We start from the raw sequence: 57,671 nt of genomic DNA, 5'->3' as shown, positions 1-57,671 counted from the left end.
GAAGAGGCAGGGGACCAAACGAACGACGTGATGCTTGCCCGTTACCGAAGCGAGCTTGAGCAACTGAACGCTGCACGCGAGCGGATGCAGCAGCACAGCTACGGTATCTGCGTCGATTGTGGCGAAGCGATTCCGTTTTTACGCCTGCAAGCCCAGCCGACGGCCATGCGCTGTCTGCCTTGCCAAACAGCGTGTGAGCGCCACTGGGCATAGCAAGGCGACTCTATCCAGCAGGAGCAAAGTATGAAAAGCGATCTGGGTATCAAGCAGGACGTCAACGACGAACTGCTTTGGGAGCCTGCGGTGGATGCCGCAGCGATTGGTGTGGAGGTGGACAACGGCGTGGTGACACTGACCGGCCACGTTCGCAGCTACATGGAAAAGCTTGCTGCCGAGCATGCAGCCGAGCGTGTTGCAGGCGTGCGTGGTGTCGTGCAGAAAATCGAAGTCCGCTTGCCGGGAGCGCACACGGACGCAGACGTTGCCCAAGCAGCCCGCGCCGCGCTTGAATGGCAGGTTACCCTGCCGTCCAACCGCATCGAGGTGCTGGTCGAAAACGGCTGGGTGACGCTCTCGGGTGAGGTGGACTGGCCCTACCAGAGCGAGCAGGCTGCGCACGCGGTGGGATCGTTGCGCGGTGTGGCGGGCCTGATCAATCGGCTGCAGATCAAAGCGCGCGTGGCGCCAGCCAATGTTGCCGAGCAGATCGGTGCGGCGCTCAAGCGGCATGCCGCGCGTGAAGCCGAGCACATCCGCGTCTCTGTCGATGGGGGGACGGTCACGCTCAGCGGTCACGTCGGTTCCGCCTCTGAGCGGCGCGCGGCCAAGGGGGCGGCATGGTCTGCACCTGGCGTGACGCAAGTCATCGACCATCTCCAGATCGCGCCGTAGTGTGGACGGACATCATTCGGGGAAATCAAGCGGGGAAGCATGAACGCCGCCCCAATCCGAAAAGGGGGGGGCGGCGTTTCTTTTTGATGCGGCGGCCCAAGCGCTCAAAGCTCCGTCAGTGCCGCCTTGTCGGTCAGTTCGATGTTCTTGCCGCTGACGACGATCCAGCCTTCGCGCTGGAACCTCGACAGCGCACGGCTGACGGTCTCGAGCTGCATGCCAAGGTAGCTGCCGATTTCTTCCCGGGTCATGCGCAGCGTGAAGCTGGAAGGGGAATATCCCCGGTCCTGCATGCGCGTGGAAAGGTTCAGCAGGAAGGTGGCGACACGCGCTTCCGCACTCAGCCCGGCGAGCAGCAGCATCAGCCCCGACTCGCGCACGATCTCTTCGGCCATCAATTGGTGAAGGCGATGTTGCAGTGGGCGGATGTCCTGGCACAGGTCCTCAATGCAATGGAAGGGCATGGAGCACACGGTGCTGTCCTCCAGCGCGATCGCGTCGCATGTGTGCCGATCGGCGGCAATGCCGTCGAGGCCGAGCGTTTCGCCCGCCAATTGGAATCCGGTGACGTGATTTGCGCCGTTGGGGTGCGATACCACGGTTTTGAACGAACCGGACCGGATGGCATACAGCGCGTGGAACACGTCGCCCGCCCGAAAAAGGGCTTCGCCTTTGGCGATCTTGCGCCAGGTGTGCACCATCCGATCCAGTTGTTCGTGTTGTGACGATGGCACAGCGCCCGCGATGCAGGCCCAGTGCATCATGCAGTTGGTGCATTGACTGCTGGGGATCAGGGGGGTTGTCTGGCGGATCTGCGTTGCGTCGCGGACGAGCCTGAGCTGGGGAAGTTGGCGGGTTTCGACGGGTGAAGGGGACTCAATCGTGCGCGGAATCATGGGGGCGGCTCCGGAAGGCGTCTGTGGTCTTTGAACCACACATCCTCGGTGAGGTGGTGGGTATCCGGTCACTGCGCTCCATCAAGGCCCGGTGTCCGTACGGTCAGTATCGGAGGCGCGGCGTTTGCGCGAAATCAGGCAGCGCTGAGATGGTCGTCGGGATGTGCCATGCCGCTGTCAGGATTCCCTGACAGCGGCGGCAGGGTTTTCCGGGGGGCTTCTCCTTCACACGGCTAGTACCTCCAGCCTTGGGAATGGGCTATGTTGATTGCATCCCGACCTTTTGGTGGTGCTCGGTGGCGGAGCAAGATACTCAATCCTCGAAGGCAACGCACAGGCGGCTGCTGCAGCTGCAATCCACTTCGGCAGAACTGGTGGTGGGGGTGCTGGCCGTTTTGCTGCTGGCGGCGGCGGTTGCCCGGCTGGCGTTTGCGCTTCAGGCCGGGGATGCCCCCTTCATGTTGCTGGCCTCGGCAAGTATTTCTGCGGTCATCGCACTGGTCTTCTATTGGCTGCGGCTGCGGAAGTTGCGAGCCGCCGTCGCCCGGGATCTGACGTACCTCGAAAAGAGCGAAGCGCGGCTGGCCGGCATCATCCGGTCATCAATGGAAGCCATCATTTCGGTGGACGAAACCCAGCGCATCGTGCTGTTCAATCCCATGGCTGAAACTCTGTTCGGTTGTTCAGCGCGCCAAGCCATCGGCCGCCCACTGTCAGACTTTATTCCCGAGCGGTTTCGCGGCGCGCACGAAGCGCATGTACGGCGCTTCGGGGTGACCGGCGTATCGGAGCGCCAGATGGGTAAGCAGCGCCCGCTGTTTGCCCTGCATACCGATGGGCGTGAATTCCCGATCGAAGCGTCGATTTCACAGATCGAAGTGAACGGCGGCAAGCTCTTCACGGTGATGCTGCGCGACACCACGGAGCGTGTGCGTGCGGAAGCGGCGCTGCGGCGCTCCCAGGAAGAACTGCAGCATCTGTCGGACAGCATCCTGGCTACGCGCGAGGAGGAGCGGCACCGCATCGCCCGCGAGCTGCACGACGATCTGGGCCAACGCCTGAGCGCGCTCAAGATGGACATTTCGCTGCTGGCAGCGGATCTGCAGGCCACACGGAGCGACAAGGCGCTGATCGACCAGACCCAGGCAATGCAACACGTGATCGACGAGACGATTGTTGCCGTTCGGCAGATCTCTGCGGATCTTCGGCCGCCATTGCTCGACGAGTTGGGGCTCGTGCCGTCCCTCGAATGGATGGCCAAGAATTTTCGCCAACGCTTTGGCCTGGTCGTGACTGTGCATGCGCAAGAACTGGCGATGAACGAACGCGCTGCCATCTCGGTGTTCCGGATCGTGCAGGAGGCACTCAACAACGTCGTGCGCCACGCCGATGCCACGCGTGTTGAGATCGAGTTCTCGCAGCAGGACGACGTGCTCGAACTGTCCATTCAAGACAATGGCCATGGCTGGAGTGGGGCGCCTCCGGCGGTGGGTGAACGCAAGCCGCTGGGATTGCTTGGCATTCGCGAGCGCGCCCGGCTACTGGGCGGGCAGGCAACGATCACACACGCACCTGGTGGCGGCTTTCGCTTGAGCGTGAGCTTTCCCGCCGCTCACAAGGCCACCGAGGAGGCACCGTCATGATTCGCGTGATGATCGCCGACGATCATGCCGTGATGCGCGATGGCGTGCGTCATATCCTTGAGCGCGCGGGGGATTTTGAAGTCGCCTGCGAAGCCTCCGACGGTACACAGGTCGTGCAACTGGTGCGTGATCATCAACCGCAGGTGATCGTGCTCGATCTTTCCATGCCGGGGCGCAGCGGGCTCGAACTGCTCCGCCAACTGCATGACGATCATCCCAGGGTGCGCGTGCTGGTGCTGACCATGCACGCTGAAGAACAATACGTGGCACGCGCCTTTCGTGCGGGGGCGGCCGGCTACCTGACAAAGGAGAGCGCCGCCACCGAACTGGTTACCGCGTTGCAGAAGGTGGCGAACGGCGGCACCTACGTCAGCCCACCCATGGCGGAGAAGCTCGCGCACAGCCTGGGCGAGCCCAGTGAAGAGGCGGCCCACACGCGCCTGTCTGACCGCGAGATGGAAGTCTATCGCCGGCTGGTGCGCGGCGAGCCCTTGACCGAGATCGCCACCAGCCTGTGCGTGAGCGCCAAGACCATCAGCACCTACAAGATGCGGTTGATGGACAAGCTGCAGCTCTCCAGCGAAGCCGCCCTTGTGCGTTACGCGATACGCCATCGCCTGTTTTCCGACGACGATACGCTGTAGCTCGTTCCCTGCTGGACGCGGCCCGGCCTTGCGACACATCAATGGCCGCTGCCCCCGAATCGCTATCGTTGATGCACATGCATCGGCCGGTCGATATCACCCCGGGGCGCACCCCTGTCTGCCGTGCATGGCCAAGGGGGCCATGTGCAAGCCATTCTCAAACTCGCCTACAAGCTGCTGGTCAATGACAAGGCCAAGCTGAGCGGCTTGCTGGTCGGCATTACCTTTGCCGTGTTTCTGATGATCGAGATGACGTCGCTGTTTGCGGGCGTGCTCAATCGGTCTTCGTCTGCCGTGTACAACATCGGCGCACGGATGTGGGTCATGGACCCGGCTGTCAATACCGTGGCCAACTCGATCGGCATGCCGGATTACGTCCTTGATGCGGTACGCAGCATTCACGGTGTGAAGTTTGCCGTGCCGCTCTATTCAGGCGGCGCGCTCGTGCGCCTGAGCAGCGGCTCCTATCAGCCCGTGACCGTCGTCGGCATCGACGACACCAGCCTGTTCGGCCGCCCTCGCATGCTCAGTGGCCGTATCCAGGATCTGTACGGCGAGAACGCCTTCATCGTCATCCAGGACGCCGAGTTCGGAAAGCTGGAAAACCCGCATATCGGCACGGAATTCGAAGTCAATGACCATCGAGGGGTGATCGTCGGCATTGGCGAGGTGGCGTCCAGCGGATTGTTTGGTGTGCCCACCCTGTACACAACGTACCGCCGCGCTGTGCAATACCTGCCGAGTACGCGCTACACGATGTCGTACATCCTGATCGAGCCCAAGACCGAGGCCGACATTGCGGCGATCGAACGTGCGGTCGACCGGCTCGGTTATCGCGCCCTGACCAGGGAAGAGTTCATCGGCCGTATCTCTCACTTCTATACCTACCAGACCGGGCTTGGTACCAACATCCTGCTGATGACCGTGATCAGCTTCGTGGTGGGGTTGTCGATCTCTGGGCAGACGTTCTACACATTCATCCTGGAGAACCTGGAGCGCTTTGGCGCGCTCAAGGCCATCGGGGCCAAGGGGCGCGAACTGGTCACGATGATCGTCTTCCAGGCTACGTTCGTGGCGCTGGTGGGCTACGGGCTGGGGATCGGCCTATGCGCCGCGTCGATCGCACTGGTGCGTCTTCGCATTCCGGACTACGCAGCCATGATCACCTTCGCCAATCTGATGCTGGCGCTGGCCATGGTGATCGTGATTGCCGGCATATCGGGCTACATCGGGGTGCGCAAAGTGCTTCGCATCGAGCCCTTCGATATCTTCCGGGGTTGATTGTGGCCAACGTCGCCATTGCCGCTCAGGCCCTCGATAAATGGTTCGGCGAGGGCGAAGCGCGTACGCGCGCGCTCATGCAGGTCAGTTTCGAGGCCGGGTTCAACGAGATGCTGTTCATCGTCGGACCGTCGGGCAGCGGCAAGACCACGCTGCTGAGCGTGATATCGGGCATCCTGCGCCCGGATGGCGGCCGCGCGATGGTGGACGGGGTCGACATCTGGAGCCTGGGCGCCGACGCGCTGGCCGATTTCCGCCTGGGCAGGATCGGCTTCGTGTTTCAGGATTACCACCTGTTCCCGCGCCTCACCACGGTCGAGAACGTCGCCATCCCGCTGATCCTGCGGCATGTGGCCTGGGACACCGCGCTCGATCAGGCCATGCACTACCTCGATGTCGTCGGGCTGAAGAACCGCGCCCAGTTGCCGCCGGTCAAGCTCAGCGGCGGCGAGCAGCAGCGCGTGGCCATTGCGCGCGCCATCGTCACGCAGCCCGACATCCTGATCCTGGATGAGCCCACCGCATCGCTGGATGGCGACACCGGCCGTTCCATCATGCAGTTCGTGAAGACGGAGATCCTGAACGCGCACCGCTGTATCGTGATCGTGACGCACGACGCGCGCATCCTCGACCTGGCCAGCCGCATCCTCGACATGGAGGACGGCAAGCTGAGCCGCATTGAACACGGAGCGATGCGATGAAGATCCGATGGTTGTTTGTGCTCTCTGTGATCGGCGCGCTGGCGGGGATTGGCGCGGCGATCTACTACGCACGGCAGCGCCCGCCGTTGCCACCCGTCTTCCAGCCCGCAGCCAATCCGTACGCGACGGGCATCTACGCCAACGGCATCGTCGAAAGCGATCAGCCCAGCGGTGCCAACCTGAACCTGTATGCCGAGGTGTCGGGCACCGTCGCGCGCATCGCCGTGCAAGAAGGGCAGGCGGTCAAGCGCGGCGATGTGCTGATCCAGATCGAAGATTCCGTGCAGCGCGCCCTGACGGCACAGCAGCAGTCGCAAGCGGATGCCGTCGATGCGCAGTTGAACGCGCTGCTGGCCCAACCGCGCAGGGAAGCGCTGGAGGTCACGCGTGCACAGGTGGGTGCCGCAGATGCCGGCTTGCGCACCGTGCAGGATCAGTTGGACAAGCTTGAAGCGGCCGCCCGGCTCAATCCCAAGGCAGTCAGTCGTGATGCAATCGACAACGCTGCCAACGCGGTACGGGTGGCACACGGCAATCTCGTTGTTGCCCAGCGTCAGTACGACCTGACGCGCGCCGGCGCCTGGAGCTATGACATCCGCACGCTGCAAAAACAGCGCGATGCCTTGCAGAAGGGCGCGGCGGCGGCGGCAGCGCTGCTCGAAAAGTATGCCGTGCGGGCGCCGATAGACGGTGTTGTCATGTCCGTCAATACAGCAATTGGCGGCTATGTATCGCCACAGGGCACCTATGACGCCTACACGCGGGCCAACGTGCCACTCGTCACGATGAGCGCCGGGCAGAACAAGCTGGCCGTGCGCGTGTATGTGGATGAGATTCTGGTGCACCGCCTTCCGCCCGGCACGGTGCAGGCACGCATGTTCGTGCGCGGCACCGACGTTAGCGTGCCGCTGGAATTCGTGCGCGTGCAGCCGTACGTGTCGCCCAAGATTCAGTTGTCCGACCAGCGCGCCGAACGCGTGGATGTGCGCGTGCTGCCGTTGCTTTTCCGTTTCAAGCAGCCTGACAAGCTGGCCGTCTATCCGGGCCAACTGGTCGACGTCTACCTGCAGGGGGCGTCGTGAAAGCGGCGGCGTGGGCGATAGGCGTCGCGCTTGTGGTTCCGGGCTGCGCCGTCGGGCCGGATTTTCATGCACCGCCGGCGCCTGGCGTCGATCGCTATCTTCGTGACGGTGAAGTTGCGCAGGCCACCTCGGCAGACGGCGTTGCGCAGCGCTTCACGGCGGCAACCGTGCCGGCAGACTGGTGGCACGCTCTCGGTAGTCCCGCGCTTGATCTGGCCATGGAAGCCGCCATTACGGCCAACCCCGGCCTGCAGCAGGCGCAAGCCAACCTGCGTGCCGCGCAAGACCTGTTGCGAGCCGGCGCGGGCGTGTTCTACCCGCAGGTGGCTGGATCGGCCGATGTGTCACGTCAGGCAGCGGTGCCCGCCCGGCTCGGGCAGACCGGGGTGCCAAGCCTTTTTACGCTGTGGACACTCGGCGCATCCATCAGCTATGCGGTCGATCTCTTTGGCGGCAATCGGCGTGCCGTGGAAGCCCTGGCTGCGCAAGCGGAGGGACAAAGGTATGCGGTGGCCGCCGCCTACCTCGCCTCGACCGGCAATCTGGTGAACGCGGTGATCGCGCATGCTGCCTATCGGGCGCAGATCGACACCACGCGCAGCCTGATTGCCGTGGTGCGAGAGCAGATGGAGATTGCACACGCGCAGGTCGAAGCCGGCGTCGTGGCGCATGCCAGCGAGTTGAGCCTTGCTGCGCAATTGGCGTCGTTGGAAGCATCGCTGCCGCCGCTGGAGCAGAAGCGTGACCAGGCTGCGCATCTGCAGGCCGTCTTGACTGGCCGATTTCCTTCCGAGGCAGATGCCGTAGACGTGGCGCTCAACGGGCTGCAATTGCCGGCGGATCTGCCCAGCCTGGTGCCGTCTGAACTGGTGCGCCAGCGGCCCGACGTTCTGGCCGCACAGGCGCGCCTGCACCAGGCCAGCGCCGAGGTGGGTGTTGCAACGGCGGCGATGCTGCCCAGTCTGACCCTCAGCGCAGACTATGCCCGGATGAGCGGCCGAAGCGCTGACCTCTTTGGTGCGAAAGCCGGCACCTGGAGCGTGGGGGTGAACCTCGTGGCCCCACTGTTTGAAGGCGGCACCCTGTATTTCCGCCGTTCTGCGTCGCGGCAGGCGTTGCAGGCTGCCGATGCCGGCTATCGGCAGGTGGTGCTGGCTTCGTTTGAGCAGGTGGCCGATGTGCTGCGGGCGCTGGAACACGATGCCGTGCAGCTTGACGCACAGTTGCGCGCGCAGGCAGCGGCAAGCGCCGCACTGGATGAGATCAACGCCGACTACCGTGCCGGCGTTGCCGGCTATCTGCAGGTGCTGAGTGCCGATCAGCAATACCAGCAAGCCGTGCTGGGCACGCAGCAGGTGCGTGCACAGCGGCTGCAAGATACCGTGGCGCTGTTCCTTGCGCTGGGCGGAGGCTGGCGTGGCGCCAGCATTGAAACCCAGTGGCGGGACATGTACAGCAAGCACCCGACTGACGACGACCGTTGAGTTGCATCAAGCCCCGACGCGCGTCCTGCGCTCTAATGGTTTGCACGTCCATGTGCTTTACCCGCAATTTCCCATGCACACCGCGCCCGCGCCGTCTTTGTCTGCCGCTGTCAGGATCAGCATGCCCGCACACGCTGCCGGGGGTTGGGTGTCGGATGCGAGGGTCGCAGCTCGCCAGGCGCATGCCTGCGCACAAGGAGACTAGCAATGCGCGGGAAGCCACGCTGGCAAGCGCTGCCCAATGTGTTGTCTGCTCATGCACCAGCCGACGATCTCTCGATGTGGTCGGCGCTTGCCTCGCAAGACGTGCTGGAGCGCCTCGGTACCCAGATGCACGGCCTGACGCAGGAGGGCGCTGCGCAGCGCCTGCGCGAATATGGGCTCAACCGCGTGGCCAACGGCCATCACGAGGGTGTGCTGGTCGAGTTGGCGCGCCGGTCGGTCAATCCGTTGAATCTGCTGCTCATCTCGCTGGCGACCGTCTCGGCGGTGCTGGGCGATGTACGGGCAGCCGTGCTGATTGCGGTCATGGTGGTGCTGAGCGTCGTGCTGGGCTTTCTGCAGGAGCATCGTTCGAACCGGGCGGCGGAGGCGTTGCGTCGCATGGTGCATACAACGGCGACGGTCAAACGCGTCGCATCCGACGGCGCCGAAGCGAGCCAGGAAATCCCGATCGAGCAATTGGTGCCGGGCGATATCGTCCAGCTTTGTGCCGGTGACATGGTGCCGGCGGACCTGCGGCTGCTCGGCGCGAAGGATGTGTTTGTCAACCAGTCGGCCCTGACTGGCGAGGCCATGCCACAGGAAAAGCATGCGGAGCCTTCCGAAAGCCAGCCGGCGGCGGATTTCGAACGGCCCAACCTGTGCTTCATGGGCAGCGCCGTGGTGAGCGGCTACGCGACGGGCGTGGTCCTGACTACCGGCCACCGGACCGCCTTTGGTCATGTGGCCAACCTGATTGCCGCGCAACGCGTGCAGACCAGCTTTGACCGGGGCATTACCCGGTTTACCTGGTTGATGCTGACGCTGATCCTGGTGATGGCACCCATGGTGTTTCTCATCAATGGACTGACCAAGGGCAACTGGTTCGAGGCGCTGTTGTTTGCGGTGGCCGTGGCCGTCGGCCTGACGCCCGAGATGCTGCCGATGATCGTCACGGTCAATCTGGCCAAGGGCGCCATCGCCATGTCGCGCAAGAAGGTCATCGTCAAGCGGCTCAACGCCATCCAGAATTTCGGTGCGATGGATGTGCTGTGCACCGACAAGACCGGCACGCTCACGCAAGACCGCATCATCCTCAAGCATCACCTGGATTTGCGTGGCGAGGAATCCGACCAGGTGCTGGAATATGCGTTTCTGAACAGCTTCTACCAGTCGGGCCTGAAGAACCTGCTGGACGTGGCCGTGCTCAAGCACGTGGAGCTGGAGCTGCGCCTGGATGTGCATGCGCGTTTTCAGAAAATCGATGAACTGCCGTTTGACTTCGAGCGCCGGCGCATGTCGGTGGTGCTGGCGCAGGACGACGGCACACACGTGCTGATCTGCAAGGGGGCGGTCGAAGAAGTGCTGGCCGTCAGCGCGCGTTATGTGAGCGGTGACGAGGCTGGCCCGCTGGAGGCAAGCCATCTCGAAGCTACGCGGCAACTGGCGGAGAACCTGAACGCTGACGGTTTCCGTGTCGTCGCTGTTGCGTACAAGGAGATGCCGCCCGGGCAAAGCCGGTACGCCGTGGCGGACGAGGCGGGGTTGACATTGCTGGGCTATATCGCCTTTCTTGACCCACCACGTGATACGGCCGCGCCAGCCTTGGCCGCCTTGAAGGCCAGCGGCGTGGCAGTCAAGATCCTGACGGGGGACAACGCCATTGTTGCGCGCAAGATCTGTCGCGAGGTCGGGCTGGCCGTGGATCCGGTGGTGCTTGGCACCGAGCTGGCCGCCATGTCACCCGACCAGATGGCCGACATCGCCGAACGCGCATCGATCTTCGCCAAGGTTTCGCCCGCGCAGAAGGCGGCCATTGTCGATGCACTGCACCGCAGGGGTCATGTCGTGGGCTTCATGGGCGACGGCATCAACGATGGGCCGGCGCTCAAGGCCGCCGATGTCGGCATCTCCGTGGATAGCGCGGTCGATATTGCCAAGGAGTCCGCCGACATCATCCTGCTGGAGAAAAGCCTGGCCGTGCTGGGGGAGGGCGTGACGGAAGGGCGCAAGGTGTTTGGCAACATCGTCAAGTACATCAAGATGGGCGCCAGTTCCAACTTCGGAAACATGTTCAGCGTGCTGGGCGCCAGCCTGTTTCTGCCCTTTCTGCCGATGGCGCCGGTGCAGGTGCTGCTCAACAACCTGCTCTACGACTTCTCGCAAACCGCCATCCCGACCGACAACGTGGACGACGACTACCTCGTCAAGCCACGACGGTGGGAGATCGGCAGCATTCTGAAGTTCATGCTGTACTTGGGGCCCGTCAGTTCGCTGTTTGACTTCGCGACCTATGCGCTGCTGCTGGGTGTGTTTCACGCGTGGGCTGATCCGGCGCTCTTCCAGTCCGGGTGGTTTGTTGAATCGTTGCTCACACAGACACTCATCATCCATATCATCCGCACGGGCAAGGTGCCCTTCGTGCAAAGCCGGGCAAGTACCTCGCTGGTGTTGACCAGCATCACCATTGCCTGCGTGGGTGTCGCCATGCCGTTGACATCGGTCGGGGCATTGTTCGGCTTCGTGCCGCTGCCTGCAGCCTACTGGCCCTGCCTGGCTGCGATCGTCCTGGCCTATGGGTTGTCCGCCTACGTGATGAAAGCCTGGTATGTGCGCAGATACGGTCTGGACTGAACCCCGGCACGGCTGGGTGGCGACAGGGGACGCACCCGTGTCAGCCAGCTCGGCGTTCGGTTTGCGAAGCAGCCCCAAGCGCGGCACGCACCTCAGCGTCCTCGACCTGAGGAAAGTCGGCGTAATACATGCCGACCGCGCGGAAACCCTGCGGCGCATAGAGGCAGACGATCTCATCGGCCAGGGGGCGAATGTCTTCCAGGCTGTCCGGCGCCGCCACAGGAACCGCGCAGACGAGGCGTTGCGGATGGCGCTCCCGTATGGCGTGAAGTGCTGCCTTCATTGATGCCCCGGTTGCCAGTCCATCGTCGACCACGATCACAACACGCCCCTCGGCGTCGTACGGGCCGCGGTTCGGGGTATACAGCGCCCGGCGCCGTCGGATGACCTCCATCTGCTCGGCGCTCTCCTGTTCGAGGTAGGTCGTATCCGCGCCAATGCGCCCTGCATAGGGCGCGATGTAGGACCAGCCGCCTTCTTCCACAGAGCCGACTGCCAGTTCGGGATTGAACGGCGCGCCGAGCTTGCGCACCAGCACCACATCAAGCTGACCGCCGAGCGCGGATGCGATGAGTGCGCCCATCGGAACCGCGCCCCTTGGAATGGCCAGCACCAGCGGGTGCGTGCCCCTGTACTTTTCCAGCGCCTGCACCAGCATGCGCGCAGCATCCAATCGATCTTTGAATCGCACGGGGTCACCTCGCGTGTTGGTGGGATTGGGCGGCTGCACTCAGGTGGCGGACAAACCATGCCCGTGCGAGCTCGGCCACCTGTTCGAGCGCGCCGGCCTCTTCAAAAAGGTGCGTTGCGCGTGGCACCGTCTCCAGCGCTTTCTCACAATGCATCTGGCTCAGAGCCTGCCGGTTGAGATCGAGAACGTCCAAATCGGCGGCGCCGACGATCAGTAGGGTCGGGCAGGCCAGTCTGGCCAGCGCACGTTGGCCGGCAAGATCCGGGCGACCGCCGCGGCTGACCACCGCTTCGATCGTGCAGGCGTCGTCCAGCTCGGACGCTGCCAGGATCGCGGCTGCGGCGCCCGTGCTGGCGCCGAAATAACCGAGTCGCAAACTGCGTTCGCGGGCGACGCTGCCTACAGCGTGTGTGGCTCTCTGCAGACGACGCGCCAGGAGAGCGATGTCGAAACGGCATGATGCATGTGACGCCTCTTCGGCACTCAACAGATCGAACAGCAGCGTGCCCAGGCCGGCGGCATGGAGCTGATCGGCAACATACCGGTTGCGCGGGCTGAACCGCGAACTCCCGCTGCCATGCGCAAAGATCACCAGGCCGGTTGCATTGCCGGGGCAGTCCAGGGCGCCTTCCAGCACTGCGTCGTCCGCTACGATGTCCATGCTGAGAGAAAGCGGTTCGGAATTCATGGAGAGAACTCCTGAAATGGGATGGCAGCCGGTGGCCGGGTTACACGCTCAGCGGCGGCTGGACGCTACCGGTCGTCTCGCGTTCACGCTCGTTATGGACAAGGCGGGCGATCAGCCCCAGCTCGGTGGCCATGGCGCCGAGCACGTCGTCCAGGGACAGCACCCCAACGAGCGCACCGTCGGACGTCACGCCAACACGTCGCACGCCGGACGAAAGCATTTCCTGCAACGCATCGCTCAGGCTTGCGTCGAGCGGTACGTTGAGGATGCCCCGGCTCATCACATCGGCCACACAGGTCTGTGAGGGGCTAACGCCAACGGCGACCGCATCGAGCACCATGTCGCGATCCGTGACGACGCCAATTGCGCGGGGGCCAGACGGGGTGTTCTCCGTCACGACCAGCGCACCGACATGTTTCTGGCGCATCTGCTGTGCCGCCTCCTGAAGCGTGCAGGAGAGCGGGATATGGACTGCATTGGGCGAATAAACGTCCTGAACTCGCATGATGGGCTCCTTGGCGTATCGATCAGGCGGTCTTTTCAGCGCTTGCCGGCGTGTGGCGCGCCGGTCGGTTCTTCTTTGCCTCGGAGTCCGACGGAGCCATGAGGCTGAAACTGTCAAAGAATGCCTTCAGCGAATCGGACGATGCGGCGAACAACTGTGACGAAGAGGTTTGCGCTTCCGGCTGCTGCATTTGCTGAGTCCACTCCGTCAACCGACGCAGATAGGCGGCCTGCAGCTTGTTCGTGAACTCGACCCAAGTCTTCAAGGCCGTCGCACTGTGGCTCGATTGCATCTTCATGAAGATGCTTTGCGCGGAGGCCAGCGATGTCCAGTCATGCGTGCCGCCCAGTTCATGTTCCAATTCACGCACATCTTCCAGCGCTGCCTCGGCCATTTTCAGCCGGAGATGAGACAGGTCGATTTGCGTCTCGAGCATGAAGCTGGCGGTGCGGCTCATATCGCGCATGACGGCGCACGCCACGTTGCAGGCCATATCGGCAGGTTGTTGCATTGCGTTCTCCGGTGGGGTCTTGGCGGGTGGTGAACAGGGCCGCCGAACGAGGATTCCAACTGCAGCGTAGGCACTCTGTGTTTGAGCGCGTTGATATGGCGCAAATTGGCGGCCGCCCGTGAAACGCCATCGCTTCGTCGCTTCGTTTCAAGGCCTTTGATTGCCTGGGCCGGCCCCGGGCAAAATCACTGCCCTCTGGATTTGATGTATGGCACCACTTTGGACATTTCGCCAGGAATAACATGTGCCCGCTCGTCTGCGTTGAGCGGCTCTTGTGTGGCGATCTGGGCGTCCAGCACGTGCAGGTCTGCCTCGGATGCGTCGCGCCCGCCGCGCATGCGATTGCGGATGCGCGTACGCAGCGTGTCGACGTCGGCAACACAGTCCACGATGGCCACGGCTGTCCCCAGCCGCCTGCCCAGCGAGAAGAAACGTCGGCGCTGGTGCTCGGCCAGGAATGTGGCATCCGCAATCATTGGAAAGCCAGCGCCTGCACCGAGCTTGCAGATCGCGGCGAGACGCCGATACGTACGTTCGACTGCACGTGGCAGATAGCGATCGACTGCGCGGACATGCCAGCGGCGTTGGCGCTCGACATCAGAGCGCACACGGATCATGCCTTCCGCTTGGGCAAGCTGCGCAGCACGGGTGGACTTTCCGCTGCCTGAAAGGCCATGCATGAGGAGAATGCAGGCGTTGTTTCGGCAGAGCAGATGCCGAGACAGGGCGAGCATGCGGCTCGCCTCGCCGCGGAGGCTGGCAGCCTCATCGGGGGCTCCGCCCAACTGATGGGCGCGTTCGAGCAATACGCGAGCCCGCACGAGCGCGCGCATCGCTGCATAGAAGGGCAGGACTGCCAACCCGCCATAGTCGCCACATCGTTCGAGATAACGGTTGATGAGTCGATACGCCAGCCCGTCCAGACCTGCGGCGAGCAGGTCCATGAACAGAAAAGCGGTGTCGTACATGGTGTCGATCCACCGCAGTGACGGTGAGAATTCCAGACAGTCGAACGGGGTCGGCTGGCCATCGATCAACACGATGTTGCCCAGGTGCAGATCGCCATGGCATTCGCGGATGTGGCGGCTGCGCCGGCGTGAAGCGAATGTCTCTTCGAGGCGAACTGTGTGCTGACGAAGCAGCGATACCGTGGTCGCCGCATCCAGCGGTGCATGCCCCAAGGCAATGACTCCGGCAGCGCAGTCCTCGAACGTGCGCCGAATGCCTGAGGGCGTTCCATCGTCTGAACTCGCGCTGGCGACCGGCGCGGTTGCGTGGAAGTCGGCGATCAGGTCGGCCAGCGCGTCGATTTCTTTCGGGCGAAGTCGCCCGTCACGAGCCAACGCAATCAGTACGTCCTGCTGGGCAAACCGGCGCATGCAAACTGCGTACTCACCGGGCGTGCCCTGCCCATTGACGCGGATGGCCCCCGTGGCCGGATCGTTCGAAATCGGCACGACGCCAAGGTATAGCGCAGGGGCGAGGCGGCGGTTGAGGCGGCATTCCTCCTCGCAATCGATTTGCCGCGCAAGGAGCGTCGAAAAATCGACGAAGTCCAACTTGACCGGCTTGCGTACCTTGTACGCAAACTCGCCAGCCAGGAAGACCCACGACAGATGCGTTTCGATCATCTGCAGATCGGCCGCCGGGTGTGGATACGCTGCCGCATCGAGCATGCGACTGACCAAGGCTTCTGCTGACTGCGTGCACGGATTGGTGGCGGCTTGTTCGGCCATACGCGGGTTTCATCTCCTGACACTGAAGATCAATATCGCGCGCTTGACGCCATGCGCCCTGACGTAGATCAACGTCCGCACAGGGCGGTTGCCTAGCATGGAGTCATCGTCTTCCTTGGTGATTCCCATGAAAGCACTTGTCTACGAGGGGCCCGGCAAGATCACCCTGGCCGACAAGCCGAAACCGGCGTTGCAGGCACCCGGCGACGCCGTGGTGCGCGTCACGTTGACCACCATCTGCGGCACCGATCTGCACATCATCAAGGGCGACGTCCCGACCTGCGAGCCGGGGCGCACGCTGGGCCACGAAGGCGTGGGCGTGGTGGAATCGGTCGGCGCGGCCGTGACATCGCTACAGCGGGGTGATCACGTGCTGATCTCGTGCATTTCGTCTTGCGGAAAATGTGCGAATTGCCGGCGTGGCATGTACTCGCATTGCGAAACGGGCGGCTGGATCCTGGGACATCGCATCGACGGCGTGCAGGCCGAGTACGTCCGCATTCCGCATGCGGAGACCAGCCTCTACAAACTGCCGCCGGGCGTCGATGAAGAGGCGCTGGTCATGCTGTCGGACATCTTTCCGACCGGGTTCGAATGCGGTGTGCTCAATGGCCGCGTTCAGCCGGGCAATAGCGTGGCGATTGTCGGCGCAGGCCCCATCGGGCTGGCCTCGCTGCTGACGGCGCAGTTCTACTCGCCGGCGCAGATCATCATGATCGACACGAACGCGGCACGGCTGGAAGTGGCCGGCCGGCTGGGCGCAACGGCGTGTATCGACGTCTCCCGTGAAGACGCCGCTGCCGCCGTGAAGCGGCTCACGGATGGCGTGGGCGTCGATTGTGCGATCGAGGCGGTGGGCGTGCCCGCGACGTTCGAGCTCTGCCAGCAACTGGTTGCGCCGGGCGGGGTGATCGCGAACATCGGCGTGCATGGCGTCAAGGCAGACCTGCATCTGGAAACCTTGTGGAGCCAGAACATCGCCATCACCACGAGGTTGGTGGATACCGTCAGCACGCCGATGCTTCTGAAGACGGTACGCGCCGGGAAGCTGCTACCCGGGCAGCTCATTACGCACCGGTTCAGGCTCGATGACATCCTCACCGCCTACGACACGTTCCGCAACGCAGCAAGAACGCAGGCGCTCAAGGTGATCATCTCCGCATAGGCGGCGACACATGTCCGATGGATTTTCTGTTTTGTGAGGTGGATGCCATGAGCGAGGCGATGCTCCTGTCTTACGACCCTGTGCAACATCTACTGCCACAGCCGACTTCCCACGCTGCGCCGGCAACCATTGCGCTGGCGTCGCCGCTATTGAATGGCGGCAATACGTTGACTGCAGCGCTGACGAGGCGCAAGAGCGTGCGGGAGTTCGCGCCCACGCCGCTGTCACTACAGCAGCTCAGCGAATTGCTGTGGGCGGCGAATGGCATCAACCGGCCGGAAACAGGCGGGCGCACCGCGCCTTCAGCGCACGGCCTGAACGAGATCGACATCTACGTCGCCCTGCCGGAAGGCGTCTACCAATACGAGCCGGTGGCGCACCGGTTGCGGCTCAAGCACGCCGTCGACGCGCGCAACCTCACCGGATATCAGGATTTTGTCGGCAAGGCGCCGCTCGACCTGGTGTACGTGGTGAACCATGCACGTGCAGACCAGATGCCGGAAGCCGTGCGCGAGACCTTTGCCGGTGTCGCGGCGGGAGCAATCTCGCAGAACGTGTCGCTTTACTGTGCCTCGGCCAAGCTGGGTTGTGTGGTACGTGGCTGGCTCAATCATCGCCTTCTGGCAGAAGCCTTGTCGCTCAATGAAGACGAAGTGCCGGTGCTGGCGCAGACGGTCGGCCACCCGGCCGCCGAGCGATGAGGTATGAGATGAGCCACGCATGTCGTCTTTTGCCACGCGGCTTTTTCGCGGCGTTGGCTTTGGCTGCCAGCGCACACGCTAGTGCAGTCGGTCCCGATGCTGCGGCTCCAGAGGTGCGCTTCCAGCACGAGATCGCCTATGTGTCAGGAGGCGTTGGGAGCGACGAGCGCGATGCCATGCGTGCGATGGCACGCCGCTTCAACGTACGGCTGAACGTGGTGTCGGCCAGTACCGGCGAGGCGTTGTCGGATGTGGATGTGTCTGTTGCGGATGATCGCGGCAAGCTCCGTTTGCGCGTGCGCACGGAGGGGCCGCTGTTGTATATGCGCTTGCCTCGCGGGCACTATCAGATCACGGTCGCGTATCGCGGTGCGATGCAGACCGTGAACGTGAGTGCAGGCGCGCAGCCGGTTGATGCGGTCGTGCGGTTGCGCACCGAACCTGGGCCAGACGAGTGGCTCCTGTGCCAGCGCGGATGCCCGCGCGCAGGCGCACGCCCGACTGCGCGATGAGGCCATCATGACAACACATCGCATTGCGCTCATTACCGGTGGCATGGGCGGTCTGGGCGAAGCCATTGCCATCCGTCTGCATGCGCAAGGGCATCGGGTTGTGGTCACCCATTCGTTGGGCAATACACATGTGACTGCATGGATCGCGGAACAGCATGCCCAGGGGCGTCTGTTCCAGACGTTCGCGGTGGATGTTGCCGACTACGACGCTTGCCAGCGATGCGCGTCCGACGTGCTTGCGACCGTCGGCCCGGTCGATATTCTGGTCAACAACGCCGGCATCACGCAAGACATGACCTTCAAGCGCATGACGCTGGACGCCTGGCGGAACGTGCTGGCCACCGATCTCGACTCCGTCTTCAACATGACCAAGCCGCTGTACGAAGGCATGATCGAGCGCGGTTGGGGCCGCATCATCAACATCTCGTCGGTCAACGGATCGCGGGGCGCGTTCGGGCAGACGAACTACGCGGCGGCCAAGGCCGGCATACACGGGTTCACCAAGGCGCTGGCCCTCGAGTGCGCCGCAAAGGGCGTGACCGTCAACACAATCTCGCCCGGCTATCTCGCCACGCGAATGACGCGCGATATTCCCAGCGACATCATGCAAGAGCGGATTCTTCCGCAGATTCCCGTAGGCCGCCTCGGCCGGCCAGAAGAAGTGGCTGCCTTGGTCGCCTTCCTGTGCGGCGAGGACGCTGCCTACGTTACCGGCGCCAATCTGGCCGTGAATGGTGGCTTGCACATGCAATAGCGCGTGTGCATGCCCACGACGCCTCAAGACTGTGACGAGCGTTTGCTACCGGCTTCCAAGAGCATTCGTTCCACGTGCGAGAAAGCCTCGTGAAGTGCGACGTATGGGTCCTCGTTGGAGGTGTTGCTCGAAACATGCGTCTGATGCGGTGTGAACACGTGGACGTTGACGTCGAAAGGCTTGCCCTGGTGCTGGTGCTTGGCACCCACGGCAAGGCTGACGCGGCACCGCATCAGATCGGCACGAATGCGCTTCAAGCGGTCTGCATGCTTGATAACCGCTTCTTCGACGGCCTTGGAATGCGGAATTCCCTGGAAAGAAATATCGACTGGGACGCTCATGGTTTGGCTCCGATTGGTCTGGTTACTGATGTGGAAAATCATGTGTTCATTCTTGACCGCACGATTTCCGGCACCTTGACTCGGATCAACCCGATGGGCACGGCGTACGACATGTTGCGCTGCAGATACAGACTGTCCGAGGTGGTGTGCGCATGTGGTCGTCACATGGTCCGCTTCAACAACGGAAGCAGCGTGTGGAGCGCGTGCGCATTGAGCACGTCTGCCTGCCCCAGCCACGCCCGGCGGGCCTGTGTGACACCAAGCGGCAGGTTCAGCAGATCGGCCGGGCTGTGCGCGTCCGACGCAATGCTCACGAGCACGCCCTCCGCCTTTGCCAGGCGGCATCCAATGTCGGCTAGGTCGAGGCGCGCGGGCTGCGCGTTGGCCTCCACGTAGCAGCCGCGCTGGGCAATGGCGGTCAGCACCCGCGTGAGATCCACGTTGCAGGCGTTGCGCTCGCCGATCAGGCGGCCCAGCGGATGGGCGAGGATGCTGAAGTGCGGATGATCGAGCGCGCGCAGAATGCGCGATGTCTGTTGATCAGCCGACAGGTTGAAGTGGCTGTGGATGGCGCCCACCACAAGGTCCAGGCGGCCCAGCACCGAATCGGGCAGGTCCAGTGACCCGTCCTCCAGAATGTCGACTTCAACCCCCTTGAGCAGCACGGGCCAACCCTTGTGTTCGGCATTGAAACGGTCGATGTCGTCGGCTTGTGCGGCCAGGCGCTCTGCGGTGAGCCCGTGCGTCACGGCAATGCGCGGCGAATGGTCGGTCACCGCCAGGTATTGATAGCCCAGCAGGCGCGCCTGTGCTGCCATGGCTTCAAGGCTGGCGGTGCCATCGCTGGCGGATGTGTGGACATGAAGATCCCCCTTGATGTCGCCCTGCTCAACAAGGGATGGCAGTCGGCCCGACTGCGCGGCTGCGATCTCCCCGTGGTCTTCGCGCAGTTCGGGGCAGATCCAGGGCAACCCGACGGCGCGGTAGACCGATGCCTCCGTCTGGCCGGCAATGCGCTCCTTTCCTCGGAAGACGCCGTACTCGTTGATCTTCAGACCCTGGGCCTGCGCAAGCTTGCGCAGTGCGATGTTATGAGGCTTCGAGCCGGTGAAATACACCAGCGCCGCGCCGAAAGCATCGGGCCGCACCACCCGCAAGTCCACCTGCATGCCATTTTTCAGGACGACGCTGGCGCGGGTGGGGCCTGCTGAAATTCGGGTGGCAACCTCGTTGTAGTGCACGAGATGCTCCACGATCTGGGCGCGTTTTCTTCCCGTGATGAGCAGATCAAGGTCCCCCACGGTGTCTCGCCCTCTGCGGTAGCTGCCGGCAACGACGAGTTGGTCGACCAGCCCGCTTGCCAGCAGGTAATGCGTCAATGCATCGGCACACGGCTTGGCGATTGCCAGACCGTAACGGCGATCGCGCGTCAGGCGTGCGTTGAGGGCTTCGAGCAAACGCTGTTCGCTTCGGGCGCCAAAGCCATGCAGTTCGCGAATGCGGTGAGCGGCCGCGGCCCGGGCCAACTCATCCAGGGATGTGATGCCCAGTTCGTGCTGCAACGCGCGTGCCCGCCTTGGACCAAGGCCAGGCAACTGGAGCAGTTGCAGCACGTACGCTGGAACCTCGGTACGCACGCGCGTGAGCATGGCGCAGCTTCCCGTTTCGACGATCTCGCGCATCTTTGCCGCGAGGTCGACTCCCACGCCCGGCAAGGCGGTCAAATCGGCGCCGCGTGCCAGCATGGCGTCAACGCCTTCGGTCAGGCCTTCGACCATGCGTGCGGCATTGCGGTAAGCACGCACCCGAAACGGGTTGGCCTCTTCAATCTCCAGCAGATTAGCGATTTCGTTGAAGATCGCGGCGATGGCCTGGTTCGCGGGGTATTGATAGGAAGCGGCCAAAGGCATGGGTCATCCTCTTGCGTGCACGTAGCTCCATCGTTTCATCTGGCCATGCCGGGGCCTTGCGGCACATCAAACGGAACGCGTTGCATTGCAGGATCACGACACACATTCGAACCGCCTTGCGCGAGATCAACCCTGCCAACGCGCGCAGCCGTATCGTGGGCAGAGATCAGGGGTGCCTTCATGATCAAGCTGCTCATCCTCATCAACGTGGCGGCGTTCGTTGCAGAAGTCTTTGCGGGGGACGCGTTGCTACGAACCTTTGCGCTCTGGCCACTCGGCGTATCTGGCGGCGGCGTTGGGGGAGGATTCCTGCCGTGGCAGCCGCTGACATACGCCTTCCTGCACGCAAATGGCGCGCATCTGGCGTTCAACATGTTCGGCCTCTACCTGTTCGGGCGCGACGTCGAACGTACCGTGGGTGCGCCTCGGACTTGGCAGCTCTATCTGTCCAGTATCTTGAGTGCAGCCTTCGCGCAACTCGCTTTTACGGCCTTGAGCATTCTTCCGGCGGGGCCGGTCATTGGCGCGTCCGGGGGCGTATTCGGACTGCTTCTCGCGTATGCCGTCCTGTTTCCCAATCGCATCATCGTTCCGTTGATCCCGCCCATCCCGATGCCGGCGTGGGTGTTCGCGACGCTCTATGCGATTGTGGAGCTGACCCTCGGCGTGAGCGGCACCGAAGTCAATGTTGCGCACTTTGCGCATCTGGGCGGCATGGCGGGCAGCGGGGTGCTGCTTTGGCACTGGCTGCACGGCACCCCACGCGAGTCATAGGCGGTGCGGGGTAAGCGATGCGCACCCTCCATCCTTATTCGGAGCCACGGCTGTGAACACCTGGGTCTTCTCGTTGTGCTGGGCGATTCTGGTGTTTGCGTGCCCTGGAGCCAACGCAGACATGCCTGCCCTGGAACCGCACGTGGTGGTGCTCGTCTATCACCGCTTTGCACCGACGGTGGATAGCACCATGACGGTTCGGATGCAGACATTCGAGGCGCATTTACAGGCGATCGAGGCGGCGGGTTATCGCATCGTTCCGCTCGCAGACATCGTGCGCTGGCACGACGGCGAGCAAGGTGCACTGCCCGCAAAGGCGGTTGCCATTACGGTGGATGACGGCCATCGGTCTGTGTACGAGACGTTGTGGCCCGCGCTGCGCGGTCGGGGCATTCCCGTGACGCTATTTGTGTACCCGTCTGCCATCTCGAATGCTCCATACGCGATGACCTGGCCCCAGTTGCGAGCGTTGGCCCGCACCGGACAGTTTGGCGTGCAATCCCATACGTACTGGCATCCGGACTTCCGCGTGGAGCGGATGCACCGGAGCGCCGATGATTTCATCAAGTTCGCCCGCGATCAGTTGCGCCGCGCGAAGGAGCGCATCGAAACAGAGACCGGAGCCCCGGTGCACGCACTGGCATGGCCCTTCGGCATCCACGATCCCGAGCTGGAGCGCCTCGCACGGGAGGAGGGCTATACCGCGGCCTTCACGCTGGACGCGCAACCGCTGCGGGCGAGTCAACCTGCCATGGCGTTGCCCCGATACCTGATCACCGATGGCTGTGGTGCGCGATGCATGGCGAACATTCTCAATGCAGCCGGGGGTGGTAATCATGAGTAGCCGCGCACACCTCTGGCTTGTAGCGGCCTTGCTCTCTTGGGTGCAGTTTGCCGGCGCTGCCGAGGTCAGGGTGATAGACGCACAGACCCGCGTTCCTGTAGAGGGCGCAATCACATTCGTTCAGGGCGAAAGCGGAAAGACCGATGCTGCCGGTCTGATTAGCATTCCGGCATCGGCAGTGGAAGCACGGGCGACGGTCAGCGTCCGCGCCCCCGGCTATGCACGTGCCGAGCTGATGCTGGGCGGCCCGCTACCCGCAGTCGAGATACCGCTCAAGCAGATCAAGCCCCGGGCGGTCTACCTGTCGGTACAGGGCGTATCCAACCGTTCCTTGCGCGATGCCGCCGTCGCACTCCAGGGGCAGACGGCCATCAATGCGCTGGTGATCGACATGAAGGGCGACCGGGGCGACACACCTTACCCGAGTGCGGCTCGTGTGGCGGTGGGCGCAGTCCCCGAACAAAAAGACCGGGTGGCCCGCATCAACCAGTTCGCCGCCGTGATTCGGCAACTCCACTTGCGTGGGCTGTATCTGATTGCGCGCATCGTCGTGTTCAAGGACGACCGCTTGGCTCGAGCGCACCCCGAATGGGCGGTGCGTGATCGTGATGGAGAGGTCTGGCGCGATCGCGAAGACCAACAATGGATCGACCCCAGTGTCGAAGCCGCGTGGGCCAGTACGCTTGACGTGGCGGAAGAGGCAGCAAGACTGGGGTTCGATGAAATCCAGTTCGACTATCTGCGCTTTCCGGACGCCAATGGCTTGCAGTTTCATCAGGCCAATACGCAAGCACATCGGGTTGCGGCCATCACGGGGTTCCTTGCGCGGGCGAGAGAACGGCTGCGGGCGTACAACATTTACCTGGCGGCGGATATTTTCGGCTACGTCTGCTGGAACACCGACGACACGGCGATTGGCCAGCAGATCAACACGCTGGGCGCCGTGGTCGATTACATCTCGCCCATGCTGTACCCCTCCGGCTTCACATGGGGCCTGCCGGGCACCAGAAAGCCGACTGAGCAGCCCGGCGAGATCGTCTCGCGTTCGCTGGCTGAAGCGAAGCGCCGCACAGGTTTGCCGGGAGAGCGGTTCCGGCCTTGGCTGCAAGCGTTCCGGGACTATGCCTTTGATCATCGCGAGTTCAACGCCGAGATGATTCGCGCCCAGGTCGACGCTGCCGATGCGGAAGGCACCAACGGGTGGATGCTATGGAACGCGCGCAATCGTTACGATCCAGCCAACTTGCCGCGATAGTCGCGGTAGTGACAGCGGCGCTGTTGGCCTGCATGCAGAGTGGGCAGGCCGCGCCCATTGCCAACGACCCTGGGCCGCTGGGTGCGCCAGTGCCCATGCACGAGCTGGAAGCCGTAGTTGCTGCGCAGATTGCCGATGCCAATGTGGCCGGAGCTGTCGTCGCGATCGGTGAAGCCAATGCGGTGCGCGAACGTGTTGCGCTGGGTCAGCGATCCACCGGTCCCGCCGAGCCGATGACCGAAGACACGATCTTCGATCTCGCATCGCTCACCAAGGCAGTGGCCACGGCCACGGCGGTACTGCAACTGGCAGAGCGCGGACGTTTGGAACTGGACGCACCGGCCAGCCGTTACTGGCCGGCCTTCGGCGACGCAGGGAAGGCAGGCATCACCCTACGGCAATTGCTCAATCACACGTCTGGACTTCCTTCGGGCCTGGCTGCCCGATCGGAACTCCGCAGCCACGCCACGGTGCTTCACGCCATCGAAATCATGCCCCCGATAGGGGAGCCGGGGCGCAATGTCATCTACAGCGATCTCAACTATGTCGCCTTGGGCGAGCTTGTCCAGCGTGTCAGCGGGATGGGACTGGACGCATGGTGCGCGCAGCATATCTTTCGACCGCTTGGCATGCGCGACACCGCGTTCCGTCCGAGCCACAGGGCGATTGCCCGTATCGCGCCGACCATCGTGCGCAACGGACGATGGCTTCGCGGCAACGTGCATGATCCGACCGCCGCCGCACTGGGGGGTGTCTCCGGCAATGCGGGCTTGTTCTCCACGGCGGATGACCTCGCGCTGTTCGCCAGGATGCTTCTCAACGGGGGCAGCCTGGGGGGCCACCAAATCTTGCAACCGGACAGCGTTGCCCTGCTGTTGACGCCCGACGGTTCGACTGCCGTGGAGGCGACGCGCACGTTGGGTTGGGAAGTGCAGGCGCCGTTGATCCCCAACCGCTATCGCGCACCGCGCGCGGGGCTCGTTCAGCATCTGGGCTACACCGGAACCGGCTTATGGATCGACTTGGTCACGCGCCGGTTTGTCATTGTGCTCACGAGCCGCCTGTATCCGGACGAGCGGGGTAACGCCATGCCGTTGCGTGAAGCCGTCCTGAATCTGGTATCGAGCACTGCGCCGCTGCTCTCTGGTCAGCAGATCGCCACGCGTGCCCCGACCATGGCCGACGCCGTGATCGGCGCGGAACGGCGCTTGCCCATGGCGGTGGGGCCCGTTCGAACAGGCATCGATGTGCTGGAGGCAAGCGGCTTCGCACCGCTGGTCGGGAAGCGGGTCGGCCTGGTTACCAACCACAGTGGCTTCGATGCGCAGGGGCGGCGCACCATCGATGTACTCAGTCAGGCACCCGGTGTGCGGTTGAACGCGATCTTCGCACCGGAGCACGGTATCGGCACCGATCTCGACGCGCGCTTCGGTGACACGATCGACCCACGCTCCAACTTGGTCGTCCATAGCCTCTATGGCAACAGCAAAGCCATACCGCGCAGCGCGCTGGCCGATCTGGACGCTCTGGTGTTTGACCTCCAGGACGCCGGCGTGCGGTTCTTTACCTACCTTGCCACTCTGGGGGCGACGCTGGAAGCTGCTGCGAAGGCCCATATCCCAGTGCTGGTGCTGGACCGTCCCAACCCGCTCGGCGGTGATCTGGTTGGTGGGCCGGTATCCGATACGGCGGACCGCTCATTGACGAACTACGTGCCGCTGCCGCTTCTGCACGGCATGACGATCGGCGAGCTTGCCAGGTTGCTGAATGGCGAACTGCACATCGGCGCGGCGCTGCATGTGGTGGCCATGGAGCAGTACGACCGCGCAATGCGCTTTGCCGACACCGGGCTGGGTTGGGTTCCGCCATCGCCGAACCTGCGCGATCTTTCTGCCCTGGAGCGATATCCGGATGTGGGGTTGGTCGAGGGCGCACGTGTGAGCGTAGGCAGAGGCACGACGGCGCCGTTTGGCATGGTAGGAGCGCCATGGATGGACGGCGCGGCGCTCGCGCGAGAACTCAATGCGCTGGACACGGGCGCCATCTATACACCCGTCCATTTCGTTCCTGCGGAAGGGCCGTACCATGGCCGCTCGTGCTCGGGTGTGGCGATCCAGCGGGTGTCAGCTCTGACCCGCCCGGGCCGCATCGGTTTAGCGCTCGCCCGCGTACTGTCGCAACGCTATCCGGAGCAGTTCAAGCTGGAGGCGATCCGTACGTCTGTCGGGTCGGAGACGGTCTGGGCGATGCTGCGTGACGGCATTGCGCTGGATGCAATCGAGCGCGCCTACACCGCACAGGCCGATGTCTTTCTTTCCCAGCGCGCGGCATATCTGCTGTATTGACGATGCCAGCTACGCGCCCAGATGGAGCCTGACAAGGCAACACCCGATGCGGCTACTTCGTCTGATTGCCGCCATCCGAATGTGGGTCGCGTTTGCCCTTTGCGCCTTCCGTGTATGGATCGAACTTGCCGCGTCTCGATCCTTCTGTGTACGGGTCACGCTTGGCTTGCTTGGCGCCATCGGTATAGGCATCACGTTTGCCCTTTGCGCCTTCTGTGTACGGATCGAACTTGCCGCGTCTTGAGCCCTCTGTGTATGGATCGGGCTTGGCTTGCTTTGCGCCCTCCGTGTAGGGATCCACCTTGCTGGCTTTTTCTCCGTCGCCGTTCTGTGCCGTATCGGGCTGACTCTGCGCGTACACCGACGCAGAGGCTGCTGCGACGACGAGCAGAGTCATCATGAGTTTCCTGTGCATTTTGAGCTCCTGCAAACAAGTCAAGTCCAACCGTTGGATCAAGACCTTTTCCATTCGGCACGTCCATGTCCGATGGCTATTTCAAGAATAGGTAGCTATCAGAGACCCTCGTTGAGAAAAATCAAGCTGCTCTCTCTCGTCTGTGCCTGTATGGCACAGGGCACATGGAAATTGTCTTTGGGCGGGCGTATTTCCATTCACAGCCACAAGCCGTCAGGCGCCTGGCGCACTCCTGGACTTCGCCTGCGGTTGCGACGAAGGTCGGGCTTGCGTAGCCGATGCAGCGATCGCGTTGAAGGTGTTGACCAAGGTCTGCCAGGAGTCAAGAGACGCGATCAACAGTTGTGCAGGAGATGCAGCCGTTCCGGGACGATGTTGGAACTGGTCGTTCCACTCTGTCGCCTGGCGCAGATATGACCGCTGCGCTTCATTGAGAAGGTCGGCCCACTGGCGAACAGTGCTCGCACTTTGGTTGGCCTGCAGCTTCATGTACGCGCTCTGCGCCGAGGCCAGTGCGGTCCAGTCTTTGACTGCATCCAACTGGCCCTCCAACTGGGACAGGTTATCCAATGCGGTTTCTGCCATCTTGACGCGAAGGCGCGCGAGCTGAAGCTCGCTATCCACGAAGAACTCCGCAGCGCGGCTGGCATCGCGCATGGTGGCGCAGGCGAGGGTGCAGACGGCATCAGTAGGCTGTTGCATCACGATCTCCGGTTGATATGACTGGAGATTAGGCACTTCGGTATTGCCGGATTTGACCTGACGCAAGTCTCCAGATCGGCTTGTCGGGCGCTCCTGAGGGGTCGGTTTTCTTGGGGCGGTTAGCTGCCTGAGCCAAAGACGTTACGGCGGGGGCGATGCGTTCGGGCGTGATGTCGATCAACGCTCTCAGGGCGGTGTTGCCTAGCATGGAGTCATCCGCGCAAAGGGAGCACGTCGATGCGGGCAGGGCCTCTGAACCGTCCAGGCGGACCATCACCTCTGAGTACCGCTGTACTTGCAGATCGCTATCTTGCGCCCGGCGAAACGACGTGCAATGACGTATTCAAGCGGGTTGCCCATGCGCTTGCCGCTGCAGAGCAGCCAGACCAGCGCGCACATTTCACGCGCTTGTTCTACGCCAATCTGCTGCAAGGCGCCATTGGAGCGGGGCGCATCATGGCGAACGCGGGAAGTGCGAATCACGGGACGATGGTCAACTGCTTCGTGCATCCTATCGGCGCTAGCGAGCAATCCGTCGCAGACGCTTCCGATGTCGAACGCGCTTTGCATGCAGCACAGCGCACCTTGCAGATGGGTGGCGGGGTCGGCTACGACTTCTCGGTCATCGCCCCTGCTGATGCCGAGCAGGCAACGTCGTACAGCGGAACTGGAAGCGTCTGTGCCGTCCTCGACTCATTTGATCGGGTATGCACAACACAAGCGCTCGTCAACACGCGAGGTGGGGCGCAGATGGCCGTTCTGCGCTGTGACCACCCCGACCTGGCCGCTTTCATCACTGCCAAGCGCGGGCGCAAGCGCTGGGCAACGTTCAACCTATCGGTTGCCGTTACCGACGCGTTCATGCAAGCGGTTGCCGATGACGGTCTCTGGTGCCTGCAGCATCGAGCCGTGCCCAATGCACAACGGCTGGCGACAGGCGCCCACGCGCTGTCTAACGGCAAGTGGTGCTACGCAGTCGTTCCCGCACGGCAGCTTTGGAACATGATCGCGGAAGCCGCGCATCACAGTGCAGAGCCGGGTCTGCTGTTCATCGATACGATCAACGCTGCCAATGACCTTGCCGAGATCGAGACGATTGCCGCAACCAATCCTTGTGGAGAACAACCATTGCCGCCCTGGGGCAGCTGTGTACTGGGGCCGATTGATGTATCCAGGTGGGTGCAGTGGCCGTTTGGAATGGGCGGTCAACCACTGTTCGATTTCGTCGGCCTGAGCCAGGCGGTGCGTGTTCAAGTCAGAATGCTCGACAACGCGATCGAGATCACACGCTGGCCGTTGCCTGAGCATATGCACGAGGCCCAGGCCAAACGCAGGATCGGCGTAGGCGTGACCGGCCTTGCCGATGCTCTCACAATGATGTGCCTGCCTTACGACGCTCCGGCAGCACGATGCTTCGCCGCTCAGATCGGGCGATGCTTGCGTGATAACGCCTACGCAGCTTCGGCCGCATTGGCATGCGAGCGCGGGCCGTATCCGCTGTTCAGTCCGGAACGCAGTCTTGCTTCCGGACATTTCAGCGCCGCATTGCCCAAGGCCGTGTGCGAAGCTGTCGCAAAGCACGGACTGCGCAATAGCCACCTCCTCTCCCTGGCACCAACGGGTAGCGTAAGCCTGGCGTTTGGAGATAACTGCTCCAGTGGTATCGAACCTGCGTTCGATTGGGTGTATCAGCGTCGCGTGCGTATCCAACATCGCGCGCCGCAGCTTTACCGTATTGAGAACCGCGCCTACAGGCTTTTCCGGGCGCTGTACGGACAGCGTGCAGCGTTGCCCGGCTACTTTGTCACCGCAAGGCAGATTGATGGGCTCGACCACTTGCGCATGGTGGCGACGCTGCAACCGTTTGTTGATGCATCCATTTCAAAGACGGTCCTTCTTCCCTGCAGCGCGTCGTGCGCACAGGTTGCGGCACTGCTCTTTCACGCATGGCAGTTGCGACTCAAAGGCATCACGATCTTCAGGCCGGACACCGGTCCGGACGACGTGCTCTCCGAGCTGCCCCCGTTGAACGGTCGCCCCACGTGCTTCTGTTGAGCAACCCAGCCAGCGCCTAATCCAGATCCAGCTCTGGATGGTCCGACAGAACGTCGGCCCGTGAGCGGCACGCACGCAGCGGATCGTCCGGCCCGATCCATGCCGCGCGCACATTGGCGCAGACATCACGAAAGCGGGCGGTGGGGATGCCCATGCGATTGGCCGCCGTGGCCCAGTGTGTGAAGACTTTCGAATGCACAGCCAGATACTTCTGGCGAGTGTCTGGATCTCGCGGAAACATGCCATCCGCAGTGGAGAAGTCGGGGCACCTGAGGTAGAGGTTGAACCAGAAGAGCGCAGCGTACGCCCGGAGAATCTCCTCCACCGACTCTGGGCACGTCGTATCGAAGGCAATCTGCGGGCAGGGGCAATCGGTCGCACAGAAAAATGTCGTACGCATGTTTGCGCGCTCCCGGTTATCCGACGTGTTGACTGTGTTGGGCGGCGGGATACGTTCTCAGTGGATTGGTGAGGGCTTCCACCGTAACCGTCATGTCCAGGCCGCCGACGCCAGGCAAGCGGAGCAGGGCCCTCTTCAGAGACTTCAGCGGGCTGGCATTGCCGACGTGGCCCGCCATGCGGATGCGACCGTGCTCCGCGCTGACATGGATTTCGCTCGCCAGCGTCGGGGCAAACCAATCGGTTGCCGTCTTTGCCAGCACGGCAAGCGCCGGATCGGGGAGCAGACTGGAATTGGCTACCGGAAGAAATGCCGTCGCCAACGCGTCTTCGTTCATGGGCTCAAGGGGTGCCGCTTTCGCGAACTGAGGAGGGACGAATGCTTGAGCGATCATGGCGAACTCGGTGTGTCGAAGCGTCTTGCTACCACTGTAGTAGACGGCTCGGAAGCGCATTTGATCGTGAGCAAAGCTGGAGCCATCGCCAGAAGCCTTCGAAAGGCTCCGGATTGTCTTTGCTATGCGTATCCGGCGTTGAACATGGCCGAGTTTGAAGTTTCATCCGACCGGTCAACGTAGCCTTCCCGCACATCGGCGATCATGCAATCCGTGGTCAACAACAGGGCGGCAATCGACACGGCGTTCTGCAATGCGGTGCGCACCACCTTGACAGGGTCGACTACGCCCAACTCCAGCATGTCGCCATAACGATCGGACGCAGCGTCGTAGCCGTGCGATCCCTCACCGGAGAGCACCTGGTGAACGACTGCCTGTGCATCGGCTCCTGCGTTGGCTGCGATCTGGAGCATCGGCGCGGCCAGGGCGGTGTGCACGATATGGGCACCCGCTTGTTGCTCGGCATTGGGCGCGGTCCATGCATCGATGGCGGAACGCGCTCGGAGTAGAGCAACGCCACCGCCCGCCACGATGCCTTCCTCAACGGCGGCACGCGTGGCGTGAAGGGCATCCTGGAAGCGGTTCTTGCGCTCGTGCAACGCAGCCTCGGTTGCCGCGCCCACCTTGATGACGGCAACGCCACCGCTCAGGCGTGCAAGCCGTCGCTGAAGCTGCTCGCGGTCGTAGTCCGTCTTTGCCTCGTTGAGCTGTGCCCGCAATTGGGCAACGCGCTGCTCCACTGCGGCCTTTGCCGTATCGCCCGCGATGAGTGTGGTCGCATCCTTGGTGGTTTCCGTACGGTGTACGTGGCCGAGCTGATCAAGCGTCGCATGCTCCAATGAAACGCCGGTCTGCGATGAGATGACGGTCGCACCAGTCAGCGCAGCAAGGTCGGCCAGTTGCTCCGTGCGCGACTCGCCAAAGCCGGGCGAACGGATCGCGCAGCTCTTGAGCGTGCCGCGCAGATTGTTGACGACGAGCGTGGCCAACGCTTCGCCTTCCACTTCGTTGGCAATGACCAGTAGTGGCTTGCCGGTACCGGACACGGCTTCAAGAACCGGCAGCAGTTGGGCGACCGCGCCGATCGTGGCGTCGCACAACAGCACCCAGGGTTCTTCCAGCACGACGGCCCGGCTTTCGGTGGTGGCAAAGAACGGCGATAGAAACCCGCGGTCCACGCGTGCGCCTTTCGCGATCTCGACCTGGTCTTCAAGCCTCGAGCCGTCTTCCACGCTGATAGCGCCGTCCTTGCCGACCTGTTCAACCGCGCGCGCCACCAGCGAGCCCACGGTTTGGTCGCCGCTGGCGGAAATCGTGGCGATCTGCCGCATTTCGTCTACGGTCGTGCAGGGGCGTGCCATGTCGTGGAGCTGTTGCGCAACCACGGCACCTGCGGCCTCAATGCCGCGCCTGAGCTGCATCGGGTCGTGCCCGGCTTCCACGTATTTCACGCCCTCGGCCACGATGGCGTGCGCCAACGTGGTGGCGGTGGTCGTGCCGTCACCTGCGACCTCGCTGGTGCGCGCCGCTGCCTCGCACAGCAGCCGAGCGCCCATATCGGCGAATGGCTCGCGCAGTGCAATGGAGCGTGCAACCACAACGCCGGAGTTGGCGACCATGGGCGTCATGCCCGGCCGTTCGATGATCACGTTGCGTCCCCCAGGGCCGAGCGTCACCTTGACGGCCCTGGCCAACAGGTCGATTCCGTTGAGCATCATCCTGCGGGCGGTTTGATGGAAGACGAGGGTCCTGGCTATCATGGTCAACTCACATTGGGTCGGGTGTGCCGCGGCGTACGGCTTCGCTTACAGAAACAGAAGGTGCCGCCGCCGGCATTGCACGCCACGCACGGGCTGTTGTCTTTCAGGTTAGCCATGACGGAGGGCGCGGGGTTGGGCTGGATCAAAGGTTGCGCCATATCAACGCGCTCCGGTGCGCATCGACCATTGTGGGGTGAGGGAAGCGAACGGATTCTCAAGGAGGAGCCGACCATGCTGCGGTTACAGAGCCTCTTGCGGGCTGCGCTGGTTGCAACGTCTCTCGTATCGACACACGCGGCATTGGCGCAGGCACCCGCCCCCGAGCCACTACACCATCCGAGCCCCGATTTCTGCGCGCAGATGCGCAATGCCCGGACACCGGCAGAACGCCGTGCGTTGATGCAGCGCATGCAGGATATTCACGGCTTGAACGAGTCGGATCGGATGAGCGGCCGGGCACGAGGAGGGATGCCCGGCGGCACGATGAACAGGCGATCGTGGCGGGCCATGTACGAGGAGGGGTGTCTGAATGAAGATGCCTCTGCCGTGCGTCCCGTTCCACATGTGCAAGGAGGCGTGGCTTATGTGTCAGGAGGGGTGGGGCAGGATTCGGTGGATGCAATGCGTGGCGTTGCAGCGAACTACAACCTGCGCTTGACGTTCATCGACCAAGGCGGGGCGTACGTTTCAGATGTCGATATCCGTATTCGCTCCGCGGACGGGGCGGTGTCCCTGGCGGTCGTATCGGAAGGCCCGCTGTTCTACGCTCACCTGCCGCGTGGCCAGTACCAGGTCAGTGCGTCTTATAACGGCGTGGTACGTCAGGGCACGCTTGTGGTGCCGGCACATGGAGCGATCGTGCGCACGATGACTTGGCCCCGCTAAAGGACTCGGTAGCGACGTCGGCAAACGATGTGTTTTTCAGGATGGCGAAGCATGCGTGGCGCCGGCATTCTTCGCCCTGCCACTTCATTGATACGTGGTCGTTTCAACCGGGGTCAATACGGCATAGCGCGCAGCAAGCTCCCTGCCGAGCAAGATACCCGCGCTGAAGGCAAGCTCGCGGGAAACGTAGCCTTCAGCGCTGGCGGCGGAAATCCAGGACGAGCATTTTCCACCGGGCGACACGAACCGGCACTCGCATTCCCAGCGCTTGTCCCTTCGCCGCTTTGTACGAACATCCACCCAACCCCGCCCGGCTTGAACGGTCAAGCTCACATGCCCCCCTTGGCTCCGATGGTTGCTTTCGACTGCCCACGGACCATCTCGCGTCGCAACGCGAACTCGACTTCTCTGAACGCTTCGCAAAGTGCCGCTCGGGCGTCCTCGCCAGTGGCGTGGCCCGAGAGGTGGCGATCGTGGCGCGTCATCACATCAATGTGAACCCTGACGGATTGGATGGGTGTCTGCTGTCGAGGCAGTTGAATCAACTTGACGCGGCAACGTACGATCTCCGCTTGAAACCTGGCCAGGCTGCTCGCCTGTTTGATGACAGCATCCTCGGTCGCTTTGGAGTACGGAAAGTCCCGAAATGAAATGTCCAATGGCAAGGTCACGCTCGAACTCCTTGACCCAATGTCGGGCGCTGCCACGACTTCAAGGGCAGAACAAAACTTCAAGGTCGCATCCTGTCAACCGGACGACGCGGCCGGAGCGCAGTCGCTCGGGCCGCGAGTAAGACCAGGATCGGCGCAGCAGCGAATCGTGCAGCGATTTGCTGCCATCCGTCCTCCGCTGTTTTTGCGATGAGCTGTCCGTTACATCAGCCCCCGTTTACGGGGATGGTCTTGGAAGCCGCCTGCGCCGCATCCGTCTTGGGCAGCGTCACCGTCAATACGCCGTTCTTGAAGCTGGCCTGGATCTTGTCTGTATCGACGCCGTCTGGCATGCGGAATGACCGCTCGAACGCCCCGAAGTGGCGTTCATGCAAGTAGTAGTCCTTTTGTTTTTCTTCCTTCTCTTCCTGCTTCTCGCCTTTGATGGTCAAGCCGCCGTTGACCAGCTTGACCTCGACGTCCTTCTCTTCCATGCCAGGCAGGTCGGCTTTGATCTCGTAAGCCTTGTCGGTTTCGACAACGTCCACTGCGGGCGCGGACGTCAATGCCCATTCGCGCCGCCAGAACGGCGCGATATCCAGCGCGGCGCGATGAAACGGAAAGAGATGAAATCCGCGGTCGAAATCATCGAAGACACGTGCAACCTCTTGCCGCAGGTTGTCGAATGCGCGCCAGGGTTGCATGCCACCGGCTTGTTTGGTCGATGCTTCCGAGCCGGTCTTCACGGGAAGCTTGGTATCGGATTCAGCCATGATGCTTTCTCCTATGCAGGTACGGGGAGAAACCATTCTGGACGCAGATGCGAACAACATCTTGATGGGCATCAACCGTTCTATGCCGTCGATGTTTCGGCTCATGGTTTGTGTGCGCATTGCGTTTCACCGGCGATCACGCAAACGATCTCGCCGTTGCCCGAACGGTATTGATAAGAGCATTGGTCCCCTCGGGTCATCAAAAACAGCGCGCATTCACGTTCCTGACCTTGATCAGAAAGCCATGCGCGAAGCGTTGGATGGAGTCGCCGTGCCACCTACGATGGAACAGAGGAAGCACAGATCCAGAGGACACGCGATGATCAAGGTGCTGATAGCGGACGACCATGCCGTCTTTCGTGAGGGATTGGGTCGGATCCTGAGCGATGCGAGCGATATCGAGGTTGTCGGCGAGGCTATCGATGGTGCATCCACCATTGATCTGGTGCGCAATACACCGGCCGACGTCATCGTGTTGGACTTGTCGATGCCCGGCCGCAGTGGCATTGACCTGATCGCCCAGGTTCACAGAGACGTTCCGCAACTCAAGATCCTGGTTCTGACCATGCATGCTGAGGACCAGTACGCACTGCGCGCGTTGCGAGCCGGGGCGGTCGGCTATCTGACGAAAGAGGGAGCGGTCAAGGAGCTTGAAAAGGCCATCCGCAAAGCCGCATCGGGCGGTACGTACATGACGCAGGCCGTGGCTGAGCTACTGATACACAATCTCGGGGATCCTGCAGACAGGCTGCTTCATCAGCGGCTCAGCGACCGGGAGTTCGATATCTTCCTGCGCTTGTCTAGAGGCGATTCACTGGCGACCATCGCGCACGATCTCTGCATCAGCAAGAAAACCGTCAGCACCTATAAGGCACGCATTCTTGAGAGGATGAACTTGCCAAATGACGTCGCCCTGGTTCGGTATGCGCTCAGCCACGGGTTGGCATGAGGCTGGCCGGAGCGACCGTCGCGGCGATGTCGGATTACATTGCTTTTGGCCCGGCACCGGAAGCTGGCAGCGGCAATTGCGGAGATGTGGCCATCGTTTGCGGAATGGTGAGTTCGATCAACGTTCCGGATTCTGGCGACGATTCGATGCTTAAGCTCCCGCGTACGAGATAGGCGCGCTCACGTAAGCCCACAAGCCCGAAAGACAGATCCTTTCTCGGATGGGCGGGGTCAAAACCGATGCCATCGTCCTGCACGGAAAGCTGGACGGTGGGCGCCTCATAGAGCAGGCGTACATGTACAGCCGACGCGCCGGCATGGCGCGCTACATTGGCCAAGCACTCCTGCAGGACGCGATAGACGGTGGATGCAAAAGGCTCGGAAAGTTCAAAATGCCCGGGTACGATCTTCAGTTCGCACTGAATGCGGTGGCGCCGTTGAAATGACTCGACAAGCCATCTGCACGCAGGTACGAGGCCGAGATCATCGAGCATGGAGGGGCGCAGATCGGACGCGAGACGACGTGTCGCACGGATCATGTCATCTACGGCGTGTTCCATTGCGCCCAAGCGTTCGGCAACCGGCGCGTTCGTTGCATCAAGCTTGTGCTCCAACATCTGCATGTCGACCTTGAGCGCCGCCAACGATTGAGCAAGCTCATCGTGAAGCTCGCGTGAAAGGCGCCGCCGCTCTTCCTCACGCGCCCTCGAGCTGATCGCTGCCAGCTCACGCAATTCCTCTCTCGAGCGTTCGAGCGCATGTTCGGCGCGCTTACGCTCGGTGATTTCCAGTCGAAGCTCGCTGTTCGTGGCGCTCAGTTGGGCGGTGCGGTCTTTGACGCGCTGCTCGAGATGCTCGTTCGCCGCATTCAGCTGTTGCGTTTTCTTCAAGGCGCCTGCGCGCGCTGCGCTCTCGTTATCCAGTGCTTTCACCAGCATGGCGTAAAGCCTGGCGTGTTCGATGATCAGCGCGACCAGAACAAAGCTGGAAGCGACAAGACCATAGGCGCGGCCGGCGTAAAAACCGAGATCGAACCGCCTGTGGTTGAACACGGCAGAAAGTGCCACCTCAAATGCCGAAATGACGGCGACCACCGTACACCATAGATTCAGCAACGAGTGGCCGCGATGTCGCCACAGAATTGCTGCGGCCAGCACATTCAGCATCCACACAATGCTGACCGTCGTTGACATGGCGCCGGTATATCCGTTCCCGCGCATGATGGCCGGCAAGAGAGACGGCTGGGTCGCCATCGCAGTCAGCCCATAAGCCAAAAGCAGCACGATGCCAGCAGCCCATAGAACGGGGGAGACGGCGCGCGACCACCTGATACGCCGTGTTCGCTCGTTCTCTTGCAGAAGGGCATAGCCGATCAGGGACAGTGGAAACCCTCCGTGCCAGAACATGTAAAGCCACGCTGTCGTTTGCGGGCCCGCACCCAACAGCCCCGATGCAGAGAACAGCCCAGGGAAACTGAGCATGTGCACCGCCGCGACCGTGGCGGTAAAGAAGTAGCCGGATGACAGGACCAGCAATCCGGGAGAGCGCAGCAGGGTGAACTGCCCGACCAGCATCGCAGCGGTGACAAGGTCGTTGATGACGACCGCGGATTCATAGACGGGAATGAACCCCCAGACCTGCGCGAGTTGCCATTGAGCAAACGGCAATACCGCCACAAAGACCACGACGGACGCCAGCATCACTGCCGTGACCAGGCGCTGCTGATTGGGTCGGGGCAAGACGGTCGACAGGAAGATGCGGGGATCGCTCCCTGGGTCGCTCAAGATGCTCTCCAATAACTGGAACCTGCGCTCGCGCACGCTGCCCCGGAATGTTGGGCTGGACCTCAGGCGTGCTGGCTTCAAACCTTGTCAGGTTTTCCTGACATGCGGAGCGCTATCGGGCTGATGCGCTTTTCGTCCCAGGCCGCTTACTCGCGTTGGCTCGCCTCTGTAGTGTTCAACCTTAGCTTGCAAGCGCACGTATCAATATGAGGCAGCGCAGACATTCCGTTGATGAGCGCCACGCAAGTACGGAAGTCAGGCGCGCGATCGCTGTCTGATCGGCCGGCTGATCCACAAGTGAATCGCTGGCCGTGAGCCCGTTCCGGCTGCATGCACAGGAGTCCATTTTCATGTCGAGCGAAATCAAGGCAATGCACGTAGCAAGCTTCCTGCGGCTGTCTGCCCGCTACATTGACGGGGCACGGACAGGCGAAAACAGCAGCGGCGAAGTGGCACTCGTGCCAGTCGTACCGCGAAATAGTGCGCGGGCAGCAGCGAGGCCATCAGCCCCCGCGGTAAGAGTGATCAGGTTACGCCAGCCCCAGGGTTATGGGGCCAGATGAGCTTGCGCCAGCTACGCCGCAAGGTGCGGTAGCCGCTACGTATCGCTACCGGCAGGATGCGCCGCACGCTCGGCAGCGCAGCCTTGTGCGCTTTCGGCAAGTACCTTATGAGATCAATTGCCTCGGATCGAGTCCGTTTCGCCCCTTGTTGACGTGAGTCAAGCCGTAACCGGCCCTTGTGCCGAATATCGAGGGTAAAGCCGGTGCTTCTTCGGCTTGGCATGCGCTGTGTGCAACGTCGCACGCGGCCAATCGATCGAGGGTCCTGATGAGCCTGCTCGAGCTTCGCCACTTGACCAAACGTTTCGGCCCGAATGTTGTCGTCGACGATGTCAGCTTCTCGGTGGATGCGGGTGAGTTCTTTACGCTGGTGGGGCCGTCAGGATGCGGGAAGTCCACCCTGTTGCGGCAGATCGGTGGCTTTCTGGAGCCCGACCTGGGTGAGATCCTGTTCGAGGGGCGCAACCTCGCGGGCATCCCGCCGGAGGCGCGACCGATTCACACTGTCTTCCAGAGCTACGCGCTGTTTCCACATATGACGGTCGCCGGCAACATCTCCTTTGCGTTGCGGATGCGAAGACTGCCGCGAAGAAAGATTGCGCAGCGTGTGGAAGCCTTGATCGAGGACGTACGCTTGCAAGGCCATGAGAACCACTTCCCGCATGAACTCTCAGGCGGCCAGCGGCAGCGCGTAGCCATTGCTCGGGCCTTGGCTGCTGATCCGCGCCTGCTGTTGTTGGATGAGCCGCTCTCGGCGTTGGATGCTGCGCTGCAAGCCCAGATGCAACACGAGTTGATTGCGTTGCAGCAGCAAGTCAAGGTGGCGTTCGTGTATGTGACGCACGATCAGGTTCACGCATTGGCGCTGTCCCAGAGAATTGCCGTTATGCAAGCGGGCCGCGTTGTTCAGATCGATAAGCCCGAGATTATCTACCGTCAACCCATGACGCGCTTTGTGGCAGGCTTCATCGGCGCATGCAACCTGCTGGATGGAACGGTCGAGCGCGCGGCGGACGGTTGTCTGCAAGTCCGGGTCGATGGCCTCGGTGCATTGCGCGTCAATTCTGCTGAACCCTTGGTGCTAGGCAGCCGAGGCACTGTCGCGATCCGTCCCGAGCAGATTCGGCTTCAGCGGGGACAAATCAAGGCTGCGGATGATCAATCATCCAGCTGGCCGGGCGTCATCCGCGACCGGCTCTACCAAGGCGACGTGACGCTGTACACGGTTGAACTTGCCAGCGGCCCACGCTTGCAAACCATGGTGGCGAACGCCGCCACCGCCGAGGCGGGGCAGTTTCAGCAGGGCGATCCAGTAGGGCTGACGTGGCCAGAAACGGCCGGTGTATTCCTATGTCACTGAACGTTTGTCTATGGATTCCAGCACGCGGTCAGATGGGTGGATGCGTTGGGTAGCATGGGCGGTCCCGACGATGTACCTGCTCGCATTGGTTGCCATACCAACAGCCATCATGTTGCTGGCGGCGTTCAGACTACCGGGGGAGAGTGGTGGGCTCGTTCCTCTTTTTTCCACAGAGAACGGGAGTCTTGCTTTCAGCGATACGGTACACACCGGCCGTTGGCGAGACCTGTTCACGTTGGACAATGTCTCGATCCTGTTCAGCAACCGTCTGTATGCCTTGTTGTTCCTGAAGTCGGCGGGATACGCAGTACTGACGACGCTGATTTGCCTGACCGCCGCGTACCCTTTGGCATGGGTTATTGCCAGCAGCGGGCAACGCTGGCGCAACATTTTGCTGCTTCTGGTGATCTTGCCGTTCTGGTCCAATTTTCTGGTGCGCGTTTATGCCTGGATGATCATTCTGAGCCCGCGCGGCTATGTCATGCGCGGGCTCAATGGTGTTCTGGTCTTGCTGGGTACGCAACCGATTGACGTGCTCTTTACGCCTGCCGCAGTGGTCATCGTGCTGGTCTATGTGCACTTGCCATTTATGGTTCTGCCGCTCTATGCCAACCTGGAGAAGCACGATCCACTCCTGATCGATGCCGCTCGTGATCTGGGTGCGAACGTTTGGCAGCGGTTCTGGCAGGTGACGTGGCCATTGTCGCTGCCCGGCGTGTGGGCTGGAGCGGCACTCGTATTCATTCCGTGCTTCGGCATCTTTGCTGTGCCCGAACTGGTGGGGGGGACGCGCGCCATCTTGATCGGCAATCTGATCAAGCAGCAGTTTCTGGATAACCGGGACTGGCCGCTGGGTTCCGCGCTATCTCTTGCGCTGGTCGGTGCCGTACTGGGCATCATGGGGCTCGCATCGGTGGCAGCGCGGCCACGACATGGTGCATGGGTTCGCGGTCATCGTGCAGCGAGCAAACGTGTACGCGCAGCGGAATTGGAGGCGGCCCCATCGATGATGAACAGGGAGGCATCATGAAGCGGGAGCGTATCGGTTGGCCCGCATTGTTCGGGGGTGGCGTGTGCTTGTTCCTATATGCGCCACTGCTGCTGGTTGTGGCGTACTCGTTCAATGATTCGCGCCTGAACGCCGAGTGGACCGGCTTCACATTGCGCTGGTATGGCGTGCTGGCCAGAGACCTAGCCATGCAGCGAGCAGCATGGAATTCGTTGATGATCGCGGTGGAAGCTGCTGTCTGCGCCAGCGTATTGGGCACGCTGGCAGCCTTCGCGATGTACCGATACCGGCCCCGCGCGTTGACCGCCCTGGTGATCGCACCTGTTGCGATCCCGGAAGTCTTGATGGGTGTTTCGCTGCTGCTGTTCTTTGTATCGATCAACCTGGAACTCGGCCTGCTTACCGTGGTGCTGTCGCACATCACCTTCTGCGTCGGCTTTGTCGCCGTGGTGGTGCGTTCCCGCCTGGAAGGGTTGGACGACAGTTTGATCGATGCTGCCCGCGATCTGGGAGCGACCCCACTCCAGGCAATCTGGTATGTGGTGCTGCCACTGATCCTGCCCAGAGTGGCAGCCGGCGCGCTACTCGCGTTCACGTTATCCATGGATGATTTCGTGGTGACGTTCTTCACTTCAGGGCCTCGCCAACCGACGCTACCGATCCAGATCTACTCGATGATCCGCATTGCGGTCACGCCGGAGGTCAACGCTGTTTCATCCATCCTGATGCTGATTACGCTGGCAGCCTCGCTGGCTGCTTTTCGGATGTCGCGAGACGTCTGGCGGGTACATGTATGAAGCCCGGGTCGATCAGCAGAATCGTCAAGGCGACTTGCTTGCTGGTCGTTGGTGTCTCGTTCGCGTTGTTGCCCCGTTGCACTGCGGCCGAAACGAGAGCGCTGGCCGAACTGAACGTATTCAACTGGAACAACTCGCTCTCGCAGGACACGATTGAACAGTTTCAGGCGAAATGCCATTGCAAGGTCAACCTCTCGTATTACGGCTCGATGGAAGAGGCGCTTGCCAAGCTGGCGGGCGGCGCTCGCGGCTTCGACGTTATCGGGCCGAGCAACTATGGCATCCCCGCGCTTGTGCGGCTGGGTGCACTGCAGCCCCTGAACAAGGCCGCCATTCCCAACGCCGCCAATATTGAACCTGCCTATCTGGATACACCACAGGATCCGCACAACGTCTTCTCTCTGCCCTATGACTTCACCATCACGCTGATCGGGTACAACGAGGCGCGAATACGCGAGTTGGGACTGGACCCGACGTCTTGGTCTCTTGTATTCGATCCGAAGGTGCTGTCCAAGATTCGAGGCAAGGTCACCGTGCTGGACGATCCCCGCGAGGTGATTGCAGCGGCGCTGCGCTACAAGGGCTATTCGGCTAACTCAACGAGCGCAGCGCAGTTGAGCGAGGCGATTGAAGCCATTCGGCAAGCCATGCCGTACTGGGCAGCATTCAATAGTCAAAGCTATATCCGTGAGTTGACGGTCGGAAACATCTGGGTGGCGCTTGGATATTCCAACGATATCTTCCAGGCCAAAACGGATGCACTGAACGCAAAACGGCCGTTCTCCATCAAGGAAGCGCTACAGAAGGAAGGTAACGGCATGACTGGGGACAGCTTTGTCATATCCAGAACTGCCCCGCATCCTGAATTAGCGCACCGATTCATCAATTTCATGCTGCAGCCCAAGATTGCAGCACAGCTGACGAACACGCTAGGCTCAGGTAATCCCAACCGCGCGGCACATGCCTATATCCGCGCAGAACTGCTGAGCGATCCTGCCATCAATCCTGGCCCCGAAGAACGTAAACGGCTCGAGCAACTGACCGATCTGGACAGCCAGACACGGCGCGCCTGGAATCGTGCATGGACCGAGCTCAAGATGGGGCAGTAAGGCTTGAAACGAATGTGGGGGGTCGGCCACAACTGAAGTTCACGACTATTTGATTAGAGCCGTTTATTGCTTCTCTAAGCGGATACAGGTGCTTTAGAGCGAAATAATGGCAACCATAAGGTTACTGGCAACGTGTTGGAAATCGCCCTAACTTAATGAATCGGGCCGTCACTCATTGCGCGTACATGGATAAATCGGCCGCTCTTATTGACGATGAAATTCGGCAACCATCGGCATCGCGCTATGGCAGCTTCGCGGAATGGGTACTTGCTCCAGCAGTTATTGCCGCATTGCTGATTGCCATCATTCGGCTTGAGGCGACGGGGCAGGCGGCTCGCTCACCCTGGAGCATTCTTTTAGCGTCATTCTGCGTGGGGCTACTTGTCGTGGCCTATGCCAACTACACGCGTCAGTGTCGATGTCTTGCGATGTTCGTCCGTAGCAAGAGCCTCTAGAGCCAACGAGGCCAGCGCCGTCTTGAGGCGATTATTCGTGCCTCGATGGAGGCGGTCGTCACAGTTGACGCAGCACAGCGCATCGTTCTCTTCAACCCGATGGCCCAGGTGCTATTCGGATATGCAGCCGATGACCTGGTTGGGCAGCCGGTGGACAGATTGATCCCTTTGCGATTCCGTGCCGCTCACAGAATATGGGTCGAGCAATTCGGCAGGACTCGGTCAAACGAAAGACGAATGGGCAGCCAACGGCAAATATTCGCTTTGCATGCCGATGGCCATGAGTTTCCCATCGAGGCGTCCATTTCGCACTCGGAGGGGGTTGGAACAAAGTGGTACACGATCATGTTGCGTGATGTCAGTGAGCGCGTGAAAGCCAATGAGGCCCAAATGCGCTTACAGGAAGAACTTCACGGCCTTGCAGATTCAACGCTGCTTGCTCGCGAGGAAGATCAGAGAGCGATTGCGGGCGAGCTGCAGCAAGGATTCGGTCCGCGCCTCCGGGCGTTGCACGAGGCGACTGCCGGAATTGCCGAGCAAATGCAGCCTGCTGTTTTGACCGGTTGTTGGCGCCGTCTCGATGCGATTCGGATCAGCCTTGAGGCGACCGACAGATCAATACGTCGCATCTGCTCGGACCTGCGTCCCCAACTGCTTGACGACCTGGGCTTGGTGCCGGCGATCCAGTGGATCGCTACGGATTTCGAGTGGCGGTATCACATAGCAGTCATGGTTAGCGCGGATACTTGCGAGTTGGATGGGCATTCGTCGATTGGCGTGCTTCGTATCGTGCAGGAGGCGCTGACCAATGTGGCGCGCCATGCGCAAGCGCCCCAAGTGCACATGATGTCCACGCGGTGGGCGGCAACTGTGAGGTATCCGTAGCGGACAACGGAATAGGCTACCCGTCGATCCGGGATGCGGCTAAGCAGCAAGGTCTCGGGCTGATAGGTATTCGAGAGCGCGCGTGGTTGTTGGGCGGCGCAGCACACATGGAATCGAAGCCGAGCGGTGGTGTCAGCGTGAAGGTGACCGTTCCGCTGAGTGCACCCACTCGCATATCTCACACAGCCTATGCAACGACATCGATGGATACGTCCTCTGGGTGGTGAGTGAAGTGAGGGGGTCTTGCGTTATTGAGATAGGTCAAGGCGCGCTACGTAGCGTCCAATAGGCTGGCAGCTCAGTTCGCATTGGTTCCGCTTCGCTGTTGAACTTCGGTTTTACATACGTTTAGATCATGGACACTCGACGAGTCGAGATTCAGTTCCGTCACCTGCCCCCCTCAGATGCAATCAAAGAAGCCGTGAGGCGATTTTTCAACAAGCTCAATGGTCTGCCATGCAGCATCGAAAGGTGCAGCGTGAGGCTGGCTTCCGAGAGAGCCGAGCCGCTTTGTGGCGGCCCATATTTCGTTCACGTCGAGGTGGAGATGCAAGGGCAGGAGCTTGCAATAGACCAGGCATCTGATGTGGACGTGTATGTCGCGCTTCTCAATGCCCTTCGAGACATGCATGAGATGGTCAGAGCGGCGGGATTGAAACGCCGATGTGCTGCATGACCATCGGATGTGTAACAGATCCGGTCTATCGATCATGCGAAGCTTCTCGTGCCCTCACGAGATACGTTGGAACTCCTCCGCAAGCTGAGCCCGTCCTCAACCCAGGCGCGCTGGAGCGCCACCTAGAGCAGCTTTCGGATTCCGGCTGCTGCGCTTGCCGGGCATGAACCGCGTGTGGACGGAGTCGGAGAAGGGCGCTAGTCGTGCGACTGAGCGCGCGTGCCACCCGTGCGTAGTCGCGCGAGTCTTGCCTGCAGATCGGTCAATGGCTCCGCGACCACACTGAACTCGCCCGCATAGATGGAACCGTCGTTGCCATCCAAGGTCAAGGAATCGCCCTCCTGCAGGGTGGTTTCGCCCAATGAGATTGCGCGGGCGGACTCGTGCACGCGCAGCGCTTCGCAGCCGATCAGGCACACCTTGCCGAGTTGGCGCGCGACCACCGCCGCGTGGGATGTCCGCGCTCCACGCTGTGTGAGCAGGCCGGAGGCTACCTGTATTGCCGTCAGATCGCTCGTCTGCGCATCGCTGCGCACCAGGATGACGGATGCTCCGGCCGCCTGCCGTGCCCGCGCGGCGGTCTCATCCAGGGCGATTTCGCCGGCTGCGACTCCGCTACATGCGCTCGCGGCATGTGCCAACGGCTCTGGTGAGTTGCCGTCGCCAAAGGCAACGCGGTGACGTACCAGCACGGCCGGATCGATACCCGCCGTGCGTTCCTGGGCGGTTGCCGCCTCGATGATGCCTTCGTCGAGAAGGTCGAGCGCGATGCGTACGGCGGCTTCTGGGGTACGTTTCCCGCTGCGCGTCTGCAACAGATAGAGGCGTGCGTCCTGCACAGTAAATTCAAAATCCTGCATGTCGCCGAAGGCTCGCTCGATGCGTGACCCAAACTCACACAGTGTTTCCCATAGGCGGGGCATGGTCCGCGCCAGTTCTGTGTGCCCTTGCACGCGTCGCCGGCCCGACACGACGTCTTCGCCCTGTGCGTTGAAGAGAAAGTCCACCCAGATGGCCGGTTCGCCGGTGGCAGGGTTGCGCGTGAATCCAACGCCAGCACCAGAGTTCCCACCGCCATTTCCGAACACCATGCCCTGGACGGTGGCGGCAGTACCGATGTTCTCGTCAATCTGATATTGGTGCCGGTAGGCGCGCGCCTTCTGCGTGTCCCAACTGGCCAGTACCGCCTGGATGGCGCCTGCGAGCTGGGCCTCCGGGTCTTGCGGGAACGGTCGGCCGGCGGCCTGTGCATAGGCCCGCAACGAGCGCCGGGTCAGTTCGCGCAATTGTGCGAAGTCGAGCTGTTCGACTTCATCCGCTGCTCCGGCCACCATGCTGTATTCAGCCTCGAAGACTTGCGGTGCGATTCCTTCGACAACTTCGCCATAGCTTGCCACCAGGCGCCGATAGGTGTCCCACACCAGCCGGGGGTTGCCAGTCTGCCGGAGCAGGCCAGACAGCGTGGCATCGCATAGCCCGATATTGAGCAGGGTTTCGAGCATCCCGGGCATGGAAACAGCGGCTCCCGAGCGCACCGCAAGCAACAGCGGAGCACGCGTATCGCCAAAGCGCCTGTCAGAGGCGAGTTCGATTTGCTGCAACCCCGGGGCCCATACCTTGCGTTCGGTTGCAAGCTGCCGCATGGCGTCGCTCCGGCTGTAGCCCGTGCCGAGCACAAACGCGGGTGGAACCGGTAACCCCAACTGCGACATCCCTAACAGGCCGAACGCCTTGCACCCAATGTTCTCCAGCGATGCGTCAGCATGTACGAGCCCAGGCGGCTTGCGGCCGCAGCCGATCAGGTAGACATCAGCGGGCCACTCGGCGTATGTCAGGCTCGAAGGCATATTCATACCTGCTCGGCTTGGCTGAACACAGCGTCACGCAGCATATAGCTGGCGGCAAGCAGCCGGTCGGATGTCAGTTCCAGAGCCTGCGCGAGATCGTTGGCCAACATCAACGAGGCGGCATCCTTCATGCTGGCGAGTATCAAATGCCGGGCCTGTCTCAGAAGCTCATCGCATTGGCGCTCCGCGCGCAGCACATTCCACGTGGCCGCAACAAAGGCATCACTGTCGGACATGTCGCTGCAGCCAGCGAGGTCGCGCGCAATCGCCAGCGCCTTGATGTGCTCCTGCGTGGCGACCTGGACCGTGCGTGCCAGGCGGCAAAGCGTGTCGCGGATGACGTCGTTCCAGCCGATCTGATGGCCGTCGGCAATCAGGCTCATCAGAAAGGCGGCTTCTTCCAGTGCATCGGCAATGTCGTCGGAAGATTCGATCACGCGGGCAAAGCGCCCCCAACGCGGCTGCCGCTGCGCCTTCTCCCGAGCGAGTGTCACGAGCTCGTCGGCTTCCCGCTCCCACGACTTGGCGCGAGCCGCTAGCCTCTGCGTTGCACTGGCACCGGCCCCCGAATTTGGTTGCATGCATGACGTATTCATGACGTCGTGTTCGAGTGCGTCGCTGACGGACTGGGCCAATGCGTGGCAATACGCGGCATGCTCTTCGAGCAGTTCGAATTCGCTGCCGTACAGACGCACGGAACGCATCAGCAACAGGCGTGTCTGGTCTGCCAACTGCGCGACAGGTTGGTCATTAAGCATGGCCTGACTTGCCAGGCGCAACACATCGATCAGGAAACGGCATGCGTCGGCGGCACCAAGCACGGTGTCAAGACGGTCCCCGATGCGGAAGACGCCCGCGCCGACGGCTTGCATGGCGCCGTGGATGAGCGCTTCGCCACCACATTTGAGCCAGGCCATGTGGCCGGCGTCGATACGTGCAGCCTCTTGCAGGATGCCCACGGCGGCGTCCTTTCCGACAAACGACAGCAGGCGCTTGCGCGCGCGGTTCCAGTCGATCAGAAACACGATGCGGGAGCCGATACCTTCCAGCGCGTCGTCGAGCGACGCTTCGTCACCACATTCGAGGCGGGCAGTGCCGAAGATGAAAGGCTGTCCCTCGTTCAGCGCGGGATCGAGTTTCGATTGGAGCCCCTCCCAATGCACGTCCAATGGTTCGAGCATCGATCGAAAGAACTCGAACCGTTGGCGATGCAGGTCTGCGTAGTTCACCGTGATGGTCATTGCTTGCACCTGAACCACCAGCACGTGTACATCGGTCGCGCCAATGTCGTTTTGCAGTAAGAGCTTGTCCCCGTCCCGCGTCACAGCAGTCCCCAGACCTGTATGGTCGAACTTGAGCGGCGCGGTCCGATTCAGCCCGCGCATGAACGCCGCGATGCGGGCGCGATCTTCGGGAAGCACCTGCCATACGTGGGCACCGTCGATCTCCTCGGTTGCGAGGGAGCGCTCTAGTTCTGCCAGCTGCCTGTGCAGATCCATGATCAGCTGGTGCAAGCTGTCTTCGCCGCCGGCAGTCACACCGCTGGTCAACGCGCGTAGTTGTGCGTTGGTCAACTCGCCTGCATCGATCTTGCCCAGCCAGGCAAGCCAGTTCTGCACGCGCTCGCGAAATGCGTTGTCATGTGCTTCCAGCACCGGACGGGCCATCACGCCAAGTTCTTCCGCCGCCCGCTTGGCGAAACGCTGCAGATTTGGCAGGCGTAACGCGCTGTCCACCTGGATTGCTGTTGCGGGCATGTCACGCAGCCAGGCGGCATCGCTCTGGGCCACACCGATCTCTGGTGCCAGATCTAGCATCTGCAGATCGGGGTGCGCTGCGTGTGCAGCAGCGGCTTGCACAACGCTCAGGAAGAGTTTGAGACGATCATTGGCGGCGAGGGCGGCCTTGATCCATGCTGGCAGCAGCAAGCTGCGCTTACCAATTGCAACGACGGCTTCGGCTTTTTGCATCGGTATGCTCAAGCGGCAGACGTGGCCAGCCGGATCGCCGTTCCACGGAATGCTGGGACAAACGTGGAAAGTCTAGGTAGTCGATGGCGTTAGGGGTTGACTCGGATCAAGCCCCCACACAGCACATCTTCGCGGCATAGCGCCACCGGATCACTTTTGGCGGAGGAGGGCTGAGCGTGTACGGCGCTCTGGGTGCCTCATTGCCGTCGCGGCCAGACCTCGCGCGAACATGTGGCAGCAAGCGCGAACCCAACATTTCGGTGTCACCGTACCCGGCCGATATCAACCGGCGACTTGACCGGCATCAAGCTGCGCGCGCCCGGCTGGCGAACAATGATTCTGTCCTTCCGTTGCGGCCACGAACATGAAGCCAGTCTTACGAGACGTCCTGCGCAGGCGCCTGCATCGGCATGAGCGGGGTGGGGATGCAGAACAGGCTGACGGCAGCGACGTCGTGTCTACCCTAGCGGCGACGTTGCCCACGAACCGAGGCGCCATCGAGACCGTGACGATGCCCAGGCAACGGCATCCAGCTCCAATCGGCTTTTATCACCTTGAGCACACGGCGATCAGCGAGTGCGCTTGCGCGGGGTTGGCGTGTTTTGCCGCCCGCGCCGATAGACCGGACCGCTGGCAGACCGCGGCCACGCAGACCCCGGTGCTCTACTGCCTTGGCAAATGCTATGACGCACCCAGTGACGGCGCGCACGATGTTCGACCGCACGTGGGCGAGCATGCGTGCCAAACCGTGTTGTTAGGCAACGTGCTGCGCGGTGGCGTGCGCGATCTGCCGACCTATCGCCGCGGCGGGGCAGCGCTTGAGAAAGCTCGGCAGATGGCGCCACAAGCGTTGCTGAACATGATGGAGGCGTCCCGATTGCGAGGGCGAGGCGGCGCCGCATTCCCCGCAGGCATCAAATGGCAAGCCGTTGCCGGCGCATGCGCCGAAACCAAGTATGTGGTCGTGAATGCCGACGAAGGTGACCCGGGCGCGTTCTCTGACCGGTTCCTGCTGGAGGACGATCCGTTTCGCCTCATTGAGGCCACTGCGATTGCCGCACACGCAGTAGGCGCGCGACGCGGTTACATCTACATCCGCAAGGAGTACCCGGATGCGGTGCGGGTCATGTCGCATGCACTGGAACAGGCGCGTGTGGCTGGCTGGCTCGGGCCGACACTCGAACTCGAGCTGGTGGTGGGGCAGGGCGCCTACATCTGTGGAGAAGAGACGTCCCTGCTGAACGCGCTGGAAGGCCGCCGTCCGGAAGTGCGGCCAAGGCCTCCGCAGATCAGCGAGCGCGGACTGTTTGGCGCCCCCACGCTGGTACACAACGTCGAGACCTTGTGCGCGATCCCCTGGATCGTGACCCATGGCGCCGCTGCGTATGCCGCCCTCGGCTTCTCCAACAGCCGAGGCACCAAGTTGTTGTCTTTGAATTCTCTGTTTTGTCGCCCTGGGCTTTATGAAGTCGAGTTCGGCATCAGTCTGGCGGATGTCGTCGAGCAGCTCGGGCAAGGGTTGCGTCGTGGCAAGCTGAATGGCTTGATGGTCGGTGGCCCGTTGGCCGGCATCGTTCCACCGACATTGCTCGACACCCGGCTCGGCTACGAAGAGATGCAGGCCATCGATTGCGCCGTGGGGCATGGCGGCGTCATCGCGTTTGCCGACGACACGTCCATCCCACGCATCGTTGCCCAGGTCTTGCGTTTCGGCGCTCGCGAGTCCTGCGGCAAGTGCACGCCCTGTCATCTTGGTACGCCCATTCTTGCGGCGATGGCGGATGCGGCGGCCAACCGTCTGCCAGTTGATGCGGACCGTTTTCGCCGGTTGATTGATGCATTGGCGGCGACCAGCCTTTGCGGGCATGGCCGGGGGCTGGCCGAGTTTGTCCAGTCTGTGCGCCGCCACTATCCGTCGGAGCTGCAAGCATGGTGCGACTGACAATCGACGGCAGCCCATTGGAGGTGGCGGAAGGCGCCTTGCTGATCGACGCGCTGTCGGCGGCGGGCAAGGCAGTTCCGCACGTGTGCCACGACAAACGCCTGGTGCCTTCTGGCGCGTGCCGCCTGTGTCTCGTGGAGGTCGAAGGCCAACGGCGGCAGGTTGCGAGTTGCACAGCCGAAGTAGCTGAAGGCATGGTCGTGCAGACGCGCAGCCACGCGCTCGACACACTGTGCCGCACGAATCTGGAGCTCATCGCCGCGCGCTATCCGCGAACGGCGTATGCCGCAGATCCGAAGCACCCGTTCCACCGTCTGCTGGCCGAATACGGTGTGCCGCCCGGGGGCAAGCACGAGGACGGATTTTTTAAAGATGACAGCCATCCCTACCTTGGCGTCGGCATGGAACGCTGTGTCCATTGCGACCGCTGTGTACGCATCTGCGAGGAAGTGCAAGGGCAATTCATCTGGGAGACGATCGGGCGCGACGATACGACGCGCATTGCAATCGGCAAGGGGCCTACGTTGCTCACGGCGGGGTGCGTCAGTTGCGGCGCCTGTGTAGACAGTTGTGCCAGCGGAGCCTTGTTCGACAAACGGTCCGGCGTCAAGCCTACGGCTTGGACCCGTACGACGTGCGCATACTGCGCAGTCGGCTGCCAAATGGAAGTCGGAACGGCCGGTGGCCGCATAGTCCTGGTGCGCCCTGCAGATAGCCCCGTCAATCGCGGGCATCTCTGCCTCAAGGGGCGGTATGCGTTTGAGTACAACCACGCCCCAGACCGTGTCACCCAACCGATGCTGCGGCGTAATGGAAGGTGGCAAGCGGTGGGGTGGAATGAGGCGCTTGGCTTCACGGCGTCACGGCTACAAGACATCATCGCCACAAACGGGGCGGATGCCATTGGCGTACTCGGATCGTCACGGGCGACCAATGAGGAGAATTACCTGGCGCAGAAGTTCGCCCGCGTGGTGCTGTGCACGCACAACGTCGACTGTTGCGCCCGCGTTTGCCATACCCCCAGTGCGAAAGCGCTGAAGACGATGCTTGGCATTGGCGCAGCCACCAACACCTTCGACGATATCGAGCATGCGAGCGCGTTCCTGATCTGCGGCGCGAACCCGACCGAGAATCATCCGGTCGTCGGAGCGCGCATCAAGCAGGCCGTGTTGAGGGGAGCGCAGCTTGTGGTCATCGACCCGCGCCGTACCGAACTGGCGGCGTTGGCCGACGTGCATCTGCCAGTGCGCGCTGGCAGCAACGTGCTGCTGTTCAACGCGTTGGCCGCCGCGATCATCGAGGAAGGGTGGGTTGATCGCACGTTTCTGTCCGAGAGGGTCATCGGCTTCGATACCTTCGCTGCGCATGTCGCGCACTACGCTCCCGAGAGCGTTGCCGAACGATGTGGCGTGTCGGCTCCGGCCATTCGTGCCGCCGCCGGAATCTACGCCAAAGGGCAGCCCGCCATGTGTTTTCATGGCCTGGGCGTAACCGAACACCTGCAAGGCAGCGAAGCGGTGATGGCACTCATCAACCTGGCGCTGCTGACGGGCAATCTCGGTCGGCCGGGCAGCGGCATCAATCCATTGCGTGGGCAGAACAATGTACAGGGCGCAGCACAGATGGGATGCGACCCGGCTACCCTCACCGGCGCCCAATCGATTGGCCAGGCGGGCGCGCGCTTTGAACAGGTGTGGGGTGCCAAACTGCCCGCCACGCGCGGGCTGGATGTCGTAGAAATGATGGATGCAGCCCAGGCGGGTCGGCTCAAAGCGCTGTGGGTGATGGGCTACGACATTTATCTCTCGCTGGCCAATGCATCCGCAACGGCTGCCGCGCTTGGCGCCTTGGATCTGGTGATTGTGCAGGACCTGTTTATCAACCAGACGGCTGCGGCGTTCGGTACGGTGTTTCTGCCCGCGGCATCGGCCTTCGAGAAAGAGGGCACCTTCATGAACTCGGATCGACGCGTACAGCGTGTTCATGCTGTCACGACGGCTCCTGGGCAGGCACGCTCCGACTGGTGGATTATCCAGGCGCTGGCTGCTCGCATGGGCAAGCCGGAGGGCTTCGAGTTTGACGGCCCCGAGCAGATCTGGGACGAAGTGCGCGCGCTCTGGCCAGAGGGCGCCGGCTTGGCGTATTCGCGCCTGGACGGCGAAAACCTGCATTGGCCGTGCCCTGACGAAACGCACACCGGAACACCCGTGCTCCACCGGGAACGTTTTTCCGGCGGCAAGACGGCCGCTCTGATACCGGTCGCCTATGTGCCGACGCCCGAGCGGCCAGACGATGACTATCCCTTTCTTCTGACCACAGGTCGCGTGCTGGAGCACTTCAACGCCGGCACGATGAGCTACCGCACCCCGAACGCAGCGCTACGGCCGTCGGACACGCTGGACATGGCACCAGCGGATGCAGCACGCCACGGCTTTATCGAAGGTGATGTGGTCGAGGTAACAAGCCGGTATGGTTCCGCGATCCTGCCGTTGCATATCAGCCATGCGATGCAGATTGGGCAACTGTTCTGCAGCTTTCACCGCGCCGATCTCCTGGTCAACCGATTGACCTCTCCCGTGCGAGACCGGCTGGTGCATACGCCCGAATATAAGGTGACTGCGGTACGGGTGAAAAAGCGCAGCGACTGATCAGGACCAGTTTGAGTGACGTCCGTATCACGGCGCTTTCGCGGCAGTGCTCTCCGCGGCAGCCACACTGCGTTTGACCGCGATGAAGCTGTCAGGACTCACCGATATGGAATCGATACCGCATTCGACCAGGAAGGCAGCAAACTCAGGGTGGTCGCTCGGCGCCTGACCGCACAGACCGACATGTGCACCCGCCTCGTGAGCACTCGCAATGACACTGCGGATCATCCATTTGACCGCGTCATCCTGTTCGTCGAAAAGCGCTGCGAGATCGGCCGAGTCACGGTCGACGCCCAGCGTCAGTTGCGTCAGATCGTTGCTGCCAATGGAGAAGCCATCGAAACGTTGCGCGAAGGCCTTTGCCAGAATCACGTTCGATGGGATCTCGCACATCACGTAAACCTGGAGACCGGCTTCGCCACGATGGATGCCGTTGTCAGCCATCACCTCAAGCACGCGGTCCGCTTCTTTTGTTGAGCGGCAGAAAGGGATCATCACCACGACGTTCGTGAAGCCCATCTCATTGCGCAGGCGTCGAATGGCGCGGCATTCAAGCGCGAAGCCTTCCCGGTAGCGTGGGGAGTAGTACCGCGATGCGCCACGGAATCCGAGCATGGGATTGTCTTCCTTCGGCTCGAATTCCGCGCCGCCAATCAGATGCGCGTACTCATTGGTCTTGAAGTCGCTCATGCGGACAATGACAGGGTGCGGATACTGGACCGCTGCGATCCGTCCCAATCCACGCGCAAGGCGATCGACGAAATATTCCGTCCTGTCTTCGTAGCCCGTGGTCAACGCCGCAATGGTCTGCTTGGCGTCTTCGTCCTTGAGTGTGTCAAAGCGGGCCAGGGCCATCGGGTGGATCTTGATATGGTTGTTCACGACGAACTCCATTCGCGCGAGCCCGACACCGTCGGCGGGTATCCGCCACCAGCGAAACGCCGCCGCCGGGTTGGCGAGGTTCAGCATGACCTTGGTGCGCGTCGCAGGGATATTGCCAAAGTCGATCTCCTCGACCGCAAAGTCGGCAATGCCTTCGTAGACGAATCCTTCTCGGCCTTCTGCGCATGACACGGTGATCTCCTGCTCATCATGCAGCAGATGCGTCGCGTTACCGGCGCCGACGATGGCAGGAAGCCCCAGCTCTCGGCTGACGATCGCTGCGTGCGATGTGCGTCCCCCCTGGTCGGTGATGATGGCAGCCGCCCGCCGCATGACGGGCACCCAATCTGGATCCGTCGTCTGGGTGACCAGGATGGCGCCGTCGACGAAACGCCCCATGTCGCTGGGGCTTTCGATGATGCAGACTTTGCCGGCGGCGATGGCTTCGCCGATGCTGACACCGGAGAGCATCTTGCGGCCTGCCTTCTTGATATGCCACGTCCTTACCGCACTGGCTTCACGACGTGACTCGACCGTTTCCGGGCGGGCCTGCACGACGAACACCTCGCCCGTGAGCCCGTCCTTTGCCCATTCAATGTCCATCGGTTGGCCATAGTGCTGTTCGATCACGCAGGCCCAGCGAGACAAAGCCAGGATATCGTGGTCGCTCAGGACGAAAGCCGCACGCTCGGCTTTCGAGGTGGGGACGTTCTTCGTCGGCTGCTCGTTGTCGGTTGTGCAGATCATTTTGAGGCTTTTTCCGCCAAGCTTTTTCCCGACAATGGGCGATAGCGACGGTTCCGACAACAGCGGCTTGAAGACCTCATATTCATCGGGATCGACTTCTCCCTGAACCACGTTTTCGCCTAGACCCCAGGCCGCATTGATCAGGACCGATTTGTCAAAGCCCGTCTCGGTATCGATGGAAAACATGACGCCGGCGCCCCCAAGGTCCGATCGCACCATGCGCTGGACACCGACCGACAGCGCGACCTTCAGATGGTCGATTCCCTTCGCTTGGCGGTAGCTGATCGCCCGGTCGGTGAAAAGCGATGCGTAGCAGCGCCGGCAGGCGTCAAGCAGGGCGCGCTCGCCCTTGATGTTGAGATAGGTCTCTTGCTGCCCAGCGAAGCTTGCTTCTGGCAGATCCTCGGCCGTTGCGCTGGATCGCACGGCAACGTCCAAGTCGGATTGCCCTGTTCGGCGGTTCAGTTCATCGTAAGCAAGACGGATTGCCCGCGCCGTCTCTTTTGGCCATTCACCGTGAAGCATGGCGCGTCGGATGGCAAGTCCCGCTTCGGCCAGGGAAAGTTTGCTGTCATCGAGGTCGGTGAGCGCCGAGAAGATGACCGGCTGCAAATCATTTGCCTCTATGAATTGCCTGAAAGCATCGGCTGTCAGTGCAAAGCCCGGCGGAACGTTGACGCCCCGTCCCGCCAGGTTGGCCAGCATCTCGCCGAGCGACGCATTCTTGCCGCCGACCCGTGGAACATCGGTCCGCCGGAGATTTTCGAGCCAGACAACGTGCGCGGTGTCGTTGACCATGACGGCCTCCCTTTCGGTGCGGGTTCGACGGATTGTTGCAAGAGGAACCTAGGCGCCACGCCCGAATGCGTCGAAGTCCGGAAACTCGGCGTCAAGAAGCTCATAGATCGTCCTGGCCTTACCGGTGAGTTCGATATCCATGCCGCGGACGAGGTGCTCGTCTGAGCGAAGCCACTTGTAGGCGATCTGCACATCCTCGATGGTCGGATCAATCGCAAGAATACGAGTCAACACCTCCATCTCGAACGGGCCGATGATCTCTCTGATCTCTTTCGCGGTGAGGTGCCCGTGGTTTTGTGATGCGGTCTTCATGGCGATTGCGTCTCCTATATTTTCAAGCCGATCCCTAACCTGAGACGAGAAGCAGCAAGGGTGACTCGGCCAGTCGAATCAATACTGGCATGATGGATGGCGCTGGTTTTGTGCCGTATCAAACGAGGGCCGATTACCCCGCGCCCAGAAAAATCGCCTGGACACGTTGGCACTGTCATGCTGCCAGTCGTGCCCCCTGGAGGTGTGCAATGCCGGAAATCGTCACGCTCACGGTCAATCCCGCAATCGATATCGCCACGTCGGTGGAGCGCTTGACGGATACGCACAAGATGCGCTGCGCACCGGTGCGCTGTGACCCTGGAGGGGGCGGAATCAACGTCGCCCGCGTTGTCCATCGCCTGGGCGGGGATTGCCTCGCCATCTACCTTGCCGGCGGTCCGGTGGCCGAGCGATTGGCGCGTCTCCTGTCGGCAGAGGGCTTATCGTTCGCCGCCCTCGGGATCGAAGGGGAGACGCGAGAGAATTTTTCCGTGACGGAACTGTGCAGCCACCGGGAGTTCCGGTTCGTCATGCCGGGGCCGGTCGTCTTGGAGGCGGAATGGCAGCGCTGCCTGGACCACCTCGATGCGCTGCAACCACCGCCGCGCTACCTGGTGCTGAGCGGAAGCCTGCCACTTGGGGTTGCCGACGATTTCTATGCATGGGTCATTGACAGGGCCAAGGCACGCGGCAGCCGCGTCGTACTGGACACCGCCGGTCCGGCATTGCGTGCTGCGTTGCCGCATACGCCATACCTGATCAAGCCGAGCCTGAACGAGCTTCGGCAACTGACGGGGCACGCGCTGGAGACGGAAGCGGATTGCATGCAGACTGCGCGGGAGATTGTCCGCAAGGGGCACGCGCAGGTGGTGGCGCTCACCCTGGGTGCGGGCGGCGCCATGCTCGTCACGCAGGAAGAGGTTGTCCGCTCGGGTGCTGTCGGAACGTCAATCCTCAGCACGATTGGGGCAGGTGACAGCTTCGTGGGCGGAATGGTGTGGGCGCTAAACCGCGATGCAGGCATGCGAGAGGCATTTCGGTACGGCATGGCCGCCGCCGCAGCCGCGTTGAGCCATGCCGGTACCGAACTTGGCAGCGCCGCCGAAATCGAGCAGCGCTTCGCGGAGATCTCATTGTCTTGAGTTGCACCTGCCTCGGCCTGATTGACCGCTATTGAAGCGCCGCTTGGCTCACAAGGCCGGCGATGATCCGTTGTATGGGTGATCGGTCTGTCGGCTAGGCGATTGGGGGCGCTACGGAACTCCCCCTCGGCGCTACCGGCTCCATTTCACGTGCAGTTCGGTCTCTGCGTTGCCATAGTCAAATGTCAGGTGCCCGTGGAATGCATGGTGGATTGCGTGGCCGATGTCGCGCGCCAGATGAAACCCGGTCGTCAGGATGTCAGTGCCGCTGCTCGTGGATTCGACGGCCATGATGCGCTCCATCGGATGATCTGCCCGCAGATCTGCCTCGCGGTGGCGTGCGAGTGTCAGGATCTCCTCCCGATGGGCCGCCTCAAAGTCCCCCGAGAGGTGGATTCTGGCCGCAGGCATCTGGTCGGCGGCACGCTGGCATGCAGAGCAGATCAATGAAGTGGCCCCGGGCGGTGGACTGCGCCATAACCAGCGGCCCTTGAGGTAGACAGCACCGCAGACTGGGCAGCAGCTTGCCGCCGGTGCCTTGTCGGGTTGCCGATACCGGTTGTGGATCGGCTCGACGGCAAATGGGCTCCAGCGTGCCGGCCGCACTCGTTCGGATTGAGAGCGTTGTTTCATGTTGACTCCTATGAGGGCGAGTTCCTCCGGCCTGCTGCAGACCAGAATCTGCAACGCAGTCGCGGTGGACAACTCTCAGAGTACGTCCCGCAGCGCGGCGCACTTTGGGCTGAATCAACTCTGCGTGCAGCAGCGCTCATCGGGCCAGACTCGAGTCGAGCTGCACCGCAATGCCGAGCGGCCTGTCGCTTGAGATAGCGCAATCAATGTGCATCAGCGCTGCCTAGACTGCAGATACTGCCGCTGCATCCGTGGAGTCCGTCGCCCATGTCTGCCCCTCTCACGCCTTTCCTTGGTGTCCGCGAAGCGGCCAGCCGCCTCACCGGAAGCGCTGTCGACTACGACCCCCTGCTGGAGATGGCAAAGGGAAAGCGCTACGTTCTTCTTGGCGAGGCTACGCACGGAACACGCGAGTTCTATCAGACACGCGCAGACATCACACGGCAGTTGATTGTGCAAGGCGGCTTTGACGCTGTCGCCATCGAGGGCGATTGGCCGGATGTGTGGCGCATCAACCGCTATGTCCAGGGCGAGGGCGCGGACACCGCTACCGAGGCGCTAGGCGATTTCCAGCGTTTTCCGGAGTGGATGTGGCGCAACCCGGAGATGCTCGACTTCATCACCTGGCTGCATGAGCACAATACGGCCCTTGCTGCCTCAGAACGTGTGGGCGTCTATGGGTTGGATCTGTACAGCCTGTACCGGTCTGCCGAGGCCGTCATCGAATACCTGCAGAAGACCGACCCCGAGCAGGCAGCGGTGGCGCGCATGCACTACGCGGCACTGGACCATGTGCGGGAACCCATGACGTACGGCTACGAAGCCGCCGCCGGTTTGAGGCTGCCAGCGCAACGCGAGGTGGTCGAGCAACTGCGTCGGCTTCGGGCAAGCGAGGCCAGGCTGATCGAGCAGGACGGGATCGCTGCCATCGACTCGCATTT

The 57,671-nt window shown here is 62.1% G+C and carries 52 protein-coding genes and 1 pseudogene (2 of these 53 cut by a window edge); 32 read left to right on the top strand and 21 right to left on the bottom strand.

Going from position 1 to position 57,671, the window contains the following annotated elements:
* Together RP6297_RS21630 and RP6297_RS21625 are read left to right on the top strand one after the other, a co-directional pair.
* Nucleotides 1-213, top strand: the 3' portion of a protein-coding gene (locus tag RP6297_RS21630) for a TraR/DksA family transcriptional regulator (RefSeq protein WP_009241786.1). The gene continues 150 nt to the left of window position 1, outside the view; only the last 213 of its 363 coding nucleotides appear in the window; the start codon falls outside the window, past its left edge; the stop codon is at nt 211-213.
* Between the two features lie 30 nt (nt 214-243).
* Nucleotides 244-891, top strand: coding sequence for a BON domain-containing protein (locus RP6297_RS21625; RefSeq protein ID WP_009241785.1), 648 nt, complete (start codon nt 244-246; stop codon nt 889-891).
* Nucleotides 892-995: 104 nt separating this feature from the next.
* Here RP6297_RS21625 and RP6297_RS21620 read toward each other — a convergent pair whose 3' ends face one another.
* On the bottom strand, nt 996-1,787 hold the full coding sequence (locus tag RP6297_RS21620; protein WP_009241784.1) for a helix-turn-helix domain-containing protein: 792 nt from the start codon (nt 1,785-1,787) through the stop codon (nt 996-998).
* Between the two features lie 254 nt (nt 1,788-2,041).
* Here RP6297_RS21620 and RP6297_RS21615 point away from each other — a divergent pair, with 254 nt between their 5' ends.
* From RP6297_RS21615 to mgtA, 7 genes are all read left to right on the top strand, one after another.
* On the top strand, nt 2,042-3,430 hold the full coding sequence (locus tag RP6297_RS21615) for a PAS domain-containing sensor histidine kinase (protein WP_009241783.1): 1,389 nt from the start codon (nt 2,042-2,044) through the stop codon (nt 3,428-3,430).
* Nucleotides 3,427-4,074, top strand: coding sequence for a response regulator (locus RP6297_RS21610; RefSeq protein ID WP_004634015.1), 648 nt, complete (start codon nt 3,427-3,429; stop codon nt 4,072-4,074). Before RP6297_RS21615 ends, RP6297_RS21610 begins: the two co-directional genes overlap by 4 nt.
* 144 nt (nt 4,075-4,218) lie before the next feature.
* Entirely contained in the window at nt 4,219-5,355 is a 1,137-nt protein-coding gene (locus tag RP6297_RS21605) for an ABC transporter permease (protein WP_009241782.1), read from the top strand.
* Nucleotides 5,356-5,357: 2 nt separating this feature from the next.
* Nucleotides 5,358-6,056 carry an ABC transporter ATP-binding protein gene (locus tag RP6297_RS21600; protein ID WP_009241781.1) on the top strand — a complete coding sequence of 233 codons (699 nt, stop codon included), beginning with the start codon at nt 5,358-5,360 and terminating at the stop codon, nt 6,054-6,056.
* Nucleotides 6,053-7,138, top strand: a complete 1,086-nt coding sequence (locus RP6297_RS21595) for an HlyD family secretion protein (protein WP_009241780.1) — start codon at nt 6,053-6,055, stop codon at nt 7,136-7,138. Before RP6297_RS21600 ends, RP6297_RS21595 begins: the two co-directional genes overlap by 4 nt.
* Nucleotides 7,135-8,622 (top strand): efflux transporter outer membrane subunit, encoded by a 1,488-nt coding sequence (locus RP6297_RS21590; protein WP_009241779.1) that lies wholly within the window; start codon nt 7,135-7,137, stop codon nt 8,620-8,622. Before RP6297_RS21595 ends, RP6297_RS21590 begins: the two co-directional genes overlap by 4 nt.
* A 207-nt stretch (nt 8,623-8,829) precedes the next feature.
* Nucleotides 8,830-11,457 (top strand): magnesium-translocating P-type ATPase, encoded by a 2,628-nt coding sequence (mgtA, locus tag RP6297_RS21585; RefSeq protein ID WP_009241778.1) that lies wholly within the window; start codon nt 8,830-8,832, stop codon nt 11,455-11,457.
* A gap of 40 nt (nt 11,458-11,497) precedes the next feature.
* Here the strand turns inward: mgtA and RP6297_RS21580 are convergent, their stop codons facing one another.
* From RP6297_RS21580 to RP6297_RS21560, 5 genes are all read right to left on the bottom strand, one after another.
* Nucleotides 11,498-12,148, bottom strand: coding sequence for a phosphoribosyltransferase (locus tag RP6297_RS21580; RefSeq protein WP_009277634.1), 651 nt, complete (start codon nt 12,146-12,148; stop codon nt 11,498-11,500).
* A 4-nt stretch (nt 12,149-12,152) separates the two neighbouring features.
* Nucleotides 12,153-12,836, bottom strand: a complete 684-nt coding sequence (locus tag RP6297_RS21575; RefSeq protein ID WP_009241776.1) for a dienelactone hydrolase family protein — start codon at nt 12,834-12,836, stop codon at nt 12,153-12,155.
* A gap of 40 nt (nt 12,837-12,876) precedes the next feature.
* The gene (locus tag RP6297_RS21570) at nt 12,877-13,341 is read right to left on the bottom strand and encodes a CBS domain-containing protein (protein ID WP_004634031.1); all 465 of its coding nucleotides are present in this window, start codon (nt 13,339-13,341) and stop codon (nt 12,877-12,879) included.
* A gap of 22 nt (nt 13,342-13,363) precedes the next feature.
* Nucleotides 13,364-13,852: a hypothetical protein gene (locus RP6297_RS21565; protein WP_009241775.1), complete on the bottom strand. Its 489-nt coding sequence runs from the start codon at nt 13,850-13,852 to the stop codon at nt 13,364-13,366.
* Between the two features lie 185 nt (nt 13,853-14,037).
* Nucleotides 14,038-15,588 carry a bifunctional aminoglycoside phosphotransferase/ATP-binding protein gene (locus RP6297_RS21560; protein ID WP_009277633.1) on the bottom strand — a complete coding sequence of 517 codons (1,551 nt, stop codon included), beginning with the start codon at nt 15,586-15,588 and terminating at the stop codon, nt 14,038-14,040.
* Nucleotides 15,589-15,715: 127 nt separating this feature from the next.
* On the opposite strand from RP6297_RS21560, the gene RP6297_RS21555 reads away from it, so the two are divergent.
* The 4 genes from RP6297_RS21555 (at nt 15,716) to phbB (ending at nt 18,720) form a co-directional block, all read left to right on the top strand.
* Nucleotides 15,716-16,753: a zinc-dependent alcohol dehydrogenase family protein gene (locus RP6297_RS21555; RefSeq protein ID WP_009277632.1), complete on the top strand. Its 1,038-nt coding sequence runs from the start codon at nt 15,716-15,718 to the stop codon at nt 16,751-16,753.
* Between the two features lie 47 nt (nt 16,754-16,800).
* Nucleotides 16,801-17,454, top strand: coding sequence for a nitroreductase family protein (locus RP6297_RS21550; protein WP_009241772.1), 654 nt, complete (start codon nt 16,801-16,803; stop codon nt 17,452-17,454).
* Nucleotides 17,455-17,630: 176 nt separating this feature from the next.
* Nucleotides 17,631-17,966: a carboxypeptidase regulatory-like domain-containing protein gene (locus RP6297_RS21545; RefSeq protein WP_223293298.1), complete on the top strand. Its 336-nt coding sequence runs from the start codon at nt 17,631-17,633 to the stop codon at nt 17,964-17,966.
* Between the two features lie 7 nt (nt 17,967-17,973).
* Complete coding sequence (phbB, locus tag RP6297_RS21540) at nt 17,974-18,720, top strand: acetoacetyl-CoA reductase (RefSeq protein WP_009241770.1); 747 nt, start codon at nt 17,974-17,976, stop codon at nt 18,718-18,720.
* Nucleotides 18,721-18,743: 23 nt separating this feature from the next.
* Here phbB and RP6297_RS21535 read toward each other — a convergent pair whose 3' ends face one another.
* Nucleotides 18,744-19,103, bottom strand: a complete 360-nt coding sequence (locus RP6297_RS21535; RefSeq protein WP_009277629.1) for an HPF/RaiA family ribosome-associated protein — start codon at nt 19,101-19,103, stop codon at nt 18,744-18,746.
* 119 nt (nt 19,104-19,222) lie between these two features.
* Nucleotides 19,223-20,971, bottom strand: coding sequence for a DNA polymerase/3'-5' exonuclease PolX (polX, locus tag RP6297_RS21530; protein ID WP_009241769.1), 1,749 nt, complete (start codon nt 20,969-20,971; stop codon nt 19,223-19,225).
* A gap of 180 nt (nt 20,972-21,151) precedes the next feature.
* Between polX and RP6297_RS21525 the strand changes: the two genes are divergently transcribed.
* From RP6297_RS21525 to RP6297_RS21510, 4 genes are read left to right on the top strand one after another with little or no spacing between them, the layout of a single operon-like run.
* A complete protein-coding gene (locus RP6297_RS21525; protein ID WP_009241768.1) occupies nt 21,152-21,745 on the top strand; it encodes a rhomboid family intramembrane serine protease in 594 nt (197 codons plus the stop codon).
* Between the two features lie 52 nt (nt 21,746-21,797).
* Nucleotides 21,798-22,589 (top strand): polysaccharide deacetylase family protein, encoded by a 792-nt coding sequence (locus tag RP6297_RS21520; protein ID WP_009241767.1) that lies wholly within the window; start codon nt 21,798-21,800, stop codon nt 22,587-22,589.
* Nucleotides 22,561-23,844 carry a putative glycoside hydrolase gene (locus RP6297_RS21515; RefSeq protein ID WP_009241766.1) on the top strand — a complete coding sequence of 428 codons (1,284 nt, stop codon included), beginning with the start codon at nt 22,561-22,563 and terminating at the stop codon, nt 23,842-23,844. Before RP6297_RS21520 ends, RP6297_RS21515 begins: the two co-directional genes overlap by 29 nt.
* Entirely contained in the window at nt 23,799-26,189 is a 2,391-nt protein-coding gene (locus RP6297_RS21510; protein ID WP_037028683.1) for a serine hydrolase, read from the top strand. The genes RP6297_RS21515 and RP6297_RS21510 overlap by 46 nt, the downstream gene beginning before the upstream one ends.
* Before the next feature lie 52 nt (nt 26,190-26,241).
* On the opposite strand, the gene RP6297_RS21505 is transcribed toward RP6297_RS21510, so the two are convergent.
* Complete coding sequence (locus RP6297_RS21505) at nt 26,242-26,604, bottom strand: hypothetical protein (protein WP_009241764.1); 363 nt, start codon at nt 26,602-26,604, stop codon at nt 26,242-26,244.
* A gap of 213 nt (nt 26,605-26,817) precedes the next feature.
* Nucleotides 26,818-27,372, bottom strand: coding sequence for a hypothetical protein (locus tag RP6297_RS21500; RefSeq protein ID WP_223293297.1), 555 nt, complete (start codon nt 27,370-27,372; stop codon nt 26,818-26,820).
* Between the two features lie 171 nt (nt 27,373-27,543).
* Here RP6297_RS21500 and RP6297_RS21495 point away from each other — a divergent pair, with 171 nt between their 5' ends.
* Nucleotides 27,544-29,361: an adenosylcobalamin-dependent ribonucleoside-diphosphate reductase gene (locus RP6297_RS21495; protein WP_009241762.1), complete on the top strand. Its 1,818-nt coding sequence runs from the start codon at nt 27,544-27,546 to the stop codon at nt 29,359-29,361.
* 16 nt (nt 29,362-29,377) lie between these two features.
* On the opposite strand, the gene RP6297_RS21490 is transcribed toward RP6297_RS21495, so the two are convergent.
* From RP6297_RS21490 to groL, 3 genes are all read right to left on the bottom strand, one after another.
* The gene (locus tag RP6297_RS21490; RefSeq protein ID WP_009241761.1) at nt 29,378-29,761 is read right to left on the bottom strand and encodes a hypothetical protein; all 384 of its coding nucleotides are present in this window, start codon (nt 29,759-29,761) and stop codon (nt 29,378-29,380) included.
* Between the two features lie 16 nt (nt 29,762-29,777).
* The gene (locus tag RP6297_RS21485; RefSeq protein ID WP_009241760.1) at nt 29,778-30,155 is read right to left on the bottom strand and encodes a hypothetical protein; all 378 of its coding nucleotides are present in this window, start codon (nt 30,153-30,155) and stop codon (nt 29,778-29,780) included.
* A 122-nt stretch (nt 30,156-30,277) separates the two neighbouring features.
* Nucleotides 30,278-31,915 carry a chaperonin GroEL gene (gene groL / locus RP6297_RS21480; protein WP_009241759.1) on the bottom strand — a complete coding sequence of 546 codons (1,638 nt, stop codon included), beginning with the start codon at nt 31,913-31,915 and terminating at the stop codon, nt 30,278-30,280.
* Nucleotides 31,916-32,029: 114 nt separating this feature from the next.
* Here groL and RP6297_RS21475 point away from each other — a divergent pair, with 114 nt between their 5' ends.
* On the top strand, nt 32,030-32,800 hold the full coding sequence (locus tag RP6297_RS21475) for a hypothetical protein (protein ID WP_223293296.1): 771 nt from the start codon (nt 32,030-32,032) through the stop codon (nt 32,798-32,800).
* 329 nt (nt 32,801-33,129) lie between these two features.
* Here RP6297_RS21475 and RP6297_RS21470 read toward each other — a convergent pair whose 3' ends face one another.
* Both RP6297_RS21470 and RP6297_RS21465 read right to left on the bottom strand, forming a co-directional pair.
* Nucleotides 33,130-33,471 carry an HPF/RaiA family ribosome-associated protein gene (locus RP6297_RS21470; protein WP_009241757.1) on the bottom strand — a complete coding sequence of 114 codons (342 nt, stop codon included), beginning with the start codon at nt 33,469-33,471 and terminating at the stop codon, nt 33,130-33,132.
* Between the two features lie 206 nt (nt 33,472-33,677).
* Nucleotides 33,678-34,343 carry an Hsp20/alpha crystallin family protein gene (locus RP6297_RS21465; RefSeq protein ID WP_223293295.1) on the bottom strand — a complete coding sequence of 222 codons (666 nt, stop codon included), beginning with the start codon at nt 34,341-34,343 and terminating at the stop codon, nt 33,678-33,680.
* 199 nt (nt 34,344-34,542) lie between these two features.
* Here RP6297_RS21465 and RP6297_RS21460 point away from each other — a divergent pair, with 199 nt between their 5' ends.
* Nucleotides 34,543-35,172: a response regulator gene (locus RP6297_RS21460; protein ID WP_009241755.1), complete on the top strand. Its 630-nt coding sequence runs from the start codon at nt 34,543-34,545 to the stop codon at nt 35,170-35,172.
* Between the two features lie 34 nt (nt 35,173-35,206).
* Here RP6297_RS21460 and RP6297_RS21455 read toward each other — a convergent pair whose 3' ends face one another.
* Complete coding sequence (locus tag RP6297_RS21455; RefSeq protein ID WP_009241754.1) at nt 35,207-36,955, bottom strand: sensor histidine kinase; 1,749 nt, start codon at nt 36,953-36,955, stop codon at nt 35,207-35,209.
* A gap of 831 nt (nt 36,956-37,786) precedes the next feature.
* Between RP6297_RS21455 and RP6297_RS21450 the strand changes: the two genes are divergently transcribed.
* The 8 genes and pseudogenes from RP6297_RS21450 (at nt 37,787) to RP6297_RS22845 (ending at nt 43,809) form a co-directional block, all read left to right on the top strand.
* On the top strand, nt 37,787-38,878 hold the full coding sequence (locus RP6297_RS21450; protein ID WP_009241753.1) for an ABC transporter ATP-binding protein: 1,092 nt from the start codon (nt 37,787-37,789) through the stop codon (nt 38,876-38,878).
* Between the two features lie 70 nt (nt 38,879-38,948).
* Nucleotides 38,949-39,908: an ABC transporter permease gene (locus tag RP6297_RS21445; protein ID WP_009241752.1), complete on the top strand. Its 960-nt coding sequence runs from the start codon at nt 38,949-38,951 to the stop codon at nt 39,906-39,908.
* A gap of 77 nt (nt 39,909-39,985) precedes the next feature.
* On the top strand, nt 39,986-40,684 hold the full coding sequence (locus RP6297_RS21440; protein WP_223293294.1) for an ABC transporter permease: 699 nt from the start codon (nt 39,986-39,988) through the stop codon (nt 40,682-40,684).
* Nucleotides 40,681-41,793 (top strand): ABC transporter substrate-binding protein, encoded by a 1,113-nt coding sequence (locus RP6297_RS21435; RefSeq protein WP_009241750.1) that lies wholly within the window; start codon nt 40,681-40,683, stop codon nt 41,791-41,793. Before RP6297_RS21440 ends, RP6297_RS21435 begins: the two co-directional genes overlap by 4 nt.
* A gap of 185 nt (nt 41,794-41,978) precedes the next feature.
* On the top strand, nt 41,979-42,248 hold the full coding sequence (locus RP6297_RS21430; RefSeq protein ID WP_125472839.1) for a hypothetical protein: 270 nt from the start codon (nt 41,979-41,981) through the stop codon (nt 42,246-42,248).
* A 24-nt stretch (nt 42,249-42,272) separates the two neighbouring features.
* Nucleotides 42,273-43,133 (top strand): annotated as a pseudogene (locus RP6297_RS21425) (PAS domain S-box protein); the annotation flags it as partial.
* Nucleotides 43,106-43,360, top strand: coding sequence for an ATP-binding protein (locus RP6297_RS22850; RefSeq protein ID WP_353734615.1), 255 nt, complete (start codon nt 43,106-43,108; stop codon nt 43,358-43,360). The pseudogene RP6297_RS21425 and the gene RP6297_RS22850, both read left to right, overlap by 28 nt.
* A 128-nt stretch (nt 43,361-43,488) precedes the next feature.
* Nucleotides 43,489-43,809: an HPF/RaiA family ribosome-associated protein gene (locus tag RP6297_RS22845; protein WP_009277622.1), complete on the top strand. Its 321-nt coding sequence runs from the start codon at nt 43,489-43,491 to the stop codon at nt 43,807-43,809.
* 197 nt (nt 43,810-44,006) lie between these two features.
* Here the strand turns inward: RP6297_RS22845 and RP6297_RS21415 are convergent, their stop codons facing one another.
* Together RP6297_RS21415 and RP6297_RS21410 are read right to left on the bottom strand one after the other, a co-directional pair.
* The gene (locus RP6297_RS21415; RefSeq protein ID WP_009241748.1) at nt 44,007-45,662 is read right to left on the bottom strand and encodes a PEP/pyruvate-binding domain-containing protein; all 1,656 of its coding nucleotides are present in this window, start codon (nt 45,660-45,662) and stop codon (nt 44,007-44,009) included.
* Entirely contained in the window at nt 45,659-47,626 is a 1,968-nt protein-coding gene (locus RP6297_RS21410; RefSeq protein ID WP_009241747.1) for a phosphate transport regulator, read from the bottom strand. Before RP6297_RS21410 ends, RP6297_RS21415 begins: the two co-directional genes overlap by 4 nt.
* 364 nt (nt 47,627-47,990) lie before the next feature.
* Between RP6297_RS21410 and RP6297_RS21405 the strand changes: the two genes are divergently transcribed.
* Together RP6297_RS21405 and fdhF are read left to right on the top strand one after the other, a co-directional pair.
* A complete protein-coding gene (locus RP6297_RS21405) occupies nt 47,991-49,568 on the top strand; it encodes an NADH-ubiquinone oxidoreductase-F iron-sulfur binding region domain-containing protein (protein WP_009241746.1) in 1,578 nt (525 codons plus the stop codon).
* A gap of 38 nt (nt 49,569-49,606) precedes the next feature.
* The gene (fdhF, locus tag RP6297_RS21400; RefSeq protein WP_223293293.1) at nt 49,607-52,216 is read left to right on the top strand and encodes a formate dehydrogenase subunit alpha; all 2,610 of its coding nucleotides are present in this window, start codon (nt 49,607-49,609) and stop codon (nt 52,214-52,216) included.
* 27 nt (nt 52,217-52,243) lie between these two features.
* Here fdhF and ppsA read toward each other — a convergent pair whose 3' ends face one another.
* On the bottom strand, nt 52,244-54,643 hold the full coding sequence (gene ppsA, locus RP6297_RS21395; protein WP_009241744.1) for a phosphoenolpyruvate synthase: 2,400 nt from the start codon (nt 54,641-54,643) through the stop codon (nt 52,244-52,246).
* 48 nt (nt 54,644-54,691) lie between these two features.
* On the bottom strand, nt 54,692-54,955 hold the full coding sequence (locus RP6297_RS21390; RefSeq protein ID WP_009241743.1) for a hypothetical protein: 264 nt from the start codon (nt 54,953-54,955) through the stop codon (nt 54,692-54,694).
* 209 nt (nt 54,956-55,164) lie between these two features.
* On the opposite strand from RP6297_RS21390, the gene RP6297_RS21385 reads away from it, so the two are divergent.
* The gene (locus RP6297_RS21385; RefSeq protein ID WP_009241742.1) at nt 55,165-56,097 is read left to right on the top strand and encodes a 1-phosphofructokinase family hexose kinase; all 933 of its coding nucleotides are present in this window, start codon (nt 55,165-55,167) and stop codon (nt 56,095-56,097) included.
* Between the two features lie 132 nt (nt 56,098-56,229).
* Here RP6297_RS21385 and RP6297_RS21380 read toward each other — a convergent pair whose 3' ends face one another.
* Entirely contained in the window at nt 56,230-56,730 is a 501-nt protein-coding gene (locus tag RP6297_RS21380; protein ID WP_009241741.1) for a BCAM0308 family protein, read from the bottom strand.
* 267 nt (nt 56,731-56,997) lie between these two features.
* Here RP6297_RS21380 and RP6297_RS21375 point away from each other — a divergent pair, with 267 nt between their 5' ends.
* On the top strand, nt 56,998-57,671 hold the 5' portion of the coding sequence (locus RP6297_RS21375) for an erythromycin esterase family protein (RefSeq protein WP_009241740.1). The gene runs 613 nt beyond the window's last position; the window shows 674 of its 1,287 coding nt (coding positions 1-674); its start codon is at nt 56,998-57,000; its stop codon lies beyond the right edge, outside the window.

This window comes from Ralstonia pickettii (assembly GCF_016466415.2).
In the GTDB taxonomy this organism is placed as follows: domain Bacteria; phylum Pseudomonadota; class Gammaproteobacteria; order Burkholderiales; family Burkholderiaceae; genus Ralstonia; species Ralstonia pickettii.
Note: the sequence above shows the minus strand (reverse complement) of the source record. Positions and strands in the feature narration are given on the sequence as shown.

Coding starts and splice junctions, on each gene's coding strand:
- RP6297_RS21625 (WP_009241785.1), top strand. CDS start 244: ATGAAAAGCGATCTGGGTATCAAGCAGGACGTCAACGACGAACTGCTT.
- RP6297_RS21620 (WP_009241784.1), bottom strand. CDS start 1,787: ATGATTCCGCGCACGATTGAGTCCCCTTCACCCGTCGAAACCCGCCAA.
- RP6297_RS21615 (WP_009241783.1), top strand. CDS start 2,042: ATGGGCTATGTTGATTGCATCCCGACCTTTTGGTGGTGCTCGGTGGCG.
- RP6297_RS21610 (WP_004634015.1), top strand. CDS start 3,427: ATGATTCGCGTGATGATCGCCGACGATCATGCCGTGATGCGCGATGGC.
- RP6297_RS21595 (WP_009241780.1), top strand. CDS start 6,053: ATGAAGATCCGATGGTTGTTTGTGCTCTCTGTGATCGGCGCGCTGGCG.
- mgtA (WP_009241778.1), top strand. CDS start 8,830: ATGCGCGGGAAGCCACGCTGGCAAGCGCTGCCCAATGTGTTGTCTGCT.
- RP6297_RS21575 (WP_009241776.1), bottom strand. CDS start 12,836: ATGAATTCCGAACCGCTTTCTCTCAGCATGGACATCGTAGCGGACGAC.
- RP6297_RS21570 (WP_004634031.1), bottom strand. CDS start 13,341: ATGCGAGTTCAGGACGTTTATTCGCCCAATGCAGTCCATATCCCGCTC.
- RP6297_RS21565 (WP_009241775.1), bottom strand. CDS start 13,852: ATGCAACAACCTGCCGATATGGCCTGCAACGTGGCGTGCGCCGTCATG.
- RP6297_RS21560 (WP_009277633.1), bottom strand. CDS start 15,588: ATGGCCGAACAAGCCGCCACCAATCCGTGCACGCAGTCAGCAGAAGCC.
- RP6297_RS21555 (WP_009277632.1), top strand. CDS start 15,716: ATGAAAGCACTTGTCTACGAGGGGCCCGGCAAGATCACCCTGGCCGAC.
- RP6297_RS21550 (WP_009241772.1), top strand. CDS start 16,801: ATGAGCGAGGCGATGCTCCTGTCTTACGACCCTGTGCAACATCTACTG.
- RP6297_RS21545 (WP_223293298.1), top strand. CDS start 17,631: ATGCGTGCGATGGCACGCCGCTTCAACGTACGGCTGAACGTGGTGTCG.
- phbB (WP_009241770.1), top strand. CDS start 17,974: ATGACAACACATCGCATTGCGCTCATTACCGGTGGCATGGGCGGTCTG.
- RP6297_RS21535 (WP_009277629.1), bottom strand. CDS start 19,103: ATGATTTTCCACATCAGTAACCAGACCAATCGGAGCCAAACCATGAGC.
- polX (WP_009241769.1), bottom strand. CDS start 20,971: ATGCCTTTGGCCGCTTCCTATCAATACCCCGCGAACCAGGCCATCGCC.
- RP6297_RS21525 (WP_009241768.1), top strand. CDS start 21,152: ATGATCAAGCTGCTCATCCTCATCAACGTGGCGGCGTTCGTTGCAGAA.
- RP6297_RS21515 (WP_009241766.1), top strand. CDS start 22,561: ATGCAGCCGGGGGTGGTAATCATGAGTAGCCGCGCACACCTCTGGCTT.
- RP6297_RS21510 (WP_037028683.1), top strand. CDS start 23,799: ATGGAACGCGCGCAATCGTTACGATCCAGCCAACTTGCCGCGATAGTC.
- RP6297_RS21505 (WP_009241764.1), bottom strand. CDS start 26,604: ATGCACAGGAAACTCATGATGACTCTGCTCGTCGTCGCAGCAGCCTCT.
- RP6297_RS21495 (WP_009241762.1), top strand. CDS start 27,544: ATGCGGGCAGGGCCTCTGAACCGTCCAGGCGGACCATCACCTCTGAGT.
- RP6297_RS21490 (WP_009241761.1), bottom strand. CDS start 29,761: ATGCGTACGACATTTTTCTGTGCGACCGATTGCCCCTGCCCGCAGATT.
- RP6297_RS21485 (WP_009241760.1), bottom strand. CDS start 30,155: ATGATCGCTCAAGCATTCGTCCCTCCTCAGTTCGCGAAAGCGGCACCC.
- groL (WP_009241759.1), bottom strand. CDS start 31,915: ATGATAGCCAGGACCCTCGTCTTCCATCAAACCGCCCGCAGGATGATG.
- RP6297_RS21475 (WP_223293296.1), top strand. CDS start 32,030: ATGACGGAGGGCGCGGGGTTGGGCTGGATCAAAGGTTGCGCCATATCA.
- RP6297_RS21465 (WP_223293295.1), bottom strand. CDS start 34,343: ATGCGCACACAAACCATGAGCCGAAACATCGACGGCATAGAACGGTTG.
- RP6297_RS21460 (WP_009241755.1), top strand. CDS start 34,543: ATGATCAAGGTGCTGATAGCGGACGACCATGCCGTCTTTCGTGAGGGA.
- RP6297_RS21450 (WP_009241753.1), top strand. CDS start 37,787: ATGAGCCTGCTCGAGCTTCGCCACTTGACCAAACGTTTCGGCCCGAAT.
- RP6297_RS21445 (WP_009241752.1), top strand. CDS start 38,949: ATGTACCTGCTCGCATTGGTTGCCATACCAACAGCCATCATGTTGCTG.
- RP6297_RS21435 (WP_009241750.1), top strand. CDS start 40,681: ATGAAGCCCGGGTCGATCAGCAGAATCGTCAAGGCGACTTGCTTGCTG.
- RP6297_RS21430 (WP_125472839.1), top strand. CDS start 41,979: ATGGATAAATCGGCCGCTCTTATTGACGATGAAATTCGGCAACCATCG.
- RP6297_RS22845 (WP_009277622.1), top strand. CDS start 43,489: ATGGACACTCGACGAGTCGAGATTCAGTTCCGTCACCTGCCCCCCTCA.
- RP6297_RS21415 (WP_009241748.1), bottom strand. CDS start 45,662: ATGAATATGCCTTCGAGCCTGACATACGCCGAGTGGCCCGCTGATGTC.
- RP6297_RS21410 (WP_009241747.1), bottom strand. CDS start 47,626: ATGCAAAAAGCCGAAGCCGTCGTTGCAATTGGTAAGCGCAGCTTGCTG.
- RP6297_RS21405 (WP_009241746.1), top strand. CDS start 47,991: ATGAAGCCAGTCTTACGAGACGTCCTGCGCAGGCGCCTGCATCGGCAT.
- ppsA (WP_009241744.1), bottom strand. CDS start 54,643: ATGGTCAACGACACCGCGCACGTTGTCTGGCTCGAAAATCTCCGGCGG.
- RP6297_RS21390 (WP_009241743.1), bottom strand. CDS start 54,955: ATGAAGACCGCATCACAAAACCACGGGCACCTCACCGCGAAAGAGATC.
- RP6297_RS21385 (WP_009241742.1), top strand. CDS start 55,165: ATGCCGGAAATCGTCACGCTCACGGTCAATCCCGCAATCGATATCGCC.
- RP6297_RS21380 (WP_009241741.1), bottom strand. CDS start 56,730: ATGAAACAACGCTCTCAATCCGAACGAGTGCGGCCGGCACGCTGGAGC.